This is a genomic window from Butyrivibrio sp. INlla18 (assembly GCF_900103635.1).
Lineage (GTDB): Bacteria > Bacillota > Clostridia > Lachnospirales > Lachnospiraceae > Butyrivibrio.
In genome coordinates this window covers 173,015-230,685 of the sequence record NZ_FMXK01000004.1, presented here as the reverse complement: position 1 = coordinate 230,685, position 57,671 = coordinate 173,015, and the positions used below count along the sequence as shown (strand labels likewise).

Sequence of the window (57,671 nt, the reverse complement as noted above, 5' to 3'; positions counted from 1 at the left end):
GCAATAGCGTTGGAGATATGTTTGTTCTTTTTGTCATATGCTGTAATATTCCAACCATATTATGAGCCAGAAATAGAAGGTGAAGTAGCGGTTGATGAAACAAACGCATATTTAATTAAGGAAGATGATGAATATAGAATCATTATCGATGATGAGGATTGGGGCATTGTTCCTAAAGACGATTTAAAAACTAGACCATATTGCAGATTGGAAATAAGAGAATGAAAAAAATATTTGTTAAAAGTTTATTACTAGTAGCTACAGTTTTGATCATGAAAAACAGTACAATTACTTGTTATGCATGCGCTACAAATGCTGGAATTAGTAGCGCACATGATGGTAAAGCTATTATTCTTAGCGAAGAAACTGTTTGGAAGTATAGATATCACAATGGTAAAAGACAAAAGAGATTGTGGTCATGTTCTAACAATTGTTGGATATCTGATCATTGGATCGATATGTGACTAAAGAAAAAACTAGGCAGAATGAAATTCTGCCTAGTGAAATGCCGCAGGTCTTGGCTTATTGACCTGAATGATCTTTGAAGCTTCTAAGTTTCTGAGGAGTAACAGCCTTACTTTTCCCTGATATTCTGGCTTTACCATGTAGTGGCAGTAGGTCTCGATAAGGGAGAAGAGGTTTGCTGTTCTTCCTTCAATCTTAAAGTTGTTGATTCCCATCGGTACATATTTTTCCCAGATAAGCTCTGGTGAAATATGAGTTGAATATTCCTGGATGGTGTAGATGCAGTTCTTGTCACCGTATTCACAAGTCCAAGGAATGATATGCTTTCTCTTTTCGGGAGGAAGCGTTCTGTTTTCCATTATTATCTTCTGATTAAGGGCGATGTTCTTGTAGTGATCGCCTCTGCGCTTGCAGTCTGGAACGCAAAGAGCGTTTACAAGGACTTCAAGCTTTTCTTTATGATTGATATTTTCGATGATATCCCATTTGTTGTTCATGTTGTAGTCAAGGACTACATACTTATAGTCTTTTTCAAGTTCCTCATTAAGAGCGTCCACGTCGCGGATCTCTTTGCAGGTTGTGGAATCAATCTTGTAGGAAGGGTAATTGGTTCTGATGAATTCTTCCAAAAGAGGTGAGAATACCAGAACTTCATTCTTGCCATTGTCACCGGCTTTCAAGCAGAAGTTGCAGAAAGGGTCACGGAGATCTTCCTCGGTAATGAGAGGATTTGTGAAAGTGAAACGAACAGGAATGCCCTGAGAGTTAATGCTCTTTATTACATTCTCCACAAATGCTCTGTCACACTGGTCATTATCTATAAGCCTTCCGCCGTTCCAAAGTGAAAAAGGAAAGCAACCAAAAAAAGATGCTATTTCAACACCTTCACGGAAGTAATGAGGATACTGTTTTAATAAGCTAAGCCAGTACATGTTAAGCGGATAATTGTAACGAAGTCCTGGCAGATGAAACTTTACTGAAGCCATTTGAAACCTCCCAAACACCAATAGTTCTTTGCTTTTTTACTATACTTTTTTTGCCAGAAATCTTCCAACCAAATCTTGCTAGAAGGTTTCGAACTATTGCTAAACTTTAGTACTGTGAACCATTGAAATAATGTGCTATACTGTTTGTCAAAGGTTTTTAATCAGGAGGTTGGGTATGATAAATCAGCAGTACAAAGATATGCTTGGAGCAAAGTCAGTGATCAGAGAGCTGTCAGAATATGCAACAGCCAGAGGAAAAGAAATAGGCTACGAGAATGTCTTTGATTTTAGCCTTGGTAATCCAAGTGTGGAGGTGCCAAAGGAATTCACAGAAGAAATGATAAGACTATTAGAAACAGAAGATACCATGACTCTTCATGGATATACTCCTAGTCTTGGTAATCAATTATATAAAGAAAAGATTGCAGAGTCTTTAAACAAGCGCTTTGGAATGAACTACGGTCCAGAGCATATTTTCCCTACTACAGGAGCTGCTGGTGCTATATCACACGCTGTGCGCGCGATTACAAAACCTGGTGATGAAATGATCGCTTTTGCACCATTTTTCCCTGAGTACAGACCATATATAAATGGTGCAGGAGTTGAACTTAAGATTGTTCCTGCTGATACAGAGACTTTCCAGATCAACTTTGATAAGTTTGAGGAAATGCTCACAGACAAGGTTATGGCAGTTCTTGTAAACACACCTAACAATCCTTCAGGTGTAGCTTACGGAAAGGCAACTTTAGAGAAGCTTTCTTCTATATTAAAAGAAAAGTCAAAGGAATATGGACATACTATCTTCCTTATTTCAGATGAACCTTATAGAGAGATCGTATTTGAGGGCGCAGATTCTCCATATGTTTCTAAGTTCTATGACAATACACTTAGCTGCTACTCATTCTCAAAATCTCTTTCTCTTCCTGGTGAGAGAATTGGATATGTGGCAGTTAACCCAGCATGCGAGGGAAGCGATGTCATCGTTCCTATGTGCGGACAGATTTCTAGAGGCACAGGACACAACTGTCCTCCATCCATCATACAGCAGGCCGTTGCCAAGGTTTGCCACATGACAGCAGATCTTTCTGTATATGAGACCAACATGAACATTATCTATAGCACTCTTAAGGAGCTTGGATTTACTGTGGTCAAGCCAGATGGAACCTTCTATATCATGCCAAAGGCTTTAGAAGAGGATTCTATAGCATTTTGCAAAAAGGCCAAGGATTACGATCTGATATTTGTGCCTGCTGACGGATTCGGTGCTCCGGGATACTTCAGAATGGCTTATTGCATTGACACTGATAAGGTGAAAAGAGCCATGGATAGGCTGCGTCAGTTTGCCTGTGAGGTGTACAAGGCTTAAATATTGATTTAACCGACATTTTTTGTTTCTAAATCCGTTGACAAGGGGCTTTATTGAGAGTAAACTCTATTTCGAAAAGACTTTATTGTTTTAACGAGCTATATTAATCAAGTGTGATTTTTTGAGGAGGAGACAAGAAATGGCCGAGATCAAGAAAACAGAGACATCTGTAAAGCCTGTTGCAACAATTAAGACTCCAGTAGCTGCAACAGCAACTAAAACACCAGAAGTAAAGGCAGCAGCTCCAGCAGCAAAGCCTGAAGTTAAGAAAGCAGAGGCTAAGAAGCCAGCTGCTAAGAAACCAGCAGCAAAGAAGCCTGCTGCTAAAAAGCCAGCAGCTAAGAAGGCTGAGCCAAAGAAGGCAGAGGCTAAAAAGCCAGCAGCAAAGAAAACTACTACAAAGACAGCTGCAAAGAAGCCTGCTACAAAGACAACTGCAAAGAAGACAACAGCTAAGAAGGCTCCAGCAAAGAAGCCAGCAGCTAAGAAAACAGAGGCAGTTCAGGTTTCAATCGAGCTTCAGTATTCTTACAAGCACATTCCTTATGAGAAGATCGTTGAAGATTCAAAGAACAACTTTGCATATGAGATGGGCGGAAATGTAAATGATATCAAGAAGCTTAGCATTTATGTTAAGCCATCAGAGGATGCAGCTTACTATGTAGTAAATGATAAGGTTCAGGGAAGAATTGGACTTGAATGATCTTATATAAAACAGGATTGCCCTCCACAAAATGTGGAGGGCTTTTTTGATGCTGTAGATTAATACATTTTTTATAAAAACCCATGTTGACATCGGTCTTAGAAAGTTGTATTTTAAGTTACAGAAGATGTTAGCACTCAAATCGAGTGAGTGCTAACACTTAAAAATAGATACCATTCCAATGAATTTAACCGGTGAATACAGAGGAAGGGCGATATGGAACTAGACGAGAGAAAAAGAATAATACTTCATGCAATCGTTAAGAACTACCTTGAAACAGGAGAACCTGTTGGTAGCCGTACAATTTCCAAGTACACAGACTTAAATCTTAGTTCTGCTACTATTCGAAATGAGATGGCTGACCTTGAGGAGATGGGACTTATTTTGCAGCCCCATACATCTGCAGGCCGTATTCCTTCAGATCAGGGATACAGAGTATATGTAGATGAGATGCTCAAGGACAAGGAAAAAGAAGTAGAGAACATGAAGGAAATGCTCCTTGATAAAGAGGAGAAGCTTGAGAATCTTCTTAAGCAGGTAGCTAAGACATTGGCAGTTGATACCAACTATGCCACAATGATCTCAGCTCCACAGATCAGGAAGAACAAGCTCAAATTCATGCAGATATCTAAGGTTGATGATGAGCATCTTTTGGCAACCATCGTACTTGAAGGTAATGTCATTAAGAACAAGATCATTCCTGTAGAGGAAGTGCTTGATGAAGCTACAATGCTCAAGCTCAATATCCTCATGAACACTAGACTTGATGGTCTTGCAGTTGAGGATATCAATCTGGGACTTATAGCTACTGTCAAACAGGAAGCTGGCATACACAGTGAGATTATAGGTAATGTCATCGATGCTGCAGCTGAATCGATTACAGCTGATGAGGACCTTCAGATATATACAAGTGGAACTATGAATATTTTCAAATATCCAGAACTTACAGATTCCACTAAGGCAAGCGAACTTATCAGTACATTCGAGGATACCAAGGATCTTTCCAGTATCGTTGAGGATACATTATCTTCCGATTCAGAAGAGACTGGCATTCAGGTTTATATAGGTAATGAAACTCCTGTTCAGGCCATGAAGGATTGTAGCGTAGTTACAGCTACTTACGAACTTGGTGATGGTATGAAGGGAACAGTCGGAATTATCGGACCTAAGAGAATGGACTATGACAAAGTTATTTCTACTTTGAAGAATATGAGACATGCGCTGGATGATCTTTACAAGAAAGAGTAGCGCATATTTATATAGATGATTTACATATTAGGAGGCGTTTACATTGGGTAACAAAGAAAATAAAGAAGTTCATGGCAAGGCCAAGAAGCCTGTAAGTGAAGCAGATAAAGAAGTTCTTGAGAACATCATGGAAGAACTTGAAAAAGAAGCAGAAGAAAAAGAAGAAAAGGCTGCAGAAGAAACTGCTTCTGAAGAAAATGCTACAGAGGCTGAGGCAGAAACTTCTGAGGAGACCAAAAAGGAAAAGAAAGATCCTTTAAAAGAGAAGATCGATGAACTCAACGACAAAGTCATGAGACAGATGGCAGAGTTTGAGAACTTCAGAAAGAGAACAGACAAAGAAAAGTCACAGATGTTTGAGCAGGGACAGGCTAATGTATTAGAGAAGCTTTTACCTGTTGTCGATAATTTCGAGCGAGGACTTGCGGCAGTTCCTGAAGAGGACAAGGACGGAGCCTTTGCAGACGGTATGAACAAGATCTACAAACAGCTTATCAAACAGCTTGAGGACCTTGGAGTAACCCCAATTGAAGCTGTGGGAAAAGAATTTGATCCAAATCTTCATAATGCAGTAATGCAGGTTGAAAGCGAAGAGTATGAATCAGGAATGGTTGCACAGGAACTTCAAAAGGGATATATGTTCCACGAAACAGTGCTTAGACATAGCATGGTTGGTGTTAGTCAATAAAGTTTAAAACTATCAGATAATTTAGGTATGGAGGAAAGAAAAATGAGTAAGATTATCGGTATCGATCTTGGTACAACAAATAGCTGCGTAGCAGTTATGGAAGGCGGAAAGCCTACAGTTATAGCAAACGCAGAAGGCGCTAGAACAACACCTTCTATCGTTGCTTTCACAAAGAATGGTGAGAGAATCGTTGGTGAGCCAGCTAAGCGTCAGGCAGTTACAAACGCTGACAACACAATCTCATCAATTAAGAGAGACATGGGTACAGACAACGGTCGTACAATCGACGGCAAGAAGTATTCACCACAGCAGATCTCAGCTATGATTCTTCAGAAGCTTAAGGCTGATGCAGAACAGTATCTCGGCGAAAAAGTTTCAGAGGCAGTTATCACAGTTCCTGCTTACTTCAACGATGCTCAGCGTCAGGCTACAAAGGATGCTGGTAAGATCGCTGGTCTCGAAGTAAAGAGAATCATCAACGAGCCTACAGCAGCAGCTCTTGCTTATGGTCTTGATAACGAAAAAGAGCAGAAGATCATGGTATATGACCTTGGTGGTGGTACATTCGATGTATCAATCATTGAGATTGGTGATGGCGTTATCGAAGTTCTTTCAACAAACGGTGATACACACCTTGGTGGTGATGACTTCGACCAGGCAATCATCAACTGGATGGTTCAGGACTTCAAGAACAAGGAAGGCGTTGACCTTTCAGGCGACAAGATGGCTATGCAGAGACTTAAGGAAGCTGCAGAGAAGGCCAAGAAGGAACTTTCATCTTCAACAACAACAAACATCAACCTTCCATTCATTTCAGCTGGAGCAGATGGCCCTAAGCACTTTGATGTAGATCTTACAAGAGCTAAGTTCGAAGAGCTTATCCATGATCTCGTAGAGAGAACAGCAATCCCAGTTCAGAACGCTATGAAGGATGCTGGTCTTACAAATGCAGATATCGGAAAGGTACTCCTTGTTGGTGGATCAACTCGTGTACCTTGCGTAGTAGAGAAGGTTAAGCAGCTCACAGGTCAGGAGCCTTCCAAGAACCTTAACCCTGATGAGTGCGTAGCTATCGGTGCTTCTATCCAGGGTGGTAAGCTTGCTGGTGATGCCGGTGCTGGTGACATCCTTCTTCTTGATGTAACACCTCTTTCACTTTCAATCGAGACAATGGGTGGTGTTGCTACAAGACTTATCGAGCGTAACACAACAATCCCTACCAAGAAGAGTCAGGTATTCTCAACTGCAGCTGATAACCAGACAGCCGTTGATATCAACGTTCTTCAGGGCGAGAGACAGTTCGCTAAGGACAACAAGTCACTTGGACAGTTCAGACTTGATGGAATCCCTCCAGCAATGAGAGGCGTACCTCAGATCGAAGTTACATTCGATATCGATGCAAACGGTATCGTTAACGTATCAGCTAAGGACCTCGGAACAGGTAAGGAGCAGCACATCACAATCACTGCTGGTTCTAACATGTCTGATGAGGATATCGATAAGGCTGTTAAAGAGGCTCAGGAGTATGAGGCTCAGGACAAGAAGCGTAAAGAGGGTATCGATGCTCGTAACGAGGCTGACTCATTCGTATTCCAGACAGAGAAAGCTCTTCAGGATGTTGGAGACAAGATCGATGCAGCTCAGAAGCAGACTGTTGAAGATGACATCAAGGCTCTCAAGGAAACTCTTGAGCAGACTAAGGATAAGGAACTTTCAGACAGCGAGATCGATTCACTTAAGAGCCAGAAAGAGAAGCTCATGAACGATGCTCAGGCACTCTTTGCTAAGATGTATGAGAACGCTCAGGGTGCAGCTGGCGCAGCAGGCCCAGATATGGGTGCAGGCGCTGGTCCTGATATGGGTTCAGCAAACACATCAAGCAATGATGACAATGTTGTTGATGGCGACTACAGAGAAGTTTGATCTAAATAAGTCAGATTTAATAAAAGTTTTATAATACAAATAGCCAGGCGAGCTTTTCTCGTCTGGCTATTCAGAGTATACTGATTCTAATTGACAGCGATATAAGGTTGAGGAGTAATATGGCAGAACAAAAGCGCGACTATTATGAGGTCCTGGGTGTTAGCAAAAGTGCATCTGAGGACGAGATAAAAAAAGCATATAGAGTACTTGCTAAGAAATATCATCCAGATATGAATCCTGGCGATGCTACAGCAGCTGAGAAATTCAAAGAGGCTTCTGAGGCATATGCCGTACTTAGTGATCCAGAAAAGAAGAGACAGTACGATCAGTTTGGTCATGCTGCATTCGAAGGAGGCGCTGGCGGATACGGTGGATTCGATTTCAATGGCGCTGATTTTGGTGATATCTTTGGTGATATCTTTGGAGATTTCTTTGGCGGTGGAAGAGCTCGTGGCGGTGCCAGAACAGGCCCATCTAAGGGAGCTAATATTAGAGCCAGTGTTAGAATTACTTTCCTTGAAGCTGTTTTTGGCTGTGAAAAAGAATTAGAGCTTACAATGAAAGATCCATGTCCTACATGTCACGGTACGGGTGCTAAGCCAGGAACGTCACCTGAGACTTGTCCAAGCTGTGGCGGTAAAGGACAGAAGATACATATGCAGCAGTCATTCTTTGGTACTATTCGTAACGTTCAGACATGTCCTGAATGTGGCGGAACTGGTAAGGTAATCAAGGATAAGTGCCCAGACTGCCGTGGAACAGGATACATTGCTAATAGAAAGAAAATCTCAGTTTCTATTCCAGCTGGTATAGATAATGGACAGAGTGTAAGACTTCGTGAAAAAGGTGAGCCAGGTATTAACGGCGGACCAAGAGGAGATCTTCTTGTAGAAGTTATTATTTCTGATCATCCAATCTTCCAGAGAGATGGCTACAATATCTATTCAATGGTACCAGTATCATTTGCAATTGCAGCTCTTGGTGGAACAGTTCTCATCGATACTGTTGATGGAAAGGTTGCATATGATGTTAAGCCTGGAACTCAGACTGACACTAAGGTAAGACTTCGTGGAAAGGGTGTTCCATCACTTAGAGATAAGGATACAAGAGGTGACCACTACATAACACTTGTAGTTCAGGTTCCTGAGAAGCTTTCTAAAGAAGCCAAAGAGCTCCTTAAGAAATTTGATGAAAAGACAGGAGATTCACTTACAGCAGCTGAGCGTATGATGGAAGCTGACGGTAAAGACCCGGGAAATGATGGCCCAGGAGGCAAAAAGAAAAAGGGTTTTTTTAAGTAATCTTAATATGATACAATACGCGTGAAGCAGAGACAAAATTCTGCTTCACGCTTTTGTGTGATTAAAAAGGAGCTAAAATTATGAAATGGATGCGCTTTAGAGTTCGTACAAACGAAGAATCAGAAGATATTATCGTAAGTTATTTAGAAGATATTGGATTAGAGGGTGCTCAGATTGAAGACAACGCACCACTTTCTGCTGCAGATAAGGAGCAGATGTTTATTGACGCACCTGAGCTTGAGCCAGATGAAAAGGATACAGGAATTGAGGCTGGCGCAGCATATCTTAATTTCTTCCTTGAAATAGATGATGAGAACATGCTCACTGTTGAGATGCCAAATGATGAAGGAGAGTATGTTAAGGTCAAGAAAACTCCAGAACAGATGCAGGCAGAGATCAAGGAAAAGCTTGATGAGCTTAAGTCTTTTTCTGATATAGGTGATGGCACTATTTCTGTAGATGTTACAGAGGATATTGATTGGATCAATAACTGGAAACAGTACTTCCATAAATTTTATATTGATGATATACTTGTAATTCCGTCATGGGAAAAAGAGAGTAATGAGGACTCTGAGAAGGCGAATATGGTTCTTCATATTGATCCTGGAACAGCTTTTGGTACAGGTATGCATGAGACAACTCAGCTTTGCATCAGAATGCTCAAAAAGTATGTAACTTCTGACACTGAGCTTTTGGATGTAGGAACAGGTAGCGGAGTTCTTTCAATCCTTTCACTTATGTTTGGAGCCAAGCATGCAGTAGGAACTGATCTTGATAAATGCGCAGTTCCAGCTGTAAAAGAAAACATGGAAAACAATGGAATCGCACCTGAGAAGTTTGACATGATGATCGGTAATATCATTGACGACAAGAATGTTCAGGATGCAGTTGGCTATGATAAATATGACATTGTTGTAGCAAATATTTTGGCTAATGTACTTGTTCCACTTACGCCTGTTATCACACATCAATTAAAAACAGGTGGTATTTATATAACCTCTGGTATCATCAATACCAAGGAAGAAGAGGTTAAGAAAGCACATCTTGATGCTGGTCTTGAGATTCTTGAGATCCATCATCAGGGAGATTGGGTTTCAATCACTTCGAGGAAAAACTGATGTATCATTTTTTTGTAGACAGTTCACAAATAACACCTGATTGCAAAAGGGTTGAAATTACTGATAGCGACTACAATCACATTGCTCATGTTCTCAGAATGAAAGTCGGAGAGCAGTTTTCAGTGAGCATACGTGAGGAAGAGGAAGGCAGAGAGCTCTTTTATGAGATAGAAGAAATAACTGACAGCGCTGTCATTGGTAAGCTTTGCTTTATAGAGGAAGTGGGAAATGAGCTTCCTTCCAAGATATATCTTTTTCAGGGACTTCCAAAGGTTGATAAGATGGAGCTCATTATTCAGAAGGCAGTTGAGCTGGGAGCTTTTGAGATCGTGCCTATGTCCACTAAGAGATGTATCGTCAAGCTTGATGAGAAAAAAGCTGAGAGCAAGGTGAAGCGTTGGCAGGCTATTGCAGAAGCAGCTGCCAAGCAGAGTAAACGTGCTATCATTCCTAATGTTCATATGCCTATGACCATGAAGGAAGCTGTTCAATATGCCAAGGATATGGATGTTAAGCTTATTCCTTATGAGATGGCTGAGCATATTGATGAGACCAAGAAGATAATTGAAGATATAGGGCCTGGACAGAGCATTGCTGTGTTTATTGGACCAGAGGGCGGCTTCTCTGAACAGGAGATCGACCTTTGCAACGAGAATGGAATTAAGCCTATTACTTTAGGCAAGAGAATATTAAGAACTGAAACTGCGGGATTTACCATAATCTCGTGGCTTATGTATCATCTTGAAGGATAAAGAAATGGAAGCGTATTTAGATAATTCGGCAACAACAAGAGCTTACAATGAAGTAGCTTCACTTGTTGCCAAGATAATGACAGAAGAATATGGAAATCCATCCAGTGTACATCACATGGGTATGGTATCTGGTGAGAGACTCTCACAGGCTAGAGAGGATATAGCCGCTACATTAAAGGTTGAACCACAGGAGATATTATTTACTTCTGGTGGAACAGAATCAGACAATCTTGCTTTGTTGGGTGTAGCCAAGGCAAATAAGTGGCGTGGTAAACATATAATAACAACTGCTATTGAACATCCTGCGATTCTAGAGACTACTACAGCTCTTGAAAAGGAAGGCTTTGATATCACATATCTTCCTGTTGATGAGACGGGTGTGGTTCAGCTCGAGGACCTCAAGTCAGCACTTCGAGAAGATACAATTCTTGTTTCGATGATGTTTGTAAATAATGAGATAGGTTCAGTTCAAAAGATCCAGGAAGCTGGTGAACTTATCAAGGCATATAATTCCGATATCTATTTCCATGTGGATGCGGTTCAGGGATATGGCAAATTTGTCATAAGGCCTAGGAGCATGAAGATAGATCTTTTGTCTGTCAGCGGCCACAAGATCCATGGACCAAAGGGAATAGGCTTTTTGTATATCAAAAAGGGAACCAAGATAAATCCTATCTGCTACGGTGGTGGACAGCAGAAGGGTATGAGATCAGGAACAGAGAATGTACCTGGAATTGCTGGTCTTGCTCTTGCAGCCAAGATGTGCTACGAGAACTTTGAGGACAAGCAAAATAAGCTCTATGAGCTTAAAGAGTATCTTATAAAATCTCTCAATGAGAGACTTTCAGATATCAAGATAAATGGGCCAGCCTGCAGGGAGGGAGCGCCACATATTGTCAGCGTTTCAATAAAAGGACTTGCAGCAGAGACAGTTCTTAACATGCTTAGCAGCAAGAACATATATGTATCTGCCGGTTCTGCCTGCACATCCAACAATCCACATATTTCAGACACGCTTCAGGCCATAGGTCTTGAAAAGGATTTGCTTGAATCCACAATTCGTATTAGTATGTCATTTATGACTACCAAGGAAGAGATTGATTACTTTTTAGACACGCTGTGCTCACAGGTTGAGAATATGCGTAAGTTCTACCGTCATTAAAGAAAGAGGTTTTTATGCAGTATCATGCTTTTGTAATTAAGTACGCCGAGATCGGAGTAAAAGGAAAGAACAGATATATCTTTGAAGATGCACTTGTTAAGCAGCTTAAGAGAGTGCTTGCAAAGTGCGATGGTAACTTTATTATTTCTAAGGTTGCAGGTCGTATCTATATTGAAGCTGAAGGCTTTGATTTTGATGAGACCGTATCACAGCTCCAGACTGTATTTGGTGTAACAGGAATCTGCCCAGCTGTATCTATCGCAAGAGATGGAGAGAACCATCTTCCAGACGTTGATGGAGTAGCCAAGGCTGTATTAGATTTTATTGATGGCGTATATCCTAACAAGAACAAGACCTTCAAGGTTAAGGTTAGAAGAGTAGATAAGAGCTATCCTGTGGACTCTATGGAGATGGCTGCTGAGCTTGGTGGCAGAATACTTGATGCATTCCCAGAGATGAAGGTAGATGTTCATGAGCCTGAGATCCTCATTAACGTTGAGCTTAGAGAAAAGCTCAATATCTTCTCTGAGATCATTCCTGGACCAGGCGGAATGCCAATTGGAACAGCTGGTAAGGCTATGCTTCTTCTTTCAGGCGGAATTGATTCTCCTGTTGCTGGATACATGGTTGCAAAAAGAGGTGTTGAGATCGAGGCTGTTTATTTCAATGCTCCACCTTATACAAGTGAGAAGGCCAAGCAGAAGGTAATCGACCTAGCCGGCGTTATTGCTAAGTACACAGGTAAGGTTAAGCTTCACGTTATCAACTTTACTGATATTCAGATGTACATTTATGAGAAATGCCCACATGATGAGCTTACTATCATCATGAGAAGATATATGATGAGAATTGCTGATATTCTTGCTCAGAAGTCAGGTTCAATGGGACTTATTACTGGAGAGAGTATCGGACAGGTTGCATCACAGACAATGCAGAGTCTTATGTGCACAGGAGAAGTTGTAACAGATATTCCTGTTTACAGACCACTCATTGCCTTTGACAAACAGGATATCGTAGATATTTCATACAAGATCGATGCTTACGAGACATCTATCCTTCCTTATGAGGATTGCTGTACTATTTTCGTAGCTAAGCATCCTGTTACTAAGCCAAGAGCTGATATCATCAGAAAGCATGAGGAGAATCTTGTAGAAAAGATTGAGGAGCTCATGCAGACTGCTCTTGATACAGACGAAGTTATTGAGATCACAAAGTAAAACCTCAGCAAGTGCTCTGCACTGGGATTCTCACTAAGCTCGGCTAAAGCCTCGCTAAGTGTTCACCCATGGCGCACACTAGCTTCGAGAAAACCTCAGCAAGTGTTTTGCTCAAAAAAAAGACCATCTTAAAATGAATTTTTAAGATGGTCTATAATAATCTTTTAGATGGATCTAATCCAAAGATTAGATCATGTAAGGCTTCAAAATCTCGAGAACCTCATCTGCGCCGTCTTCTGCATGGATGTTGAGATCAATAGGCTTAGAAAGATCTAATGAAAAAATACCCATAATAGACTTAGCGTCGATAACGTATCTTCCAGAAACGAGGTCGAAGTCATAATCAAACTTCGTAATATCGTTTACGAAAGACTTTACCTTATCGATAGAATTTAAAGAAATTTTTACGGTTTTCATTGCGCAAATACCTCCTTCTTTTCTTTATAGTAAACGGAGTAACTGCAAAAGTCAATGACTAACCCTCAACAAAATAAGAAAGAAATGCCAATATGCAAAATAACGTTAATGGATTAAAGGTTGCAATGCACAACCTTGGATGTAAAGTAAATAGCTATGAAATGGAAGTTATGAGCCAGAAGCTTCAGGAACAGGGCGCTATAATTGTGCCTTTTGAAGAGAAGGCTGATATCTATATCATCAATACCTGCACAGTTACTAATATTGCAGATAGAAAGTCAAGACAGATGCTCCATAGATCCAAGAAGGAGAATCCAGATTCTATAGTCGTTGCAGTTGGATGCTATGTTGAGACAGGTCTTGATGGCGTCAAGAAAGATGAATGCATCGACCTTGCTATTGGAAATAACAAGAAATCAGAGATAGTGGATATCTTAAATGAGTTCATCGAAGCCAAGAATGAAGTTATAGATAAGACTCTTTTTGGAAGTACTATCATCGACATCAACCATACCAATGAATACGAGAGCATGACATTAAAAGAGCTTCCTGAACACACAAGAGCTTATATCAAGATTCAGGATGGATGTAACCAGTTCTGCTCATATTGCGTCATACCGTATGCAAGGGGAAGAGTCAGAAGTAGAAACATGGATGAGATTCTAGCTGAGATCGAGGGACTTGCTCAGAAAGGCTGTAAGGAGGTTGTTCTTACAGGTATACACACAAGCTCTTATGGAATAGACTTTGGCAAAGCTCAGCTTATTGATCTTATTGAAAAGATAAATGAGATTCCGGGAATAGAGAGAATAAGACTTAGTTCATTGGAACCTAGGATTATCACAAAGGAGAATGCTAAGAGATTAGCTGCACTAGATAAGCTTTGTCCACATTTCCACTTATCACTTCAGAGTGGATGCGATTCAGTCCTTAAGAGAATGAACAGACATTATACAGCTGATGAATTCAGAGAAGGAGTAAGGCTTTTAAGAGAAGCTTTTGATAAGCCAGCTATTACTACTGATGTTATCGTGGGATTTCCTGGTGAAACAGAGGAAGAGTTTGAAGCTTGCCGCAAGTTCGTAGAAGAGATCCAGTTCTATGAGATGCATGTATTTAAGTATTCTCCAAGAAAAGGAACTGTTGCCGCAGGAATGCCTGATCAGCTCACAGACAGGGAAAAGTCCAAGAGAAGTGAAGTGCTTCTTAACATGACAAGGCAGCATTCCAAGGATTATAGAGGAAAGTTTATCGGAACAGAGCTCACAGTTTTGTGGGAAGATGAAGAAGAGATTGGTGGTGAGTCTTATATCATCGGACATACTGACAGATATGTCAGAGTGGCACTGCGTTCATGTGACAAAGAGAGCTACAAAGCAAGCACTGGAGCCATTTCTACAGTTGTTCCAACAGCCTTCCTGACTCCCGATACATTGCTTATTTGAATTAGTTAGTGTACAATTATTTTTGGAACATATTGAGCCTTTGGGCTTATTTGAATAAAAAAAATACGAATGGAGAGATGATATGGCAGAGCAGAATTTAGAGAACACCCAATTCTTCAAAGTTGAAGTCGAGCCTGAAACTGGCGTCAAGATGGTACTATCTGTAGTATATGATGCCTTGCTTGAAAAGGGATATAATCCTGTTAATCAGATTGTTGGATATATCATGTCTGGAGATCCTACATACATTACAAGTCACAAGGGTGCCAGAAGCCTTATTATGAAGGTTGAGCGTGATGAACTTGTTGAGGAGATGCTCACAGAGTACATCAAGAGCAACAACTGGGCTAGAAAGTAATATTATGCGAATCATGGGTTTGGACTACGGTTCCAGAACAGTTGGAGTTGCCATCAGTGATGAGCTTCTTTTAACTGCTCAGGGCAAAGAGATAATCCGTAGAAAAGAAGAAAATAAGTTAAGAAGAACAATGGCTCGAATTGAAGAGCTGATTCAGGAGTACAACGTTGAGAAGATGGTACTTGGCCTTCCTCTCAACATGGACCAGACTCCTTCGGAGCGTTCAGAGCTTTGCCTTGAGTTCAAGGACAAGCTTGAGCGCAGAACAGGAATCCCAGTTGTAATGTGGGATGAGAGACTTACGACTGTAGAAGCGGACGAGATCATGGATGAAGTCGGCATCAGAGGTCGTGAGCGCAAAGAGTACGTAGATATGATAGCAGCGCAGATAATTCTTCAGGATTATCTGGATAATAGCAAAGATAAAGCCTGATGATATTCAGGAAATGGTGAAAGATTTGGAAAAGATTTTATTTAGCCCAGATGGGGGCGAACCAGTAGAGTTCTACTGCCTTGAACAGACAAGCCTTGGTGGCAAGACCTACCTGCTTGTTACAGATGAAGAAGATGGTGACGGAGAGGCGCTTATTTTACGCGACGACTCCGATATTAAAGATGAAGAAGCGGTTTATGTGATTGTGGACGATGACCTGGAGCTGGAAGCTGTTGCAGGTGTATTTCGTAAGCTGCTTTCTGAGGATGGAATAGATCTTGATGCCTAACGGGGAGTGTGGTTGACAGCTTTTTCTATTCCTCCGCCAACGTATAAATGGAGGATTTAATTTGAGTAAAAAGAAAACTGAAAATAGCTCCAAGCTGCAGATCATCCCACTTGGTGGTCTTGAGCAGATTGGAATGAATATCACTGCCTTCAGGTATGAAGACAGTATTATTGTAGTGGATTGTGGTCTGTCATTCCCTGATGATGACATGCTTGGAATCGACCTTGTAATCCCAGATATCACATATTTACAGGAAAATATCGACAAAGTAAAAGGCTTTGTTATAACACATGGTCATGAAGATCATATAGGTGCACTTCCTTATATTCTTCATGAACTCAATGTCCCAGTGTATGCCACAAGACTTACTATGGGTATCATTGAGCACAAGCTTGAGGAACACAACCTTCTCAAGAAAACTCGCAGAAAAGTAGTCAAGTTTGGACAGTCCATTAACCTTGGACAGTTCAGAGTTGAGTTCATCAGAACTAATCACTCAATAGTCGACGCAGCAGCTCTGGCAATATATTCACCAGCCGGAACTGTAGTCCACACAGGAGACTTTAAGGTTGATTACACACCAGTATTCGGTGATCCTATAGATCTTCAGAGATTTGCTGAGATTGGTAAAAAAGGCGTTCTCGCCCTTATGTGCGACTCAACAAATGCTGAGAGACCAGGATTTACAGCTTCTGAGAGAACAGTAGGAAGGGCTTTGGATTCTCTTTTTGAAGAGCATGAGAACCAGAGGATCATTGTTGCTACATTCGCTTCCAATGTAGACAGAGTTCAGCAGATCATTAACACAGCTCATAAGTGCGGCAGAAAAGTAGTAGTAGAAGGCCGTAGTATGGTGAGCATCATTGATATTGCTCAGAAACTGGAATGTATCCAGATTCCTGAGAACACACTTATAGATATCGATCAGCTCAAAAACTACCCTGAGAACAAGACTGTTATCATTACAACAGGTAGCCAGGGTGAGAGTATGGCCGCTCTTAGCAGAATGGCCAGCAGTCAGCACAAGAAGATCACCATCGGTGCTGGAGACACTGTTATTTTCTCTTCTCATCCAATTCCAGGTAATGAGAAGGCTGTTACTAATATCATTAACGAACTTCAGATGAAGGGTGCAGATGTAATCTTCCAGGATGTTCATGTATCAGGACATGCCTGCCAGGAAGATATTAAGCTCATCTATACACTTGTTAAGCCAAAGTACTCAATTCCTGTTCACGGTGAGTACAGACACCTTATTGCTCAGAGCAACATTGCAAGAGATCTTGGAATTGCTAAGGAGAATGTATTTATTCTTCATTCTGGTGATATCCTTGAGCTCGATGAAGAGAGCGCTAAGGTTAAGGGTAAGGTTCCTGTAGGAGCTATCCTTGTTGATGGTCTTGGTGTAGGTGACGTAGGAAATGTCGTTCTACGAGACAGACAGCATCTTGCTGAGGACGGAATCGTTATAGTTGTATTTGGCCTTGATAAGGAAAGTGGACAGCTTATTTCAGGACCTAATATTGTTTCAAGAGGATTTGTATATGTCAGAGAGTCAGACAAGCTCATTGATGATGCTACAGATCTGGTTTACGACGAACTTATCGAAGCTACTGATAAGGGCATAACTGATTGGAATAAATTAAAAAATATTGTCAAAGATGTCTTAAGCGATTATATTTGGAAGAAGACAAAGAGAAGACCAATGATAATGCCAATAATAATGTCTACAAATATTTGAGGTCTTTAGGAGAAGTATTTTATGAATACAAAGAAACTCGGCTTGGGCATATTGGACACCGTAGTTAAGATAGTTTTCATCATCATTGTTGCTATGCTGATCATTAAGTATGCTAAGGTTGCTTACAACTATGGCTATCATATCTTTAATCAGACAGCAGTATCTTCCGGAACAGGAAGAGAAGTGACTGTAACTATCTCAGAGGGTGATTCAGTAGGTCAGATCGCAGATAAACTTGCAGAAGTTGGACTTATTACAGATAAGCTTTTGTTCAAGCTTCAGGAGAGATTCTCAGAGTACCATGGAATGGAACAGCCAGGAACATATACTCTTAGCACAGCTATGACACCAGAGGAGATGCTCTCTGTCATGTCTGGTGGTATCAAGAATGGCGAGGAAGCTTCAGGTGAAGAGGACGCTATAGGAGAAGGTGCTACTGAGGAAACAGAAGTAACAGAGGAAACACAAGAAACACAAGAGACAGAAGCAGTAGAAAATTCTGAGGAATCTAATGGTGATTGAACAAGATAGAATGACGGCATTCATCAATTCGCTTGATCAGGGCAATGCTCCTTATCTTGATGAACTTGAAAGGATAGCCAAAAAGGACGATGTCCCTATCGTGCGCAAGGATTCTCAGGCACTACTCAAATTTCTGATGGCACAGGCAAGCCCAGTAAACATATTGGAAGTTGGCTGTGCTACTGGTTTCTCAGCTCTTTTGATGGCTGAGTATAGCAGAGATGATGCCAAGATCACCACGATAGAAAAATATGAAAAGCGAATCCCTATAGCCAGGGACAACTTTATAAAGTACGACTCAAAACATAAAATCACACTTTTGGAAGGTGATGCGACAGACATTTTAAAGACGCTTACTCCAGGGTATGATTTTATTTTTATGGATGCAGCAAAAGGTCAGTATATCAACTTCCTGCCAGAGTGTTTAAGGATACTTAATAAGGGAGGCCTTTTGGTATCAGACAATGTCCTTCAGGATGGAGACGTCATAGAATCAAGGTTTGCTGTAACCAGAAGAGACAGAACAATACACGCTAGAATGCGTGAATATCTATATGAGCTAAAGCATAACGATATGCTTAACACGGTTATTTTGACAGTTGGAGATGGAATGACTCTTTCTGTAAAGGTGAAATGAGGTAATTTATGAAAAAACCAGAATTATTGATTCCGGCAAGTAGTTTGGAAGTATTAAAGACAGCGGTAATGTTTGGTGCTGATGCTGTATATATTGGTGGTGACGCCTTTGGACTTCGTGCAAAGGCCAAGAACTTCAGTCCAGAAGAGATGAAAGAGGGAATTGAGTTTGCTCATGCCCATGGGGTAAGGGTTCACGTAACAGTTAATATCCTTGCTCACAACTATGATCTTGATGGCGTTGAGAAGTATCTCCATGAGTTAAAAGAGTTAGGGCCAGACGCGCTCATCATTGCAGACCCTGGTATCTTCATGAAAGCCAGAAGGATCTGTCCTGAGATAGAGATCCACGTATCAACTCAGGCCAATAATACAAACTACGAGACTTATAATTTCTGGCATGATCTTGGAGCAAAGAGAGTAGTTGCTGCAAGGGAACTTTCTCTTAGAGAGATCAAAGAGATCAAGGAGAGGATCCCAGAAGATCTTGAAATGGAGTGCTTCATTCACGGTGCTATGTGCATTTCCTATTCAGGAAGATGCCTTTTGTCTAATTATTTCACAGGGAGAGATGCTAACAGAGGTGCCTGCACGCATCCATGCAGATGGAAGTATGCAGTTGTTGAGGAGCAGAGACCTGGCGAATATCTTCCAGTTTATGAGAATGAGAGAGGAACCTACATCTTCAATTCAAAGGATCTGTGCATGATCGAGCATATTCCTGAGCTTGTGGATGCCGGAGTAGACAGTTGCAAGATAGAGGGCAGAATGAAAACAGCTCTTTATGTAGCGACAGTTGCTAGAACCTACAGAAAAGCTATCGATGATTACTTTGAGTCTGAAGAAAAGTACAGAGAGAACATGTCATGGTACCTTGATCAGATCTCAAGATGCACATACAGACTCTTTACTACAGGTTTCTATTTTGGCAAACCTAGTGATGAAGCTCAGATCTATGATAACAATACTTATGTTAACGAATATATCTATCTTGGAATAGTTGGTGAGGTTGATGACAGAGGCTTTGCCAAGATCGAACAGAGAAACAAGTTCTCGGTTGGCGATGAGATAGAGATCATGAAGCCTGATGGAACAGATGTTAAGGCTAAGGTAAATGGAATGTACACTGAGGATGGCGAGAGTGTTGACTCTTGCCCACATCCAAAGCAGGTAATCTTCCTTGATCTGTCGGTTAAACCAGATAAATTCGATATTTTGAGAATCCCTTCTGAATAATTTTTGCAAAAGAAATCAAAAAATACTACAAGTTTTAATACAGTTGTTGTAAACTCAAGGGTAGCGTAAGCTAGTTAAACAAAGGAAGGGATGCATTGATGAACAATAAGGTGAATGTTGAAGAAATCTTCGGACAGAACGTCTTTACTCTTGCTAAGATGAGAGAACGTCTTCCAAAGAATGTCTACAAAGAAGTTGTTAGTGTTACAGAACATGGTGGTGAGCTTTCCAAGGAATCTGCTGACGTAGTTGCGAATGCAATGAAGGAATGGGCAGTAGAAAACGGAGCAACTCACTATACACACTGGTTCCAGCCACTTACTGGAATCACAGCTGAGAAGCATGACTCATTTGTTGGAAGTGCTGACAAAGATGGAAGAATGCTTACTTCTTTTTCTGGAAAAGAACTTATCAAGGGAGAACCAGATGCTTCATCATTCCCTTCAGGTGGTCTTAGAGCAACATTCGAGGCCAGAGGCTATACAACCTGGGATATTACATCACCAGCATTTTTGAAGGAATCAGGAGCTGGTGTTACATTATGCATTCCTACAGCTTTTTGTTCATATACAGGAGAAGCCTTAGACAAAAAGACTCCTCTCTTAAGATCCATGGAGGCTGTTAACAAGCAGGCTCTTAGGATCGTCAAAATGTTCGGCAATACAAATGCCACAAAGGTTAACGTTTCAGTAGGACCAGAGCAGGAATACTTCCTTGTAGACTGGGACAAGTCAATGAAGCGTGAGGACCTTATCTTTACAGGCAGAACTCTTTTCGGTGCGCCAGCTCCTAAGGGACAGGAGATGGAGGACCACTACTTTGGTGTAATCCGTGAGAGAGTCGGCGAATTCATGAAAGATCTCAACGTAGAATTATGGAAGCTTGGCGTTCCAGACAAGACTCAGCACAATGAGGTTGCTCCTGGACAGCACGAGCTTGCTCCAATATATGAGACAGCTAATATCGCAGTTGATCACAACCAGATCATCATGGAGACAATGAAGCGTGTGGCTGAGCACCATCACATGAGATGTCTTCTTCACGAGAAGCCATTTGCAGGTGTGAACGGTTCAGGTAAGCACGACAACTGGTCTCTTTGCACAGATGATGGTGTGAACCTTCTTGATCCAGGTGATACACCAAACAAGAACATCCAGTTCCTCTTTGTTCTCGCTTGTATTCTTAAGGCAGTTGACAAGCATGCAGATCTTTTAAGACAGAGCGCTTCAGACGTAGGAAACGACCACAGACTTGGAGCTAATGAGGCTCCTCCAGCTATTATGTCAGTGTTCCTTGGCGAGCAGCTTGAGGACGTAGTTAGACAGCTCATCGAGACTGGTGAAGCTAAGTCCAGCAAAAAGGGTGGCAAGCTCAAGACTGGTGTATCAACACTTCCTCAGTTTGAGAAGGATGCTACTGATAGAAACCGTACATCACCATTTGCATTTACTGGTAATAAGTTTGAGTTCAGAATGGTTGGATCATCAGATTCAATGGCAAGCTCAAATACTACTCTTAATACGATCGTTGCTGAAGCTTTCTGTGAGGCAGCAGACAGACTTGAGAAGGCCAAGAATTTCGATGTGGAAGTTCATGACATCATCAAGGAGTACATGACTGAGCATCAGCGCATCATCTTCAATGGCGATGGATACTCAGAGGATTGGGTAAAAGAGGCCAAGAAGAGAGGACTTCCAAACATCAAGTCCACTATTGAGGCAGCAGATACCCTTACAACCAAGAAGGCAATCGAACTCTTCGAGAAGTTTGGCGTATACACAAAGGTTGAGCTTGAATCAAGAAAAGACATCATCTTTGAGACATATGCTAAGACTATCAATATCGAAGCACTTACAATGATAGATATGGCTTCCAAGCAGATCATTCCAGCAGTTATGAAGTACGCTGGAAGACTTGCGACAGATGTTAATGCCATCAAGGCAGCAGGCGTAGACGCTACTGTACAGCAGGATGAACTGAAGGAGATCCAGACTCAGCTCGGTAACATGAAGAAGGCTTTAGATCAGCTCAAGACATGTGAAGAGAAAGCTGGCAAGATTACAGACCACAGAGAGCTTGCTTTCTTCTACAAGGATAAGGTAAGACCTGTTATGGATGCTCTCAGAACACCTGCAGACAAGCTTGAGATGCTGGTTGACAAAAAGGATTGGCCATTCCCAACATACGCAGATCTTCTTTTTGAAGGCTGATAATATCTCGTGAAATGTAGATAAAATAAGTGATTGTGAGGTTTTTAGAAAAATTTGAAAAAAGTACTTGCATTTTTCTAAAACCTCACGTATAATCATTTCTTGTCGGTGGGCTATCGCCAAGCGGTAAGGCAACGGACTCTGACTCCGTCATTACGTAGGTTCGAATCCTACTAGCCCAGCTAGAAACGAGATTGGAAACAATCTCGTTTTTTTTATATCATTAGGAAATTCGATTGGAGACTATAGGCATGTATTCATTTAATTCCAGAATTAGATACAGTGAAGTAGATAGTAACGCAGAGCTTACCCTTGAATCTCTGATCGATTACTTTCAGGATTGCTCAACCTTTCAGACTCAGGATGGTCCAGCTACTATGGAGTATCTTAGAGAGCAGAATATGGCTTGGGTATTAAACTCCTGGCAGATCACCATCAATAGATATCCTAAGCTGTGCGAGCATGTCACCATAGGAACAGTTCCTTATATGCTCAAAGGCCCTTTGGGACTTAGAAATTTCTTTATGGATACTGAAGATGGCGAGAGACTTGCCATAGCCAATTCTGTATGGACATTATTTGATTTCGAAAAAAATGTCCCTGTGAGAGTAACTCCAGTCATCATAGATGCCTATCCTCTAGAAGATAAGCTTGAGATGGAATATGGAGACAGGAAGATCAAGATCCCTGAGACCGGTGAGAAGATAGCCTGCGAAGAAATAGTAGTAAGAAGGCATAATCTTGACACCAATAACCATGTAAATAACGGCCAGTACATCAGAATGGCAATAGACTGTCTCGAAGACAAGAGCAGAAAAGTAACTTCAATGCGCGCCGAGTACAAAAAACAGGCAAGACTTGGGGACATTCTTTTACCGGTTGTTATAAAAAACAAAGAAGTGGATAATAGTATATATACTGTGAGCTTAAATAACACAGAAGGCTCACCAGTATGCATTGTAGAACTAGTAGTTAGTGATAATTGACATCGCTATATTTTTTGAACGGAGGACTTATGATCAAATTAGGTGAAAAACAGACGCTAGTAGTAATCAAAGAGGTGGATTTCGGCGTATATCTTGCTGAGAGCATGGACAGTGAGGAGAAGGTACTCCTTCCTGGCAAGCAGGTTCCAGCAGATGCTAGGCTCGGCTCTGAGATAGAGGTCTTTATATATAAAGATTCAGACGACAGACTTATTGCAACAACTACAACTCCCAAGATCATGTTAGGAGACGTCAGAAGACTTAGGGTAAAAGAACTCAGTAAGATCGGTGCATTTATGGATTGGGGTCTTGAAAAAGACGTACTGATGCCATTTAGAGAGCAAAGGGGCAAGATAAAGGTTGGTGACGAGGTGCTATGTGCCCTTTACATCGATAAGAGTAGCAGACTTGCTGTAACAATGAACGTTTACAAATATCTTTTGGACAAGAGCCCTTATTCAAAAGATGATAAGGTTATCGGAACTGTCTACGAGATGAGCGACAACTTTGGTGCTTTCGTTGCGGTAGATGACATCTATTCAGGACTTATTCCAAAGAAAGAGCTCTATGGCAATATTCAGATCGGTGACGAAGTTAACGCCAGAGTAACATCTGTCAAAGAGGATGGAAGACTTAACTTAAGCATTAGGGAAAAGGCTTATCTTCAGATGGATGATGACGCCAAGAAGGTTCTTGAGATGCTTGATGATAATGGAGGGAAGCTTCCTTTCACAGATAAGGCATCACCTGAGCTTATCAGGGAAAAGACGCATATGAGTAAAAATGAGTTTAAGAGAGCTATTGGAAGACTTTTAAAAGAAGGCAAGGTTGAGATAGGCAAAGATTCCATTATCAGGAAGTAAGGAGAAAATATGGATTATAAGCGTGCCAACAGAACTTATCTTTACATGATAATAGCGACTTTGGCTTTAGTTCTTTTGATCAGCTATTATTATGCAGTTACTGGAAGATCACTTTCAATTTTTATGGATAACCTTCTATGTGAGCTTGTTATATTATTGCCAACATTGGCGGTAGTTTTATTTAGCGGAGAAAAGATATCGAATGTTATTCCAATGAGAGGCATAAAACCAGCTTCTATGGCACTTACTGTGGCTTACCTTTTAGCTCTTTTTCCATTGGTTACATGTGTGAATTACATCTCAATGTTTTTTGTTGAGAACATGGTAAGCTCTATAAGTGACGAAGTTCTTGCTATGCCTATGTGGATGATGATCCTTTCAATGGGACTTATTGGACCATTTATCGAAGAGATAGTATTTAGAGGGGTGATATTCCATAGTTACAAAAAGACAGGAAGAATAGTCGGCTCCATTATTCTTTCTTCAGTATTGTTTGGAATGATGCACCTTAACTTCAATCAGTTTGCATATGGTGCGGTAATGGGCGTAATGTTTTGCCTTTTGGTTGAGGCAACTGGAAGTGTCCTCACATCATTTATTGCCCATGCGCTTTTCAATACCATTGAAGTTATAGTGATGTACACTGCATCAGGAACTGTTGGTGAAGCAGATGTGGTCGTAGAGAATGTGGTCGGAGATCACAGCATCTGGGTGCTCCTCACATTCTATTTTGTCTTGGCTGTTGTGTTTACTACTGCAGCGCTTTATATAGTCCGTAAGATTGCCGACATTCAGGGTAGAACGGATTATTTTAACTACATTCGTAAGAGCGAAAAGCAAGGCTATAAACTGATCACGGTGCCTCTTGTGATAGCAGTAATGATCTCGGTGGCATACATGTGCTTTGTGGCATATATATCGAATTACACTTACTAAAAAACAAATGCTCCAGGAAGACCTGGAGCATTTTTGTGATGGCTCGATTAGATACGAATGTCAATGTTTGAACCGATATTAGGATTTACAGAAAGTTCTGAGACAGCATCAATGCTCTCTACCAATCCACTTCCTACATCTTCCATGAAATCAAGGTTCTTGGATAGCATAGCAATCCCAACATCATTTAAGATTCGATTTTGGGAAAGAGCCATCGATAAAGCTGGAATATCCATATTCACCTCCTGTGCCAAAGGGCACACTTAACTTTATCCTATCTATTATATCGGATTCTTTAGAGGGTAAGTTGATACCAAAAAGAGTGAACTGTTTTTGGTACTTTTGACTAGGAAAATTGAAAAGTGTACAAAAAACACCCTTTAAATAGTGGATTTTTTTGTACATTTATATTAAAATGCTATGTATACCATTCGCAGATAGAAGACTGCAGAAAGAGTGAAAAATGATTTCGAATCAAATTCTTCAGAACACCATTGATGGGTTAAAAAACATAGCGCATGTTGATCTCTATGTGCTTGATACTGATGGTAAGGAGGTTGCAGCTACAGCCAGCGATATTGGCAATGTAACAGCTGTAGCCAGAGATTTCGTTGACTCACCCGCTGATTCACAGGAGATCCAGGGCTTTCAGTATTTCAAGATATATGATGAACAGCAGCTTGAATACATTCTGATCTGCACAGGTTCAGGTGAGCATGTTTATATGCTCGGCAAGATGATCGCATATCAGATCCAGAGTCTTCTTGTGGCTTACAAGGAGAGATTTGACAAGGATAACTTTATCAAGAACCTTCTTCTTGATAATCTTCTTTTGGTTGATATCTATAGCAGAGCCAAGAAGCTTCATATCCAGACTGACGCTAAGAGAGTTGCTATGATCGTTGAGTCTATGAACGGAAGGGACAACAATGCCCTTGAAGTTGCAAGAACTCATTTTGGCAACGGAACAGACTTCGTTACAGAAGTTGATGAAGATAATATTATCGTAGTCAAGGATGTTACTGATCTTGGCAAGCCTGGCGAGATCGCTAAGGTTGCAGAAGAGATGCTTGCAACTCTTGAAAAAGAGGGACTTTCAGGAGTAAGAATTGCATATGGAACAGTTGTCGGGGAGATCAAAGAGGTCAGCCGTTCCTACAAAGAAGCAAAGATGGCTCTTGATGTTGGAAAGATATTCTTTGACGAGCGCAAAGTTATCTGCTACAGCGAGCTTGGTATCGGAAGACTTATTTATCAGCTTCCTATTCCTCTTTGCAAGATGTTTATCAAAGAGATATTCGGCGGCAGAAATCCTGATGATTTCGATCAGGAGACACTTACAACTATCGATAAATTCTTTGAGAACAGCTTGAACGTGTCAGAGACATCAAGACAGCTCTTTATCCACAGAAATACACTCGTGTATAGACTGGATAAGCTTCAGAAGAGCACAGGACTTGACCTTAGAGTATTTGATGATGCCATCACTTTCAAAATTGCTCTTATGGTTGTAAGATACATGAAGTACATGGAAAAGTTTACTTGATCAGGAGATAGGTATGGAAAAAGGATACAGAAAAAGAAGGACTTCTAGACAGATTCCTGATGATGAAGTCATCACCCTGGAGAATGTCACTAAGTCATATTCTACAGGTGCACCTGCATTAAACGGGGTCACTCTTCACATAAAAAGAGGTGAGTTCGTATTTATCGTAGGTGATAGTGGATCTGGTAAGTCTACACTTATAAAGCTTTTACTTAGAGAACTTGTACCAACAGACGGTGAGATCACTGTTCTTGGTTACAACTTAAAGAAGATCAAACACAGAAAGATTCCTAAGTTCAGACGTAACCTTGGAATCGTGTTCCAGGATTTCCGTCTTCTTAAGGACAGAAATGTTTATGAGAACGTTGCCTTTGCACAGAGGATCGTTCAGACTCCAACAAGGGAGATCAAGAGAAATGTTCCATCAATTCTTGCGACAGTTAACCTTGCTGGTAAGTACAAAAATAAGATAAATCAGCTTTCGGGTGGTGAGCAGCAAAGAGTTGCTCTTGCCAGAGCTTTGGTAAATAAGCCAACAATTCTTTTGGCCGATGAGCCTACAGGAAATCTCGATCCAAACAATTCATGGGAGATCATGAAACTCATGGAGCAGATCAATGAGAATGGCACAACAGTTATCGTTGTAACTCACAACAGAGAGATCGTTAATGCCATGAAGAAGAGAGTTATCACCATGAAAAAAGGCGTCATCATAGAGGACGAGGAAGAAGGTATGTACATCGATGAGGATTAGTAGTTTCTTTTACACCATCGGACAGGGCTTCAAGAATTTAGGCAGAAATAAGTGGTATACGCTTGCTTCTATTGCAACAATAAGTGCTTGTTTGTTTTTGTTCGGACTTTTTTATTCAATAATCACGAACTTCCAGAATGTAGTCAAGACTGCTGAGGAAGGCGTTTCTGTAACAGTTTTCTTTAACGAGGGAATTGGCGAAGAGCAGATCCTTGTTGTTAAGAGCGACCTTGAGAAGCGCCCAGAAGTTAGAGAGATCGTATATGTATCAGCAGATGAGGCTTGGGAAGGTTTCAAAGAGGAGTACCTCGGCGAATATGCTGATGGCTTTACTGAGAACCCTTTAGCAGATTCAGCAAACCTGCAGATATACTTAAATGACGTATCAATGCAGGGAGCATTAGTAACATATATCGAGTCTATTGACGTTGTAAGAGAAGTTAACCGTTCAGAAGTAACGGCTACAACTCTTAGCGGTCTTAATATGCTCATTGCATATATTTCTGCAGGTATCATCATTATTCTTTTGCTGGTATCAATATTCCTTATCAGCAATACAGTTACAATGGGTATAGCTGTCAGAAAAGACGAGATCAATATTATGAAATATATTGGAGCAACGGACTTCTTCGTAAGAGCACCTTTTGTAGTTGAGGGTATTATTATCGGAATCATTGGTTCACTTATTCCGCTGGTTATCATTTATTTCGTATATACCAATGCAATCTCATATATAGTATCAAAATTTACAATGTTGTCATCTATCTTGAATTTCCTGCCTGTTGAGATCATATTCAACAAGCTTTTCCCAATATCACTTGCAATTGGTATTGGTATCGGATTTTTCGGAAGTTTTACAACAGTAAGAAAGCATTTGCATGTATAAGTTTTTTACCAAGAAACAAGGCTTGAACAAAAGAATAATTACGCTTTTACTATGTGCAGCTATTGCAATCTGTACTTTTGCCAATAGCTGCATTACTGCTACTGCGGAAGTAACAGAAGAAAGTATCAAGGCCAAAGAGGAACAGATATCACAGGCCAAGAAGGAACGTGATAACTTAAGCAGTGCCAAGACTAATCTTGAGAAGGTCAAAAAAGATCTTGAAAAGAGTAAGTCTGACTTAAACACTTACATTACTCAGCTTGATGCTTCTCTTACAGATATTCAGGGCAAGATCGACTCTTTGAATGACCAGATCACTGCCAAAGAGCAGGAGATCGAGACAACAGAAAAAGAGCTTGAAGAAGCTGAGCGTATTCAGCAGGAACAGTATGAAGCCATGAAAAAGAGAATCAAGTTCCTGTACGAGCGCGGTGATACTATCTATGTGGAACTGCTCATTGAGTCTGGAAGCTTTTCGGATATGCTCAATAAGGCTGAATATATTGAGATGTTATCTTCCTATGACAGAAAGAAGCTTAATGAGTATATAGCAACAACAGAGCTCATTCAGATGACCAAAGAGGCATTAGAAGAGGAAAAAGCTACTCTTGATGCTGCTAAGGCAGAAAAAGAGCAGGAGGAAAAGAACCTTCAGTCTCTTCTTGATACTAAGGAACAGGAGCTTTCAAACGTTAAGAGTGATATCTCCAGTAAAGAAGCGGCTATTGCTGAATATGAGGCTGAGATCAAAGCTGAGAACGCAGCTATTGCAGCTCTTGAAAAAGAGGTTGCAGCTGATAAAGCAGCTCTTTATAGCAAGTATATGTATGATGGCGGTATGTTCACATGGCCATGTCCATCATATACCCGTATTTCAGACAACTATGGAATGCGTGTGCATCCTACTCTTGGAATTGAGAAGATGCACAATGGTATTGACCTTGCTGCTCCAGCAGGCTCTTCAATATTGGCAGCTTATAACGGCACAGTAGTTGCGGCAGATTACAATTCATCAATGGGTAACTATATCATGATCAACCATGGTGGCGGATTGTACACGATCTACATGCACTGCTCTGCATTGTATGTTTCAAAAGGACAAGATGTAACATCAGGAACCAAGATAGCTGCAGTAGGTTCTACCGGAAGATCAACTGGTAACCACCTGCACTTTGGCGTTAGATTAAATGGAGCTTATGTAAGTCCATGGAATTACCTGAAATAAATACAACCTTGTAGAGGTGTTAAAAGTGGATAATAACGAGATTATTGAACAGGATAATGTTCAAGAAAATGAACAGGGCGTAGATCTTAAGAGCTTACTTACCAGACGCCTTGTGGCAGGAATCCTTATCGGATTTTTGTGCTCAATGTTTGTATGCTCAGCTGCAATTCTTTTCCTGACATCTAATGTGTTTGGATTTGGCAATGATAACAGCGAGCTCCTGACAAAAGAGACAGTAAACAAGATCAAGAAGCTTGAAGCTGTAATAGATTCGAACTATTACAAGACTGAAATAGACAAGGAAAAAGAGACAGACGGTCTTTATAAAGGCCTTTTGGATTCCCTTGGAGATCCTTACTCAGTTTATTACACTGAGGAAGAGCTTAATGATCTTATGACTGATACAGCTGGTGTTTACTACGGAATCGGTGCATATGTGGGCGTTGATCAGACGCTGAATTATCCTAGAATTTCTGGTATCATTCCTGGAAGTCCAGCAGAGGCAGCAGGTATTTTACCAGAGGATATCATATATGAAGTTGATAAAGAGAGCACTCAGGGCCTTGAACTTGAAGATGTAGTATCAATGATCAAGGGTGAAAAGGGCACTTCAGTACATCTAACGCTCTTAAGAGGCTCAGATGCTGAAGAGGTAGAGGTTGATGTAATAAGGGATGCCGTAGAGGTTCCAACTGTTACTACAAAGGTGATGGATGATGGAATTGGATATCTCCAGATCACTGAGTTTGATGATGTCACACCTGACCAGTTCATTGAGGGAATGGCAGAGCTTAGAGAGTCTAATATCAAGGGACTTATTATCGACCTTAGAAGTAATCCTGGCGGAAGTCTTCAGGCAGTATGCGAGATTGCAAGACAGCTTCTTCCACAGGGTACGATAGTTTATACAGTTGATAGAGACTGTAACAGAGAAGATTATACTTGCGATGGTGAGCATGAGATCGATATACCTGTTGTTGTTCTGGTCAATAAGTACTCTGCTAGTGCTTCTGAGATATTATCTGGTGCCCTTAAGGACTACAATAAAGCCAAGCTTGTTGGAACAACTACCTACGGAAAGGGAATTGTTCAGAGAATCTTTGATCTGAAGGATGGAACAGCTATTAAGCTTACAGTTAGCAGCTATTTTACTCCTAATGGTGTTAATATCCACGGAGTTGGTATCGAACCTGATGTAGAGGTTGAGTTTGATGCTGATGCCTATTCTGAGGACAAGACTGATAATCAGCTGAATAAGGCTGTGGAAGTGATCAAACAGGAAATGGATTGACAAGATAAATAAAAAAATGTATTATTCAAAACTGTGCTAATTCTTAGCACAGTTTTTTCTTGCTCATTTCGAGCGAATTTTCCACTTTTGGAATTGTGTTAGTACGAAAGGATTTTATTGTTATGAAAGTAAAAGCGTGCATTAATACCGATGTAGGTAAAAAGCGAAAGGAGAACCAGGATTCGTCACTTATTAAGGTTGCCAATTCTGGAAAGCTTGGAAGGATCTCTTTTGTTGTAGTATGTGACGGAATGGGCGGACTCTCCAAAGGCGAAGTGGCAAGCTGCAAGGCGGTAAGGGCAATGGAGAGCTGGTTTCATGAAGAACTGGCGCTGATGCAAGATCTGTCTGATGACAAACTGCTGGATACTGTAGAAAGGTCATGGAGAAGGCTTGTTAGCAAGATAAATGGAGATATAAAAAGATATGGAAAGCACAGGGGGATTTCTCTTGGGACTACAATGGCAGCTTTATTGCAGGTTGGAAGAAAGTACATTTTGCTAAATGTTGGCGACTCAAGGATTTACCTGCTGTCACGAAGGGGGATAAAGCAGCTCACGCAGGATCAGAGCGTTGGAAATGTGCTCATCCAGTGTGTTGGCTCTTCTAAGGCTCCAGACCCAGAGATAATAAGGGGCGAATTTAGATCGGATTCTACTATTGTTGCCTGTTCCGATGGCTTTTGGAGAAAATTGGAAGATGAGGAGATATTTAGAGCCCTGTGCCCACAGATGTGTGTGACATCAGAGGATATGCTAGATCAGTGCAGATCTCTGTTTGATGTGGCGTGGGAAAGGGAAGAGAAAGATAATATTACTGCAGCCGCCCTTTGCATGGAGTTCTGACCATGAAGATAATAAAAGAACTAGGTAGAGGCGGAACCAGTAAGGTCTATCTTGCTTATGATCAGAAGCTGCAAAAGCATGTTACTCTTAAATTTGTAAAGGATGGCGTCCATGAAAGCGCTAGTGAGGTCTTTGCTTCAGAGATAGAGATACTTAAAAGGCTTGGTGGCAATGGAGGCCCAGAACTTTTAGGAGTTGAAAAAGAATACATCAAAATTTCTTATGTTTCAGGAGAAAATCTTCTCAGTATTCTCAAGAAAAAGGGTAAGTTAAAAGAAAAAGAGGCACTTAAATATACGGCGGATATAGCACAGATGCTAAGAATCCTCCATGAGCGAAAAGAACCTATAATCTACAGAGATCTAAAGCCTGCCAATATCATAATTGGAGATGATAGTAGGGCGAGGCTCATCGATTATGGGGCAGCCAGGATCTATAGAGAAGATGTTGAAGCTGACACTGTGAATCTAGGAACTGTGGGATATGCAGCACCAGAACAGTTTGGAAGTCTTGGGCAGAGTAGTCCGCAAACAGATATTTACTGCCTTGGAATGACTCTTTTGCAGATGGTATCTGGAACAAATCTAAAGAATAGTAGCAGATTAAATGAGATAAAGAAAAAAGGCATAAGAGGAGTAAGTCCTGAAACCCTTGATGTGGTCTACAGATGCATAAAGCCAAGCCGCATGGAACGTTACAAAAGCTGCAGGGAGATTGAAAAGGTAATAAAGAAAGTTCCGGGAAGAATTAGGCGAAGAAAACTCCTCAGATATATGAAGATAAGCGCTGTATCTGCGGTGGCCGCATTGGTGATCTCTTTTTCTGCATCTCATTACCATCAGGTAAAAGAATACGTTACTTGCGATGTGCAGCAAAGGATGCCCGCAGTAAAGATGAGACTTTTTTATGCGAAACAGAAAATTAACGAAGTCCTAGAGACAATGGAGGAGGAAAGATGATCATATTTGCATATACATTTGCTATCGTGTTTTTGGCAATAGTACTGATACTGGGAGTTGGGGGTCTTTTGGCTGATATTCCTATTGAAGATAACGAGGAGCTAGAGGGGGTGGCTACAGCCTCCATGTGCACAACGCAGCTTCTTGAAAAGAATGAATGCGTGGATGAGGATATGTTGGAGGACTTTGTGATAGAGCAAGACATGGTCTACACGTACGATTCAATAAACATCTAAATCAGAACAAGTGTTTGCGAAAGATATATTATTGTGTTATACTTCCACTAACATGTCGTAAAGATTTTTACGTGGAGATTGATATGGGAGATTTTAAGTTAGTTGCACCATACAAGCCTACTGGCGATCAGCCTCAGGCAATCAAAGCTTTGGTAGATGGGTTTAAGGCGGGTAATCAGTTTGAGACGCTCCTTGGAGTAACTGGTTCAGGCAAGACTTTTGCCATGGCCAATATTATTGCGGCCTTGAACAAGCCAACCCTTATCATTTCCCACAACAAGACTTTGGCAGGCCAGTTATACGGCGAGATGAAGGAGTTCTTTCCAGAAAACGCCGTTGAGTATTTTGTATCTTACTACGATTACTATCAGCCTGAAGCTTACGTCCCTCAGACTGATACATATATATCCAAGGACTCTTCAATAAATGATGAGATAGATAAACTAAGGCTCTCAGCCACTGCTTCTCTTGCAGAGAGGAATGATGTAATAGTAGTGGCCAGCGTCTCATGCATATATGGACTTGGTAGCCCTGATGAATTCAAGGGGATGTCAATTTCATTAAGACCTGGCATGAGCAAGGACCGAGATGAGACCATCAAGGAACTGGTAGCTATTCAGTACACCAGAAATGATCTTGATCTTGGCAGATGTAACTTTAGAGTAAGGGGAGATACGTTGGAGATTTTCCCTGCCAACGCGGATGATTATCTTATCCGAGTTGAGTTTTTTGGCGACGAGATAGACAGGATCACTGAGATAGAGCCAGTTACAGCCAAGGTCAGACATGAACTTTCTCACGTTATGATCTATCCTGCTTCTCACTACGTTGTTCCTCAGGAAAAGATAAATAAAGCCTGTGACAATATAGAAAAAGAGCTTGAAGAGCAGGTTAAGTTCTTTAAGGGAGAAGACAGACTGATAGAAGCTCAGAGAATCGCAGAGAGAACGAACTTTGATCTGGAGATGATGAGAGAAACGGGCTTTTGCTCAGGAATTGAGAACTATTCAAGGCACCTTAATTTCATGGCACCTGGTGAACCACCGCTTACACTATTAGACTTCTTTGACAGAGACTTTTTGATAATAGTGGATGAGTCACATATGACTATTCCTCAGATTGGTGCTATGTACCATGGTGACAGGAGTAGAAAGCTTACCCTTGTGGATTATGGATTTAGACTTCCGTCAGCTCTTGATAACAGACCGCTTAACTTTGAAGAATTTGAATCTCATATTGATCAGATGCTCTTTTGCTCAGCTACTCCAGGCAAGTATGAAGAGGAGCATGAGCTCTTAAGAGCTGAGCAGGTCATCAGACCAACAGGTCTTTTGGATCCTGAGATATCAGTAAGACCTGTAGAGGGGCAGATAGACGATCTTATCAGCGAGATCAGGACAGAGATCGACAAGAAAAACAAAGTGCTCGTCACTACTCTTACTAAGCGAATGGCTGAGGATTTGACGGAATATCTTGCTGAGTCAGGAATCAGAGTCAAGTACCTTCATTCTGATATAGATACCCTTGAGAGATCAGAGATCATCAGGGATATGAGACTTGATGTGTTTGATGTTCTGGTTGGTATCAACCTTTTGAGAGAAGGTCTTGATATTCCGGAGATATCACTTGTAGCTATTATCGATGCTGATAAGGAAGGCTTCCTTAGATCAGAGACTTCACTTATTCAGACTATAGGTCGTGCAGCTCGTAATGCAGAAGGTAGAGTTATCATGTATGCAGATAACATGACTGAGTCCATGCAGAAGGCTATTGATGAAACAGCCAGAAGACGAGCTATTCAGCAAAAGTACAATGAAGAGCATGGTATAACACCACAGACCATCAAGAAGGCAGTCAGAGATCTGATCGCTGTGACCAAGTCTGTAGCCAAGGAAGAGGCCAGATTTGAAAAGGATCCTGAGTCTATGGATAAGGATGAGCTTGAGAAACTTATTGCTCAGGTTCAGAAGAAGATGAAGAGAGCTGCAACTGATCTTGATTTCGAAACTGCAGCTATGCTCCGCGATGAACTTATCTCATTAAAAGAGGTTTTACTGAAACTGGAATAAAGCAGTTTCAGGTTTTTGGAGAATGATATGTCAGAAAATAATAGAATGACCAAAAAGAATACTACAACTAAGAGGATACTTTCTTCTGATATCCATGATTACATCAGAGTAAGGGGTGCCAGCGAGCACAACTTGAAGCATGTAAATGTGAAGATACCTAGAGAAACACTTACTGTGTTTACAGGTCTTTCAGGATCAGGAAAGTCATCACTTGCCTTTGATACCATCTTTGCTGAAGGACAGAGGAGATATATGGAGTCCCTTTCTTCATACGCCAGAATGTTCCTTGGCCAGATGGATAAGCCAAATGTTGAGAGGATAGAGGGACTTTCTCCTACTATCTCCATTGACCAGAAGTCTACCAACAAGAATCCTAGATCAACTGTTGGAACTGTGACAGAGATATATGATCATTTCAGACTTTTGTATGCAAGGATAGGTATTCCTCATTGTCCTAACTGCGGAAGAGAGATCAGACGCCAGACAGTAGATGAGATGTGTGATCAGATCATGGCGCTTGGAGATGGAACCAAGATTCAGATCCTTGCTCCTGTTGTAAGAGGCAAGAAGGGCGAACATGCCAAGACTCTTGATAGAGCCAAAAGAGCTGGTTATGTCCGCGCAAGGATTGACGGGAGCCAGTACGAGATCACAGAAGAAGAGATCAAGCTTGATAAGAATATCAAGCATAGCATTGAGATCATTGTAGATAGAATCGTAGTCAGAGATGACAACGAGAATCTTAGAAGCAGACTTACAGATTCAGTCGAGAGTGCTCTTCAGCTTGCTGATGGACTTTTGATCGTAGATGTAATTGATGGTAAGGAGCTTAGTTTTAGCCAGAACTTTGCATGTCCGGACTGCGGTATCAGTATTTCAGAGATCGAGCCTAGAAGCTTTTCTTTCAACAATCCATTTGGCGCCTGCCCTGATTGTGCTGGACTTGGTTATAAGATGGAATTTGATGCAGACCTTATGATCCCGGACAGGTCACTTTCACTTAACGAGGGTTGTATTCAGGTTATGGGATGGCAGTCATCAAGCAAAGAAGGAAGCTTTTCTAATGCGACCCTGAAGGCACTTGCCAAGGCATACAAATTTAGCATGGATACACCTTTCCAGGATCTTCCTGAGAAGGTTCAGAATATGCTCATTTATGGAGCAGATAAGACTGTTAATGTTCATTACAAGGGTAGCCGCGGAGAAGGTGATTATCCAGTTTTGTTTGATGGACTTATCAAAAATGTTGAGCAGCGTTACCGCGAAACCTTTTCAGAGACAGCCAAGGCTGAATACGAAGAGTACATGAGGATTACTCCTTGTCAGCTTTGTGGTGGTCAGAGACTTAAAAAAGAATCTCTTGCTGTTACTATCGATGACAAGAATATTTATGAGATCACATCTATGTCCATAGATGAACTTCAGAATTATCTTGACAACATGAAGCTTACAGAGCATCAGGAGATAGTTGGAGCGCAGGTTCTCAAAGAGATAAAGGCAAGGGTTGGTTTCCTTGTGGATGTTGGTCTTGACTACCTTTCTCTTTCAAGGGCAACAGGTACCTTGTCAGGCGGCGAGGCTCAGAGAATCCGTCTTGCTACTCAGATTGGTTCAGGACTATGCGGCGTTTGCTATATTCTGGATGAGCCAAGTATTGGACTTCATCAGAGGGACAATGACAAGCTTCTTAATACTCTCAAGAATCTAAGAGACCTTGGTAATACTCTTATTGTTGTTGAGCATGATGAAGATACAATGAGAGCTGCTGATTATATTGTGGATGTTGGACCGGGAGCTGGATCCAAGGGCGGCAAGATCGTAGCCTGCGGAACAGCAGAAGAACTCATGCAGGTCAAGGAGTCCATCACAGGCCAGTACCTTGCTGGTAAGCTCAAGATTGAAGTTCCAAAGGTTCGCAGAAAGCCTACAGGATGGCTCAAGGTAATTGGAGCAGCTGAAAATAACTTAAAGAATATTGATATAGATGTGCCTGTTGGTGTTCTTACCATAGTTACAGGTGTGTCAGGTTCAGGAAAGAGCTCTTTTGTCAATGAGATACTCTACAAGCATCTTGCAAGAGACCTCAACAGAGCTAGATGTATCCCTGGCAAGCACAAGGGAATAGAAGGCCTTGAACAGGTTGATAAAGTAATTGCCATTGATCAGTCACCTATAGGCAGAACACCTAGATCTAATCCAGCAACATACACTGGAGTATTTGATCTTATCAGAGATCTTTTTGCTGGAACACAAGATGCCAAGGCAAGAGGCTATGCTAAGGGCAGATTCTCATTCAATGTTAAAGGCGGACGATGCGAAGCCTGCGGAGGAGATGGAATCATCAAGATCGAGATGCACTTCCTTCCAGATGTATATGTTCCTTGTGAAGTCTGCGGAGGTAAGAGATACAATCACGAGACACTTGAAGTTAAGTACAAAGGAAAGAGCATTTATGATGTGCTTGATATGACTGTAGAAGAAGCACTTCCTTTCTTTGAGAATGTTAAGACTATCAAGAGAAAGATTCAGACTCTTTATGACGTTGGACTTGGATATGTTAAGCTTGGCCAACCAAGTACTGAACTTTCAGGTGGTGAAGCTCAGAGAATCAAGCTTGCAACAGAGCTTAGTAAGGTTGGAACAGGCAAGACCGTTTATATCCTTGATGAGCCTACAACGGGACTTCATTTTGCAGATGTTCAAAAGCTTGTTAAGATCATGCATGAGCTTGTTGAACAGGGCAACACTGTTGTAGTCATTGAACACAATCTTGACGTCATCAAAACTGGAGACTATATCATTGATATGGGACCTGAAGGAGGATCCAAAGGTGGAACGGTTGTAGTAGCCGGAACACCTGAGGAGGTTGCTAAGTGCAAGAAGTCCTATACAGGAGCTTATATCAAAAAGATGCTTAAATAATATAAAGAGGACTTGGGGGATATCCGATATATATAAAAGATGGATATCCCCTTTTCATTATTTTTGATTTGGTTTATAATGCTAGTGATATTATAAACAGTATTATCCGCATTTATGCGCTGAAATATTTGCTATTTTGTTGATTGAAAGGGGTTTTATACGTTATGCAGTACGCAGATATAGGAATTGATTTAGGTACAGCATCTGTACTTGTTTACATCAGAGGTAAGGGTGTTGTTTTAAAAGAGCCATCAGTAGTAGCTTATGATAGAGACACAGAAGAGATCAAGGCAATCGGTGAGGACGCACGTCTTATGCTTGGTCGTACACCAGGTAACATCGTTGCAGTCAGACCTCTTAGACAGGGTGTTATTTCAAACTACAAGATTACTGAGCAGATGATGAGATACTTCATCAAGAAGGCGATTGGTCGTAGAATTCACAGAAAGCCATTCATTGCAGTATGTGTTCCTAGTGGAGCAACAGAAGTTGAGAAGAAGGCTGTAGAAGATGCTACAAGACTTTGTGGCGCAAGAGATGTTAAGACTATCGAAGAGCCTATTGCTGCAGCTATCGGTGCTGGTATTGATATCACTAAGCCATGCGGCAATATGATCGTTGATATAGGTGGTGGTACATCAGATATCGCTGTTATTTCACTTGGTGGAACTGTTGTTAGTACATCAGTTAAAGTTGCCGGTGATGACTTTGACGAGGCAATTGTTCGTTACATGAGAAAGAAACACAATCTTCTCATCGGTGACAGAACAGCCGAGGATATCAAGATCAAGATTGGTTCAGCTTATCCAAGAACTGAGAATGATTATCTTGATGTACGTGGTAGAAACCTTGTAACAGGTCTTCCTAAGACAGTAAGAGTTTCTTCAGAAGAGACTGAGGAAGCTTTAAGAGAGCCAACATCTCAGATCATTGAAGCTATTCATAGCGTACTTGAGAATACTCCTCCAGAACTTGCAGCAGATATCGCTGACAGAGGAATTGTCCTTACAGGTGGTGGAGCACTTCTTCGTGGTTTAGAGGATCTTATCTATTCTAAGACTGGCATTAACACAATGACAGCTGAGGATCCTATGACAGCAGTTGCTATCGGAACTGGTCGCTATGTTGAGTTTATTGTAGGTTATCGTCAGGACTAATAATTTGTTGTGCGGTTCATGGACTGAACTGCAAATAAACCAGGATGGTATGAGGGATTTTGTATGGTAAAGGGTCTTTATACTGCTTACACAGGTATGATCAACGAGCAGCACAGAATGGATGTGCTCACCAACAATCTTGCCAATGCCAACACTAATGGATACAAAAAGGAAGGCGCAACATCACAGTCTTTCAGTGATCAGCTTGCGCTGAAAATAAAAGATTATACTGATGCCCCGTTCACTGCGCGTGGACTGGGCATTATTAATCCGGGTGTGAAGATTGGCGAAGGTTATGTAGATTGGTCTGAGGGACCAATGAAGGAAACTAATAATACTTTCGATATGGCTATTGGTGGCTATGGATTCTTTGGAATCGAGTACACTAACAAGGCTGTTAATATCGAGAGAGATGTAGCTAATCAGACAAATATCATGTATACCCGTGATGGTAATTTCACTTTGAATGCTGATGGAGTTTTGGTCACTCAGGATGGTGACTACGTTCTTTCTCAGGATGGTGGTCATATCGAGCTCGATCCACAGCTTTCAGTAGAGATCAACACACTTGGAGAAATCATCCAGGATGGTGAAGTGGTTGCCACAGTTGGTCGTTTTGATTTTGAAAAGACAACATATCCTGATGGCAGGATCACATATGATAATCTTGAGCATTATGGCGAGAATATGTATATTCCTATCGACGGAACCAATGCAGTAGAATCAACATCACCTCTTTATGCTGGATTCCTTGAGCAGTCCAACGTTTCCGTTGTCGATGAGATGGTCAATATGATCGCGGTTCAGAGAAATTACGATACCAACCAGCGAATGATCACAACAGTAGATTCATCTTTGGATATTGCAGTTAATCAGCTTGGTAGACTTTCATAATACTTTTTGCAAATAATATTAAGTAATGACGGAAATTTGCCGATAAATGGTAAGAGAGATACATTAGGTCACGGAGGACGGATGTATTCAAAGGTTATTTGATATTGAAATCGGAGGTGACTTATGGTAAGAAGTCTTTGGTCAGCAGCGACTGGTATGAATGCCCAGCAGACTAATGTAGATACTATTTCAAACAATCTTGCCAATGTTAACACTGTAGGATATAAGGCACAGGGCGCTCAGTTTAAATCTCTTCTTTATCAGGAGCTTCAGACTGTAACAACAACTGCTAATGGTACACCAAAACCAACCAATTCACAGGTGGGACTTGGTGTTAGAACTTCAACCATTAATCAGTTCTTTTCCCAGGGATCATTTCAGAATAGTGATAACCCAGCAGCACTTGCTATAAGTGGTGATGGTTTCTTTAGTTATATGGATGCTGATGGTGAGACACAGCTGTATACCAGAAATGGTAACTTTACATGGGCTCTTACAGAGACAGGTGGTACAACAGTTGAGCTTACAACAGCTGAAGGTAACCCGGTTCTTGATATCAATGGTAATGCTATCACTATTGATAACGCTATTGCCAGCAGAATCACAATTGGCGGTGATGGCAAGATCTATTATCCAAACGAAGAGGGTGTACCTGAACCAGTTAATGATCTCCAGATTGGTATCTGGCAGTTCAGAAATAGAGAAGGTCTTGAGAGAGTAGGTAGTGCTGCTTGGAAAGAGACAGCAGCAAGTGGTGAGCCTGTTCTTGAGGCAGAGGCAGACGATATCAAGGTGAGTGAGATCGTTCAGGGTTATCTCGAAGGCTCAAACGTAAACGTAGCAACAGAGATGGTTAATCTTATCGTTGCACAGCGTGCTTACGAAATGAATTCAACAGCAATTCAGACAACCGATGAGATGATGCAGACTGCTAATGGCCTTAAGAGATAAGTAAGGAGCTAATATGGCTGGATTAGATATTAAGGGGCTTAATGCTACCGCGGTAACTGAATATGCCATGCAGGAGAGCAAGAATGCAAGTACAGTTGCTCTTCAAAAGAAGCTTGAGAACACTTCTAAGACATCTACTGATGATGAACTTATGGAGGCTTGCAAAAGCTTTGAGGCTTATTTCTTGGAGCAGATGTTCAAAGAGATGCAGAAATCTGTAGATGCTCTTAAACCTGAAAAGGGTGATAATTCAACAAGCACTTTGGTTGATTTCTTCAAAGATCAGACACTTCAGGAAGTTTGTTCAACATCTGTTGATACTCAGAGTAATGGATTTGCGCAGATGCTCTATGAGAACTTGAAGCGCAACTACGACATTCCAGAAGGAAAGTTGGAAAATAAATAATTGATGAATAATATAGCGCGTAATTCTTAAGAAAACTTAAGGATTGCGCGCTTTTTGTTGTGGTATACTATTTGCTATGGAAAAAGAAGTTATTAAAGGATACATTGATCATTTTATATATAAAAATGCCGAGAATGGTTACGGAGTAGTGAGCCTCGTTGTGGACGGGGAGGAACTGGTCTGCACTGGTATATTTAAAGATGCAGATGTAGGAGATACTCTGGAGATCGAGGGCGATATTGTAAATCATCCAGTTTACGGCGAACAGCTCAAGGTGGCTAATTTCAAGATCATTATGCCAGATGATGCTGTATCTATGCAGAGATATCTTGGCTCAGGAGCTATCAAGGGTATCGGCGAGGCCCTGGCAGCAAGAATTGTCAAGAAGTTTGGCGCTGAAACCTTTAGAATCATAGAGGATGAACCAGAAAGACTTGCTGAGATCAAAGGAATCAGCGAGAAAAAGGCTATTGATATTGCTATGCAGATGGCTGAAAAGAGAGAAATGCGTGACGCTATGATGTTTCTCTCTCAGTATGGCATCAGCAATACTATGGCTGTTAAGATTTTTAATGCATATGGATCAAGGCTTTATGCCATCATTCAGGAGAATCCATACCAGCTTGCTGATGATATTTCTGGAATTGGATTTAGAACTGCAGACGAGATAGCTGGCAAGATAGGCATAAGAGTAGACTCGGAATACAGGATCAGAAGCGGGATATTGTTCACTCTTTTACAGGCTTCGCTTGATGGAAATACATATCTTCCTATTGATGAGCTTGTATCCAAGACAGTAGCTCTTTTGGAAACAGGACCGGAAGCAGTTATTGATTCGGAAAGCGTACGCACTCAGATAGCAAACCTTACAATGGACAAGAAATTAGTGGTCAAGAATGACACTAATATTTTTGCTGCCAGCTTTTACTATGAGGAGCAGGGCTGCGCAGTCATGCTCTCTGATCTGAACCTTGCCGAGAAGACAAGTCCTGCTGAGGAAAAGATGTATCTGGACAGGATACTTGAGATTGAAAATAAAAAAGGCATTGAGCTAGATGACCTTCAGAGGGATGCAGTTTTAAAGAGTATCTCTAATGGAGTTGTGATCATAACTGGTGGACCTGGTACAGGTAAGACTACCACCATCAATACTATTATTGAATATTATGCAAGTCAGGGCATGGATATCATGCTGGCGGCACCTACCGGACGAGCTGCTAAGCGTATGACTGAAGCAACTGGCTATGAGGCTAGGACTATACATAGACTTCTTGAAGTTTCGGGTCAGATGGATGATGAAAAAGGCTCTGGTGTTCATTTTGAGAGAAATAGAGATAATCCATTAGAGGCTGATGCAATCATTATTGATGAAATGTCTATGGTTGATACACACCTCTTTTATGCGCTGTTAAAAGCTCTGGTGCCTGGAGTGCACCTGATATTGGTTGGTGATAGCTCTCAGCTTCCAAGCGTTGGTGCGGGACAGGTCTTAAGTGACCTCATTTCTAGCCAGAAATTCCCCACTATATATCTGAAAAAGATATTTAGACAGGCAGAAGAGAGCGATATAGTCATGAATGCTCATAGGATTCACAATGGTGAGAAGCCAGTTCTTGACAATAAGAGTAAGGATTTCTTTTTTCTTGAAAGAAGTGACAGCAACGTAATATACAAGCATATGGTACAGCTCATAAGGGATAAGCTTCCTGGGTATGTCGATGCTGGGCCTTATGATATTCAGGTGCTGACACCCATGAAAAAAGGACCACTTGGAGCGCAGCAATTAAATCTCGTCCTTCAGGAGTACCTGAATCCACCAGATCCTTCCAAAAAAGAGCACGCCTATGGCGATATGACACTTCGTGAAGGCGATAAGGTCATGCAGATCAGGAATAATTATCAGGCTGAATGGGAAGTTGTAGGCAAATACAATGTTCCTATAGATTCAGGCATGGGAATCTTTAACGGAGATATGGGAATAGTAAAAGAGATCAATGAATATTCCCAGGATCTTGTGGTGGAATTTGATGAACATAGGAGAGTCAGATATCCGTTTTCTGAGCTTGACGAGCTTGAACTGTCATATGCTATTACTATCCATAAGTCACAGGGAAGTGAGTATCCAGCAGTTATATTGCCGATCCTTGGAGGCCCAAGGATGCTTCTTAACAGGAACCTTCTCTATACGGCTGTTACAAGGGCTAAGAGTACGGTCTGTATCCTTGGTAGCAGTCAGACTTTGATGACGATGGTTGACAATGAGGAGCAGCTCAAGAGATATACTGGCCTTTCAGATAGGATAAAAGAAGTTTTTGATGCAATTTGAATTTATTGATAAAGCTCTGAGTTTTTTGTATCCAAGACATTGTCCTATATGTGATGAACTGGTGAAAAGTGGTGAACTCATACATTCAGAATGCCAGAAAAAGATAAGGCTTATATCTGGTTCAAAATGTATGAAATGCGGCAAGCAGCTTGGAACACAAGATGACAGTGAGTACTGTGGTGATTGCGTACGTGTGAAGCATAGATTTGAAAGAAACTTTGGCGTGTTTCAGTATAGGAGCATATCCGGATCCATATATAAGTTTAAATATATGGGTAGACAGGAATATGCAGATTACTATGCTCATGTGACAGCTCAAAGACTGTCAAAACAGATCAAAAAGCTTGGCATTGAAGCAATAATCCCTGTTCCGATGTATGACAAGAAGAAAAAGCAGAGAGGTTATAATCAGGCAGAAGTATACGCCAAAAAGCTCGCAAGGGAACTAAGAATTGAATATAGGGATGACATCATAGTCAGGGCCAGACCGACGTTGCCCATGAAGAAACTGGACGCCAGAGGCAGGCGCAATAATTTGAAAAAGGCTTTTAATATAGTGCGAAATGATGTAAAATTTAACTGTATACTTATTATTGATGACATCTATACAACAGGAAGTACCATTGATGAGATCGCCCATGAGTTTCAGATGGCGGGAGTTGAGAATGTGTATTCTCTGACACTTGCTATCGGGCAAACTACTTAACATAAATGGAGGTCAGAATTATGAACATTCGTAATTGTGCTAGGTGCGGAAAGATGTTTAATTACATTGGTGGCCAGATGATCTGTGAACCATGTAAAAAGGCTCTGGAAGAAGATTTCCAAAATGTAAAGAAGTACATTGAGGAAAATCCACGTGCTGATATTAAGCAGATTGCCGAAGATAATGGGGTTACAACAAAGCAGATCCAGCAGTGGATCCGTGAAGAGAGACTTATGTTCTCAGAGGGATCTCCAATCGCACTGCAGTGTGAGAAGTGTGGAGAGCCAATTTTGACAGGAAGATTTTGTGCTAAATGTAAAGGTAATATGGCAAATAATTTAACTAACACATTTGCTAAGCCTCAGCCTGCTGTACAGCAGCCTGTAAAGAAAGAGACTAAGGCAGGTATGCGCTTCCTGGATACTTAAGGAGCAAAAATGTTAAATGAAGAAAAAGTCATTTTGATGACCAAAATGACTGCGTTTATGGATCGTGAAGGCAAAAAGAACGGAACTATCAATTCCTACTTTAGAAGTGATTATATTGGCTTTAATATTATTAAGTCAGTGATCAGTGCCACAATAGTTTTTGCAATTATTGTTGGAACATATGTACTTTATGATTTTGAAAATGTAATATCCACTCTTTATAATACTGATAATTTACTGACAATTGGCAGGAGGTATCTTATTTATTACCTCCTGCTTGTTGGCGTGTATTCTCTTGCATCATATATCATCTATTCCTATCGTTATTCCAAGATGCGCAAGAATATGAAAGAGTATTATGGAAATCTGAAAAAACTAGCAAGAATGTACGAAAAGGAACAATGATATCATGACGTCACTTTTAGAATTAAAGCAATACATCAAAAAATTTTATATCAAAAACGAAACTTATATTACTTATATCTGGAAGTTCTTACTTGCACTTGTATCTATCTTAATGATCAATGGTAAGCTTGGTTATATGAATTCTCTCAATAACTTTGCTATTGTTATGATGGCTGCGCTTCTTTGTGCTATCCTTCCAGCAAACTTTATCGTGTTTATTGCAGCTGTGTTTATTCTTGGACATTTGTATGCGTTGGCACCAGAATGTGCAATGATCGCAGCGATCATCTTTGTGCTGATGTTTTTACTATACTTTAGGTTCTCACCTAAGGATACACTTGCTGTTCTACTTACTCCAATCTTTTATTTCCTTCATATCCCATTTGTTATGCCACTTGCTATGGGACTTCTTGGAACACCAGCATCTGCAGTATCAGTTGCATTTGGAGTAGTTATTTCATTTGTGATCTCATACTTTTCATCTAATGCAGCAACCTTTGGTAGCGATGGGGTAGTAGAGGCTGCTAATGAATTCCATTCTATCCTATCAGGACTTATTGGTAATAAGACTATGATCGTAATGATCGTAGCTTTTGCAATAACAGTAGTTATTGTATATATGATCCGCAGATCTTCAGCAGATAATTCATGGAAGATTGCAATTGCATGTGGAGCAATCTCTCTTATCATTTGTATTCTCATTGGAAGTCTTGTATGCGATGCAGATATTTCAATTATTGGAGTGATATTTGGAACTATCTTCTCAGCTCTTTTGATGCTGGTTGTAGAGTTCTTCTCCTTCAGCCTTGATTACAGCAGAACAGAGAAAGTACAGTTTGAGGATGACGAGTACTACTATTATGTTAAGGCTGTACCTAAGGTTACAGTTTCAACTCCAGAGAGAAAAGTAAAAAAGATAAATCGTGCTAGAGAACAGCACAGATAAGATATAAAGGGACACTATGAAGCAGATAGATTTTCTTTTTGATTTTAATAGAACTAGTCTGCACATGCCGACTATAAGATTTTCAGATATACTAGAAGTCTTTATTATCGCATTTCTGGTATATCATATTTTAGTGTGGGCAAAAAATACAAGATTATGGTCTTTGTTAAAGGGCGTAATCGTCATAGTTGTCTTTATCCTGATAGCTGCCCTCTTTAATATGTCTACTATCCTATGGATTGTCGAGAGAGTATTTAGTATAGCTATCATAGCCATGGTTGTAATCCTGCAGCCAGAACTTAGAAAAGCGCTTGAAGAGCTTGGCCGAAAGAATTTCTTTTCCAATGTGCTATCTTTGGGAGACCCCAAGACAGAAGGCCGCTTTTCAGACAGAACTTTAAATGAGATAGTAAGAGCATGCGTTGAAATGGGTAAGGTTAGAACTGGTGCCCTTATTGTTATTGAGCAAAATCACCCTCTTGCTGAGTACGAGAGAACAGGAATTGATGTAGATGGTATTGTTACAAGCCAGCTACTTATCAATATTTTTGAACACAATACACCACTTCATGATGGTGCGGTCATCATCAGAGGCGATAGAGTGACAGCAGCAACATGTTATCTTCCTTTATCAGATAATATGGGAATTGGTAAGGAACTTGGAACCAGACATAGAGCGGGTATCGGTGTTTCAGAGGCTACTGATTCACTTACTATCATTGTTTCAGAAGAGACAGGAAAGATAAGTATTGCCTACGAAGGCGAACTTGAAAGAGCAGTAGATAGCGACAGGCTGAGAGAACGTTTGAGAATCTTCCAGGACAAGCATACAGAAGAGACTCCGATTAAACATCTTGCCAGAAAGGCTAAGGTGAGAAAATGAAGAAGATTACAGCCAATTGGGGACTCAAACTTGCTTCTCTTATTTTTGCAATCATAATATGGTTTCTTGTTACTAATATCAATGATCCGGTTATTTCAGTAAGATATACGAACGTTCCTGTAACACTCAAGAATACAAATCTGATCACTGATCAGGGTCAGGTGTACACAATACTTGATGGTAGCGATACTATCAGTTCGGTTACAATTTACGCGCCTAGATCTATAATTGATTCACTTAGCCAGAACAATGTGGTTGCTACAGCGGATGTTCAGGATTTATCTAGTCTTAATACTGTAACTATCAACGTTACGACCAATAAATACAGCGACAAGATCCAAAAGATCGTCACTAGTACGGATGTTGTTAAGCTCAGTGTGGAACGCAAGGCCTCCAAGACGTTGGCTCTTACAGCGACTACTTCCGGAACATTGTCTGATGGTTATATCATCGGAGATGTTACAACAGAGCAGAATATGATCAGGATAAACGGACCTGAGTCAGTTATCCAGAATATTCAGTCTGCAGAAGTTGATGTGGATGTAACAGGCTTTACTTCAAATATTGGAACTGATGCAGATATCATTTTGTATGATGCAGATGGTGATCCTGTGGACAGTTCTCAGGTATCAATGAATATCAAGTCAGTTCGCGTGAATGTTACTATCTATGGAACCAAGTATGTTCCTCTCAATTATGTAGTAACTGGCGAACCTGCAAATGGTTATATACTTACAGGTAAGATAGATAGCAATCCTTCTGAGATTCTGATTGCAGGAAGGAGCAGCGTTATCTCTTCTGTAAATGAGATCACTATCAAGGATGATGGACTTAATGTCACAGGTCTTTCTAAGAACCTCAACTATACTGTTGATGTTAGCAAGTACCTGCCATCTGGCGTTACATTTGGTGATCCGGACTATCATGGAACAGCAGCTGTTGTTGTTCATATTGGCAGTGTATCTGAAGAAACTTATGATGTAAGCACCAAGAATGTGACTATTTCAGGCACTGTTGATGGATTTGATATAAATATTGACGATAGCGAATATGATACTGTATCCTTAACTCTTCAGGGACTAAAAACAGAACTTGATGTAATTTCTGCTGGCAGTCTTGAAGGTACAGTAGATATTGATGAAATACTAGAAAGTAATGGCTTAACAGAATTGACTGAAGGTACATATACAGCACAGGTAGAATGGAATCTGCCTGAGGGAGTCAAGGAGAAAGCTCCTGTAAGTGTATATGTCAAAGTTGAAAAGAATAATTAAGATTAAGAGGTTATTGTAATGGGAAGATTATTTGGTACTGACGGCGTTAGAGGTGTAGCTAATGATGAGCTTACACCATTACTTGCAATGCAGCTTGGACAGGCTGGAGCTTATGTTTTATCAAAAGAGGTAAACCACAAGCCAACTATCATGGTTGGATGCGATACAAGACTTTCAGGCGACATGCTGGCAAGTGCACTTATGGCTGGTGCATGTTCTGTAGGAGCAGACGTAGTTAATGTTGGAGTTATCCCAACTCCTGGTGTAGCATATCTTACTCAGAAGTACAGAGTAGATGCTGGTGTAGTTATTTCTGCTTCACACAATCCAATGGAATTTAATGGTATCAAGTTCTTTGATGGAAATGGATACAAGCTTCCAGATGCTCTTGAAGATGAGATCGAAGCTCTTATCAAGAACAACATGGATGGAGTTAAGATGCCAACAGGAGCAGGTGTTGGTAAGATCAAAAACAGAACAGATGCTAGAGAAGAGTACATTAACCACAATCTTAATGCAGTAGATATAAACCTTAAAGGTATGAAAGTTGTTATGGACTGTGCAGAGGGTGCTTCATATTATACTTCTGTAGAGGCTATCAGACAGCTTGGTGCTGAGGTTATAGTAATACACAATAATCCGGATGGAACTAACATCAACGCTGGTTGCGGTTCAACTCATATGGAAGAGCTTATGGGAAGAGTTGTAACAGAGAAGGCAAATGTTGGACTTGCCTTTGACGGTGATGCAGATAGATTCCTTGCTGTAGATGAAAATGGTAAGATGGTCGATGGTGACGAGATCATGGCTATTATTGGTAAGTATATGAAGGACAATGGAAAGCTTGCCAAGAATACAATCGTTGCTACAGTTATGAGTAATCTTGGATTCTTCAAGATGGCTGAAAGAGAAGGAATTCAGGTAGACAAGACTAAGGTTGGTGACAGATATGTTCTTGAACATATGAAGGAGATTGGAGCTAATCTTGGCGGTGAGCAGTCTGGACACATCATTTTCCTTGATGACAATACAACAGGAGATGGATTGTTATCAGCTCTTCACCTGCTTGAAGTAATGGTCAAGACTGGTAAGCCATTATCAGAACTTGCAAAGGTTATGGAGGTTATGCCTCAGGCTCTTGTAAATGCTCATGTACCAACTCACAAGAAGGATGCTTATATGGACTATCCTGAAATCGCAGGAGCAATTGCAGATCTTGAGAAGCAGTTCGCTGGTGATGGAAGAGTCCTTATCAGACCTTCAGGAACAGAGCCATTAGTAAGAGTTATGATCGAGGGGAAGGATCAGAGCAAGATTGAAGAAGAAGCCAAGAAGCTTGCTAAGCTGATCGAGGAGGTTATGCTTTAATATGATAAGTCAGAAGGTGGTTATCAGTAATCCCACTGGACTTCATCTTCGTCCGGCGGGTAACTTGTGTAAAGTTGCAATGAATTATAAATCCCACATAACATTTAGTTATGGTGATAATACAGCCAATGCCAAAAGTGTACTCAGCGTTCTGGGGGCATGTATCAAATGTGGCGATGAGCTTACACTAAAGTGCGATGGACCTGATGAAGAAGAGGCTATGGATGCTCTTGTACAGGCTATTGAAACGGGGCTTGGCGAATAAAAGCAGATTGTGATAAACTATCACTTGCGTAAAAAATTAGAGAGGAACTTTCGGTAATGAAAAAGGTTAAAGCAATTTTAGCTGTAGGCTTAGCTGCAGCTATGATATTTGGTTGCGGTTCTTCAAACGATGAATCTGTAACAGGACTTAGTGTTGAGAAACTTGAAAACGTAGAACAGACTCCAGTAGTTGCTGCTTCAGAAGAATCTTCAGAGGTAGTTGATGAAGATACACCTCCTGCAGAAGGAATGGTTAGAAGCTACTTCACTAATGAGTGGGTTGATGAAGAGGTAAACAAGAACAGACCTTTAGCTGTTATGTATCCTATAAATAAAGAGGCTCAGCCACAGTACGGACTTAGTAACGTTGCTGTATTTTATGAGATCATGGAAGAAGGAAGCATGAGCCGCCAGATGGGTATTCTTGAGGATTGGCAGAATCTTAGCCAGATCGGAAATATCCGTAGTATCAGAGATTACTTCGTATACGCGGCACTTGAGTATGATCCAGTTATCGTACACTACGGCGGACCAGAACTCTATGTTAAGACAATACTTACACGTAAGGATGTTGATAACTTAAATGGTGTTGGCGGTGTAATGGGTTCAGATTATGGCGCATTCTTCAGAATTCCTGAGGGAAGTACTTCTGAGCACACAGCCTTCACAGATGGCGCACATGTTTCTTCTGCTATCGACAAGGCTGGTTTTTCACTTGAACACAGAGATGAGTTTGAAGGCGAGTCACACTTCACATTTACAGGCTATTCAAACCCTAACACATTATCAGATTATTCAGATGCTGTAGATGCTACAGAAATCAACATGGCAGGATGCTTCCCTGTAACAAAGTCAGCACTTAAATACGATCCAGAAAAAGAAGTATATCTTAAAACCCTTTATGGTGCAGAGCAGAAAGATGCACTTACTGGAGAACAGCTTGCATTCTCAAATGTGATCATCCAGAGGACTTATCATGAGGTTCGTGATGATAACGGCTATCTTGCTTATCAGATGCATGATACAACACGTGATGGATATTACATTACTAAGGGCAAGATGATCCACATCAAATGGGAAAAGACAGATGACTACGGTCCTACTACTTACTACGATGACAACGGCAATGAGATCGTGCTCAATACTGGTAAGACAATGATCTTTGTAATTCAGGAAAAGGGCGGTTCATTCTCAAAGTTTGAAGTAAATGGTGTCACCTACGCAGATTGATATTTCTAATTGGACGGCAGTGATGCCGTCCGATTTTGTGATTAATAGGAGAACAGTATGGAAACAATAATTGTAACAGGTTGCAATGGACAGCTTGGTAGAGCAATCAATAAGGAACTTAACGGCAAATATGAACTTGTTAATACAGACGTATTTCAGGGAGATGGAATCACTCCTCTTGATATTACAAATGTAGATGCTGTTGTTGAGCTTGCAAGAAAAGTTAAACCTGCAGCCATTGTTAACTGCGCAGCATACACAGCAGTTGATAAGCAGGAAAGTGATGTTGATCTTTCGTACAAGATCAATGCAATTGGACCAAGAAACCTTGCTATAGCATCTACGGAAGTAGGAGCTAAGCTTGTTCATGTTTCTACTGATTATGTTTTTGAAGGAAATGGAACAAGACCATATGTTGAGTTTGATAAGACAAACCCTGTAAGCGTTTATGGAAAAACAAAGCTTGCTGGTGAAGAGTTTGTAAAGCAGTTTGCAAAAGAGTCTTTTATCATCAGAACAGCATGGCTTTATGGAGATGGTAAGAACTTTGTTAAGACAATGCTCTCACTTTCTGAGAAGTATGATGAAGTTAGCGTGGTAAAGGATCAGCTTGGAACACCAACAAGTACAACTGAGCTTGCTAAGGCTATTCATTATCTTCTTCCAACACAGAATTATGGAACTTTCCATGGTACATGTGAAGGAGATACTAACTGGGCAGATTTCACAGAAGAGATCTTTAGGATTGCCGGCAAGAAGACAAAGGTTAATCATGTTACAACTGAGGAATACGTTGCCAAGAATCCTCAGTCTGCACCTAGACCAGCCTATAGTATCCTCGAGAACTATATGTTCAAGCTCACATCTGACTTTATGTTTGCAGACTGGCACGATGCTATTGAGCAGTATTTAAAAGAACTACTTTAAAAGGATTGTTTTATGGATTTTATTTCAGATATTTTTAGCAACAGAATATTGATGTCAGCATTTTGGGGCTGGCTTGTGGCTCAGTTTTTAAAAACTATCATTTATGTGATAGTTAATAAAAACTTCAACCCTGAGAGACTTATGGGTGATGGAGGGATGCCAAGTTCACACTCAGCCACAGTTATGGCTCTTGTAACATCAACATTTTTAACTTATGGAGCAGGTTCTTTTGAATTTGCTATCTCTGGCGTACTTGCTCTTATAGTAATGCATGATGCAATGGGAGTTAGAAGACAGGCTGGTAAGCAGGCTGTCGTGATCAACAATATGATGGACTGGTTCAAAGAGCTTGATCAGGACATCCCAGTTGAGCAAAAGCTCAAGGAGTTTGTAGGTCATACTCCATTACAGGTGCTCTTTGGAGCAATCTTAGGAATTATAGTAGGTGCAGTAGTTATTGGCCTATGATCAATACAAATGACATTTTGGGGGCTAGCATTTTATGATAACAGTCATGTTGATATGGCTATATGTAATTATCACGACATACCTGGTTGGCTATTCTTTTCTTAAGATGATGTCATCATGGCCGGGTATGGCTACCCTTAAAAATGGAATTATCAAAAGATATAAGACACATTTCAGGGAATCTTATATTGTCACGGGAATTGTCGTTGTAACAGTCTTTTCCGAAATCTTTAGTATTTTCCAAGGCGTTGGCTTAAAGGCCAATATTTTACTAATTTTATATTGTGTAGTGGCTGCTGTATATTACAGACAAGAGCTTCTAGAAGACCTTAAGGATATGCATCATGTACTGGCTTCTAACTGCGATGGGGTCTTTTATATTCTCATCTTTTTGCTTATGGCCTATGGCACATCACACGGTATAATGCACTATGATTCAGATCTTTATCATGCGCAGGCTATTCACTGGATAGAGGACTATGGTATTGTCAAAGGATTGGGCAATCTACATGTGAGATTAGCTTACAATAGTGCATCGTTTGCACTGTCTGCTCTATATAGCATGGCCTTTTTAGGCGGACAGTCATATCATGTTATGGCTGGCTTTTTTGCGCTACTTCTTGCTTGGCAGTGCCTTGATATCAAGAATGTAGTAAGACGTGGACATATCGTTCTTTCTGATTTTGCAAGAGTGGCAGCTATCTATTATCTTTTCACTATCTATGATGAGATGGTGGCGCCTGCGTCGGACTATTTTCTTCAGACTATGGTGTTTTATACCATAATTCACTGGCTTGATATGTATGTGAGACATGAAAAGTCTTATGTGCCATATATTCAGCTGACTATGCTGAGTGTGTACGCGGTTACGATCAAGCTTTCAGCGGCACCAATGGTTCTTTTAGCCATAATTCCTATCTATATGCTGTTCCATGATAGGACAAAAGAGAAAATGAAGGCCTTTGGTGTATCTATACTCTTAGTGCTTGTTATAGTATTGCCATTCCTTACAAGAAATGTGATCATATCTGGCTGGGTGCTCTATCCTGTCACGATCCTCGATTTCTTTGGTTTTGATTGGGAAATACCTAAGGGAGTTGCAGAGTTTGACGCACTAGAGATAAAGACCTTTGGCCGAGGCTATAATGATGTCACAAATTATGGACATGTGGCCATGAAGGAGTGGGTTCCACACTGGTTTAGCGAGCTTTCAATGATGAACAAGGCTATGGTCATGCTGGCTCTAGCGGCAATAGTGATCTATATTGTTTGCTTCTTGTATTTCCTTTTGGCAGCATCTGAGAGAAAAACACATAAATTAAATAATAAAGTTTTTGAGATAAGCCATAGAAGTATGCTAAATTTGGCGGACTTTTTGACGATCGGTGCTACTTTAATTGGATGCATGATCTTCTGGTTTATGAGTGCTCCTCTTATCAGATATGGAATAGTGTACGTTTGGCTTGTTGTAGCTGTAATTTTTGGCAGAATGTTCATACTTATCAGTAACAGAGTAGATAAAAGAGCTAAAGACTATATGCTCAAAGCTTTTGTAGCTCTTTTGGCGTTATGGATAGCCTTTAAGGGTGTGAATCTTATAAGAGATGAATATCCAAGATTTAATGCTAAGTATTTCCTTGTTCAGCAGGATTATGGCACATATGAGACAAAGACCTTTGAAATATCTGGTGTAACCTTCTATTATCCGGCTGAAGGAGATCAGATAGGTTATGGACCATTTCCTGCAGCAACTCATGATCTTTCAGAGGAAATGGAATTTATTGGCAAGAAGATAGGTGATGGCTTTAAACCAAAAGATTGATAAAATGGGCTTTTGACGAATATTTAATAAAAATACAATTTTAACTATAAAAAATAAATTAACAATTGATTCTGTTCTAAACAATGTATTAAGAATAGCCTAAATAACGTTAATAAAGAGCTTCTGGGCTCCGAAATAAAGTATCATAAATATACAGAAATGATGAAACAGTAGATCACCATTTTGAAAAGAGGTACTTTATGAGGGGAAAGAATATAAAGACCTTAATAATGTTAACGGCTATAGTGTATATGCTTTTTGAAGCATATTCCTTTGAATGTAAGGCTGCGGGGGCAGATGATGTTTTGGCATATATGAATGCAGCAAGAGCAGAGGCTGGACTTCCAGCTTATACAGTTGATGAAACGCTTCAGGAAGCGGCTACAACTAGGGCGGCAGAGTGCGCTTCAAGGTTTTCTCATACAAGACCAAATGGAAAAGCTTGGTATACAGTTTCAAGTTCATCAAAGGGCGAAAATCTAGCCCATGCCAGAAATGTAGAGCAGTCCAATCCTGAAAATGTGGTACTTGCTTGGATGCTTAGCCCAAAGCATAAGGCAAATGTCATGAGGCAAAACTTCTCCTACGTTGGAATAGCCTACTATGACAATGGATGCGGAGATATCTATATAGCTTGTGAGTTTAAATGATCAAAATAAATAAGGCGATGCAGATCATAAGTCTGCATCGCCTATTATAATGTCTAAATTTATCTTTCAGCACGCATTGGGTTATGAAGGAAATCTTCATAAGCAAGCTTGATACCGTCATCAAGTTCAGTCTTATATGTCCAACCAAGGTCCTTTGCCTTTGATACATCAAGAAGCTTTCTTGGTGTTCCGTTTGGCTTGGAAGGATCCCATCTGATCTCGCCTGTGTAACCAATGATAGCTGCAACCTTTTCTGTGAGTTCTTTGATAGTAAGCTCTTTTCCTGTACCAGCGTTAACAGTTTCGTTGCCACTGTAGTTATTCATAAGGAATACGCAGAGGTTTGCAAGGTCATCAACATAGAGGAATTCTCTAAGTGGGCTTCCATCTCCCCAACATGTTACATAAGGAAGGTTCTGCTCCTTGGCCTCGTGGAAACGTCTGATAAGTGCTGGAAGTACGTGTGAATGAGTTGGATGATAGTTATCATTTGGCCCATAAAGGTTAGTAGGCATAACTGAAATGTAGTCAGTTCCATACTGTTTGTTGAGGTATTCACAGTACTTAAGACCTGAGATCTTAGCAAGTGCATAAGCTTCGTTGGTCTTTTCAAGTTCTGAAGTAAGAAGACAATCTTCCTTCATTGGCTGTGGAGCCATTCTTGGGTAGATACAAGATGAACCCAAGAACTCAACCTTTTTACAATCATTCTTCCAAGCTGAGTGAATAACGTTCATCTCGAGGATCATGTTGTCATACATGAAATCTGCAAGAGCTTCTGAGTTTCCCATGATTCCGCCAACCTTAGCAGCTGCAAGGAAAACATATTCAGGCTTTTCCTCAGCGAAGAACTTCTCGACCTGATCCTGTCTTGTAAGATCAAGCTCTGCGTGTGTTCTGGTTACGATATTGAAGTAGCCCTGTTTCTTTAATTCACGAACGATTGCTGAACCAACCATTCCTCTGTGGCCAGCAACATATATTTTTGCACCGTAATCCATCATATCTGTCACCTTCTTCTTTATTTATCGATACCCTTTTCAAGGAATTCTGCAAGATTGAATTCTACGTGTTCGTTAGCTCTTTCAACTGCAACCTTAGCCATATCATGCTCAACCATGATTCTTACGAGATCTTCGAAAGATGTTGACTGTGGATTCCAGTGAAGCTTCTCTTTGGCCTTAGTAGGATCGCCCCAAAGGTTAACAACGTCTGTAGGTCTGTAGAAGTCAGGAGATACCTCAACAAGTACCTTACCTGTAGCCTTGTCATAACCCTTCTCATCAGCGCCTTCGCCCTTAAACTCAAGCTCAATACCAGCATAGTGGAATGCAAGCTGTGCGAACTCTCTAACTGAGTGCTGCACACCAGTAGCAATTACGAAATCTTCTGGCTTGTCATTCTGAAGAATGAGCCACATACACTCAACATAATCCTTAGCATAACCCCAGTCACGAAGACTTGAAAGATTTCCAAGGTATAACTTGTCCTGTTTGCCCTGGGCAATTCTAGAAGCAGCAAGAGTGATCTTACGTGTAACAAATGTCTCGCCTCTTCTCTCTGATTCATGGTTGAAAAGAATACCTGAGCAGCAGAACATGTTGTAAGCTTCTCTATACTCTTTTACGATCCAGAAACCATAGAGCTTAGCAACTGCATATGGGCTGTATGGATGGAAAGGAGTCTTCTCGTTCTGAGGAACTTCCTCAACCTTACCATAGAGCTCAGATGTTGAAGCCTGGTAGATACGGCATGTCTCAGTAAGACCGCACTGACGAACAGCTTCGAGGATTCTTGTAACACCTACAGCGTCTACGTCTGCTGTGAACTCAGGTGAATCGAAAGAAACCTGAACGTGAGACTGAGCTGCAAGGTTGTAGATCTCGTCTGGGCGAACCTTAGATACGATTCCAATGATGCTCATAGAGTCACCAAGGTCACCATAATGTAAATGGAAGTTAGGCTTTCCTTCAAGATGAGCGATTCTCTCTCTGTAATCTACAGAAGATCTTCTGATTATTCCGTGAACGTCATAACCCTTTTCAAGAAGGAACTCAGCAAGGTATGAACCATCCTGGCCTGTGATTCCTGTAATAAGAGCTTTTTTAGCCATTTTTTTACCTCTCAAAAAAATCAAATGTTTAATGTTCATAATGATTATATTTAGAGAACAAAATAAAAACAATTCATTTTCTTGATTTTGATTTGCATTATCTTGACGTGAAAACTATACTATATAAAACAGAAGTATGAATATGAAAGGAAGCGGTAAAATGGGCGAAAAACTATTTCAAGGCGAGTATGTATCCTCAAATAGATTGCTGTATACTGCCTCGGAATTTGCAAAAAATAATCTTATATATTTACAAGAAATTGGTAGTTTAAAAGCTCAAAAAACGCACATTAGTAAGAGACAGAATCTCTCTTCATTTCTCTTTTTCTATGTAAAAGAGGGAAGCGGATACCTGGACTATGAAGGTAAGCTCTATGAGATTGAGGCTGGAGACTGTGTTTTTATCAATTGCCAAAAACCATATTCGCACAGAACGTCCAATAATCTCTGGAGACTTGAGTGGATACATTTTAATGGAGATAATGTTCTTCCTATATATATGAAGTATGTGGATAGAGGTGGGCAACCGGTATTTAGACCAGAAGATCTGGGGGTTCCAGAAGGAATATGGAAAGAGATAAATGATGTTTCTCATTCATCAGACTACATCAGGGATATCAGGATCAATGAATACTTGTCTTCTCTTATGACTTTTTTGATGTCATTTAGCTGGAATCCGGAAGCTAAAAAGTTTGATCCAAATACAAAATCCTTGTATG

Annotated in this window: 58 protein-coding genes and 1 tRNA gene (2 of these 59 running past the window's edge); 54 read left to right on the top strand and 5 right to left on the bottom strand. The window is 40.7% G+C overall.

The window, feature by feature from the left end:
• Positions 1-225: the final stretch of a M56 family metallopeptidase gene (locus BLS24_RS02435; protein WP_176764309.1), read on the top strand. The gene continues 696 nt to the left of window position 1, outside the view; the window shows 225 of its 921 coding nt (coding positions 697-921); its start codon lies off the left edge, out of view; the stop codon is at positions 223-225.
• A 47-nt stretch (positions 226-272) separates the two neighbouring features.
• A complete protein-coding gene (locus BLS24_RS02430; protein WP_143015137.1) occupies positions 273-464 on the top strand; it encodes a hypothetical protein in 192 nt (63 codons plus the stop codon).
• Positions 465-497: 33 nt separating this feature from the next.
• On the opposite strand, the gene BLS24_RS02425 is transcribed toward BLS24_RS02430, so the two are convergent.
• Complete coding sequence (locus tag BLS24_RS02425; protein WP_071177118.1) at positions 498-1,451, bottom strand: hypothetical protein; 954 nt, start codon at positions 1,449-1,451, stop codon at positions 498-500.
• A 175-nt stretch (positions 1,452-1,626) separates the two neighbouring features.
• Here BLS24_RS02425 and BLS24_RS02420 point away from each other — a divergent pair, with 175 nt between their 5' ends.
• The 10 genes from BLS24_RS02420 (at position 1,627) to thiI (ending at position 12,929) form a co-directional block, all read left to right on the top strand.
• On the top strand, positions 1,627-2,817 hold the full coding sequence (locus tag BLS24_RS02420) for a pyridoxal phosphate-dependent aminotransferase (RefSeq protein WP_091755832.1): 1,191 nt from the start codon (positions 1,627-1,629) through the stop codon (positions 2,815-2,817).
• A gap of 139 nt (positions 2,818-2,956) precedes the next feature.
• Positions 2,957-3,520 carry a DUF6465 family protein gene (locus BLS24_RS15185; RefSeq protein ID WP_176764308.1) on the top strand — a complete coding sequence of 188 codons (564 nt, stop codon included), beginning with the start codon at positions 2,957-2,959 and terminating at the stop codon, positions 3,518-3,520.
• Positions 3,521-3,736: 216 nt separating this feature from the next.
• Positions 3,737-4,768, top strand: a complete 1,032-nt coding sequence (gene hrcA / locus BLS24_RS02410; RefSeq protein WP_091755830.1) for a heat-inducible transcriptional repressor HrcA — start codon at positions 3,737-3,739, stop codon at positions 4,766-4,768.
• Between the two features lie 127 nt (positions 4,769-4,895).
• Positions 4,896-5,456, top strand: coding sequence for a nucleotide exchange factor GrpE (gene grpE, locus BLS24_RS02405; protein ID WP_091755958.1), 561 nt, complete (start codon positions 4,896-4,898; stop codon positions 5,454-5,456).
• Between the two features lie 42 nt (positions 5,457-5,498).
• Positions 5,499-7,379, top strand: coding sequence for a molecular chaperone DnaK (dnaK, locus tag BLS24_RS02400; RefSeq protein ID WP_091755828.1), 1,881 nt, complete (start codon positions 5,499-5,501; stop codon positions 7,377-7,379).
• A 119-nt stretch (positions 7,380-7,498) separates the two neighbouring features.
• On the top strand, positions 7,499-8,680 hold the full coding sequence (gene dnaJ, locus BLS24_RS02395) for a molecular chaperone DnaJ (RefSeq protein WP_091755826.1): 1,182 nt from the start codon (positions 7,499-7,501) through the stop codon (positions 8,678-8,680).
• An 80-nt stretch (positions 8,681-8,760) separates the two neighbouring features.
• Positions 8,761-9,798, top strand: a complete 1,038-nt coding sequence (gene prmA / locus BLS24_RS02390; RefSeq protein ID WP_091755823.1) for a 50S ribosomal protein L11 methyltransferase — start codon at positions 8,761-8,763, stop codon at positions 9,796-9,798.
• Positions 9,798-10,550, top strand: coding sequence for an RsmE family RNA methyltransferase (locus tag BLS24_RS02385; RefSeq protein WP_091755821.1), 753 nt, complete (start codon positions 9,798-9,800; stop codon positions 10,548-10,550). The genes prmA and BLS24_RS02385 overlap by 1 nt, the downstream gene beginning before the upstream one ends.
• A 4-nt stretch (positions 10,551-10,554) precedes the next feature.
• Complete coding sequence (locus BLS24_RS02380) at positions 10,555-11,712, top strand: cysteine desulfurase family protein (protein ID WP_091755813.1); 1,158 nt, start codon at positions 10,555-10,557, stop codon at positions 11,710-11,712.
• Positions 11,713-11,726: 14 nt separating this feature from the next.
• Complete coding sequence (gene thiI / locus BLS24_RS02375; RefSeq protein WP_091755810.1) at positions 11,727-12,929, top strand: tRNA uracil 4-sulfurtransferase ThiI; 1,203 nt, start codon at positions 11,727-11,729, stop codon at positions 12,927-12,929.
• Between the two features lie 186 nt (positions 12,930-13,115).
• On the opposite strand, the gene BLS24_RS02370 is transcribed toward thiI, so the two are convergent.
• Entirely contained in the window at positions 13,116-13,346 is a 231-nt protein-coding gene (locus BLS24_RS02370; protein WP_013282005.1) for an HPr family phosphocarrier protein, read from the bottom strand.
• Between the two features lie 92 nt (positions 13,347-13,438).
• Between BLS24_RS02370 and mtaB the strand changes: the two genes are divergently transcribed.
• From mtaB to BLS24_RS02305, 13 genes are all read left to right on the top strand, one after another.
• A complete protein-coding gene (gene mtaB / locus BLS24_RS02365) occupies positions 13,439-14,791 on the top strand; it encodes a tRNA (N(6)-L-threonylcarbamoyladenosine(37)-C(2))-methylthiotransferase MtaB (RefSeq protein ID WP_091755801.1) in 1,353 nt (450 codons plus the stop codon).
• 82 nt (positions 14,792-14,873) lie between these two features.
• Positions 14,874-15,149, top strand: coding sequence for an IreB family regulatory phosphoprotein (locus BLS24_RS02360; RefSeq protein WP_071177107.1), 276 nt, complete (start codon positions 14,874-14,876; stop codon positions 15,147-15,149).
• 4 nt (positions 15,150-15,153) lie between these two features.
• On the top strand, positions 15,154-15,582 hold the full coding sequence (ruvX, locus tag BLS24_RS02355) for a Holliday junction resolvase RuvX (RefSeq protein WP_091755800.1): 429 nt from the start codon (positions 15,154-15,156) through the stop codon (positions 15,580-15,582).
• Positions 15,583-15,607: 25 nt separating this feature from the next.
• Positions 15,608-15,871 (top strand): DUF1292 domain-containing protein, encoded by a 264-nt coding sequence (locus tag BLS24_RS02350; RefSeq protein WP_091755799.1) that lies wholly within the window; start codon positions 15,608-15,610, stop codon positions 15,869-15,871.
• 61 nt (positions 15,872-15,932) lie between these two features.
• The gene (locus BLS24_RS02345) at positions 15,933-17,612 is read left to right on the top strand and encodes a ribonuclease J (RefSeq protein WP_091755798.1); all 1,680 of its coding nucleotides are present in this window, start codon (positions 15,933-15,935) and stop codon (positions 17,610-17,612) included.
• Positions 17,613-17,633: 21 nt separating this feature from the next.
• Positions 17,634-18,134, top strand: coding sequence for an endolytic transglycosylase MltG (locus BLS24_RS02340; protein WP_091755797.1), 501 nt, complete (start codon positions 17,634-17,636; stop codon positions 18,132-18,134).
• Positions 18,127-18,771, top strand: a complete 645-nt coding sequence (locus BLS24_RS02335; protein WP_091755956.1) for an O-methyltransferase — start codon at positions 18,127-18,129, stop codon at positions 18,769-18,771. The genes BLS24_RS02340 and BLS24_RS02335 overlap by 8 nt, the downstream gene beginning before the upstream one ends.
• Positions 18,772-18,779: 8 nt before the next feature.
• Positions 18,780-20,006 carry a peptidase U32 family protein gene (locus BLS24_RS02330; protein ID WP_091755796.1) on the top strand — a complete coding sequence of 409 codons (1,227 nt, stop codon included), beginning with the start codon at positions 18,780-18,782 and terminating at the stop codon, positions 20,004-20,006.
• A gap of 98 nt (positions 20,007-20,104) precedes the next feature.
• A complete protein-coding gene (locus tag BLS24_RS02325; RefSeq protein ID WP_091755794.1) occupies positions 20,105-22,216 on the top strand; it encodes a glutamine synthetase III family protein in 2,112 nt (703 codons plus the stop codon).
• A gap of 109 nt (positions 22,217-22,325) precedes the next feature.
• A tRNA-Gln gene (locus BLS24_RS02320) sits at positions 22,326-22,398 on the top strand.
• A gap of 69 nt (positions 22,399-22,467) precedes the next feature.
• Complete coding sequence (locus BLS24_RS02315) at positions 22,468-23,202, top strand: acyl-[acyl-carrier-protein] thioesterase (protein ID WP_091755792.1); 735 nt, start codon at positions 22,468-22,470, stop codon at positions 23,200-23,202.
• A gap of 29 nt (positions 23,203-23,231) precedes the next feature.
• A complete protein-coding gene (locus BLS24_RS02310) occupies positions 23,232-24,065 on the top strand; it encodes a CvfB family protein (RefSeq protein WP_091755790.1) in 834 nt (277 codons plus the stop codon).
• A gap of 9 nt (positions 24,066-24,074) precedes the next feature.
• A complete protein-coding gene (locus BLS24_RS02305; RefSeq protein WP_091755788.1) occupies positions 24,075-25,001 on the top strand; it encodes a CPBP family intramembrane glutamic endopeptidase in 927 nt (308 codons plus the stop codon).
• 47 nt (positions 25,002-25,048) lie between these two features.
• On the opposite strand, the gene BLS24_RS02300 is transcribed toward BLS24_RS02305, so the two are convergent.
• Complete coding sequence (locus BLS24_RS02300; RefSeq protein ID WP_071177097.1) at positions 25,049-25,237, bottom strand: YjfB family protein; 189 nt, start codon at positions 25,235-25,237, stop codon at positions 25,049-25,051.
• A gap of 227 nt (positions 25,238-25,464) precedes the next feature.
• Between BLS24_RS02300 and BLS24_RS02295 the strand changes: the two genes are divergently transcribed.
• The 28 genes from BLS24_RS02295 to BLS24_RS02160 all read left to right on the top strand — a co-directional run bounded on the left by BLS24_RS02295 (position 25,465) and on the right by BLS24_RS02160 (position 54,839).
• Complete coding sequence (locus tag BLS24_RS02295; RefSeq protein WP_091755786.1) at positions 25,465-26,547, top strand: PucR family transcriptional regulator; 1,083 nt, start codon at positions 25,465-25,467, stop codon at positions 26,545-26,547.
• 13 nt (positions 26,548-26,560) lie between these two features.
• Positions 26,561-27,301, top strand: coding sequence for a cell division ATP-binding protein FtsE (ftsE, locus tag BLS24_RS02290; protein ID WP_071177095.1), 741 nt, complete (start codon positions 26,561-26,563; stop codon positions 27,299-27,301).
• A complete protein-coding gene (gene ftsX / locus BLS24_RS02285) occupies positions 27,291-28,187 on the top strand; it encodes a permease-like cell division protein FtsX (protein ID WP_091755783.1) in 897 nt (298 codons plus the stop codon). The genes ftsE and ftsX overlap by 11 nt, the downstream gene beginning before the upstream one ends.
• A 22-nt stretch (positions 28,188-28,209) precedes the next feature.
• A complete protein-coding gene (locus BLS24_RS02280; protein WP_242872212.1) occupies positions 28,210-29,412 on the top strand; it encodes a murein hydrolase activator EnvC family protein in 1,203 nt (400 codons plus the stop codon).
• A gap of 25 nt (positions 29,413-29,437) precedes the next feature.
• Positions 29,438-30,703: a S41 family peptidase gene (locus BLS24_RS02275; RefSeq protein WP_242872211.1), complete on the top strand. Its 1,266-nt coding sequence runs from the start codon at positions 29,438-29,440 to the stop codon at positions 30,701-30,703.
• Positions 30,704-30,825: 122 nt separating this feature from the next.
• Positions 30,826-31,548 (top strand): PP2C family protein-serine/threonine phosphatase, encoded by a 723-nt coding sequence (locus BLS24_RS02270; protein ID WP_091755771.1) that lies wholly within the window; start codon positions 30,826-30,828, stop codon positions 31,546-31,548.
• 2 nt (positions 31,549-31,550) lie between these two features.
• Complete coding sequence (locus tag BLS24_RS02265; RefSeq protein ID WP_091755768.1) at positions 31,551-32,507, top strand: serine/threonine protein kinase; 957 nt, start codon at positions 31,551-31,553, stop codon at positions 32,505-32,507.
• Positions 32,504-32,743, top strand: coding sequence for a hypothetical protein (locus tag BLS24_RS02260; protein ID WP_091755766.1), 240 nt, complete (start codon positions 32,504-32,506; stop codon positions 32,741-32,743). Before BLS24_RS02265 ends, BLS24_RS02260 begins: the two co-directional genes overlap by 4 nt.
• 83 nt (positions 32,744-32,826) lie before the next feature.
• Positions 32,827-34,812: an excinuclease ABC subunit UvrB gene (gene uvrB / locus BLS24_RS02255; RefSeq protein WP_091755764.1), complete on the top strand. Its 1,986-nt coding sequence runs from the start codon at positions 32,827-32,829 to the stop codon at positions 34,810-34,812.
• Between the two features lie 45 nt (positions 34,813-34,857).
• Positions 34,858-37,734: an excinuclease ABC subunit UvrA gene (gene uvrA / locus BLS24_RS02250; RefSeq protein ID WP_091755951.1), complete on the top strand. Its 2,877-nt coding sequence runs from the start codon at positions 34,858-34,860 to the stop codon at positions 37,732-37,734.
• 164 nt (positions 37,735-37,898) lie between these two features.
• Positions 37,899-38,891, top strand: coding sequence for a rod shape-determining protein (locus tag BLS24_RS02245; RefSeq protein ID WP_091755762.1), 993 nt, complete (start codon positions 37,899-37,901; stop codon positions 38,889-38,891).
• Positions 38,892-38,954: 63 nt separating this feature from the next.
• Positions 38,955-39,785, top strand: coding sequence for a flagellar hook-basal body protein (locus BLS24_RS02240; protein ID WP_091755759.1), 831 nt, complete (start codon positions 38,955-38,957; stop codon positions 39,783-39,785).
• A gap of 123 nt (positions 39,786-39,908) precedes the next feature.
• Positions 39,909-40,736, top strand: a complete 828-nt coding sequence (locus BLS24_RS02235) for a flagellar hook-basal body protein (RefSeq protein ID WP_091755757.1) — start codon at positions 39,909-39,911, stop codon at positions 40,734-40,736.
• 13 nt (positions 40,737-40,749) lie between these two features.
• Positions 40,750-41,142, top strand: a complete 393-nt coding sequence (locus BLS24_RS02230; RefSeq protein ID WP_091755753.1) for a hypothetical protein — start codon at positions 40,750-40,752, stop codon at positions 41,140-41,142.
• A 76-nt stretch (positions 41,143-41,218) separates the two neighbouring features.
• Positions 41,219-43,468 carry an SF1B family DNA helicase RecD2 gene (gene recD2 / locus BLS24_RS02225; protein WP_091755751.1) on the top strand — a complete coding sequence of 750 codons (2,250 nt, stop codon included), beginning with the start codon at positions 41,219-41,221 and terminating at the stop codon, positions 43,466-43,468.
• On the top strand, positions 43,458-44,174 hold the full coding sequence (locus BLS24_RS02220) for a ComF family protein (RefSeq protein WP_091755750.1): 717 nt from the start codon (positions 43,458-43,460) through the stop codon (positions 44,172-44,174). The genes recD2 and BLS24_RS02220 overlap by 11 nt, the downstream gene beginning before the upstream one ends.
• Positions 44,175-44,194: 20 nt before the next feature.
• Positions 44,195-44,602: a flagellar protein gene (locus BLS24_RS02215; protein ID WP_091755749.1), complete on the top strand. Its 408-nt coding sequence runs from the start codon at positions 44,195-44,197 to the stop codon at positions 44,600-44,602.
• A gap of 9 nt (positions 44,603-44,611) precedes the next feature.
• Positions 44,612-45,007: a hypothetical protein gene (locus BLS24_RS02210; protein WP_091755748.1), complete on the top strand. Its 396-nt coding sequence runs from the start codon at positions 44,612-44,614 to the stop codon at positions 45,005-45,007.
• 4 nt (positions 45,008-45,011) lie between these two features.
• Positions 45,012-45,953 (top strand): hypothetical protein, encoded by a 942-nt coding sequence (locus BLS24_RS02205; protein ID WP_091755747.1) that lies wholly within the window; start codon positions 45,012-45,014, stop codon positions 45,951-45,953.
• A 16-nt stretch (positions 45,954-45,969) separates the two neighbouring features.
• Entirely contained in the window at positions 45,970-46,836 is an 867-nt protein-coding gene (gene cdaA, locus BLS24_RS02200) for a diadenylate cyclase CdaA (RefSeq protein ID WP_091755746.1), read from the top strand.
• Entirely contained in the window at positions 46,833-48,110 is a 1,278-nt protein-coding gene (locus tag BLS24_RS02195; RefSeq protein WP_091755745.1) for a CdaR family protein, read from the top strand. Before cdaA ends, BLS24_RS02195 begins: the two co-directional genes overlap by 4 nt.
• A gap of 18 nt (positions 48,111-48,128) precedes the next feature.
• Positions 48,129-49,478, top strand: a complete 1,350-nt coding sequence (glmM, locus tag BLS24_RS02190) for a phosphoglucosamine mutase (RefSeq protein ID WP_091755744.1) — start codon at positions 48,129-48,131, stop codon at positions 49,476-49,478.
• A 1-nt stretch (position 49,479) separates the two neighbouring features.
• On the top strand, positions 49,480-49,743 hold the full coding sequence (locus BLS24_RS02185) for an HPr family phosphocarrier protein (protein WP_071177076.1): 264 nt from the start codon (positions 49,480-49,482) through the stop codon (positions 49,741-49,743).
• Positions 49,744-49,799: 56 nt separating this feature from the next.
• Positions 49,800-50,972, top strand: a complete 1,173-nt coding sequence (locus BLS24_RS02180; RefSeq protein ID WP_091755743.1) for a DUF3048 domain-containing protein — start codon at positions 49,800-49,802, stop codon at positions 50,970-50,972.
• A gap of 57 nt (positions 50,973-51,029) precedes the next feature.
• Positions 51,030-51,899: a dTDP-4-dehydrorhamnose reductase gene (gene rfbD, locus BLS24_RS02175; RefSeq protein ID WP_091755742.1), complete on the top strand. Its 870-nt coding sequence runs from the start codon at positions 51,030-51,032 to the stop codon at positions 51,897-51,899.
• A gap of 12 nt (positions 51,900-51,911) precedes the next feature.
• Positions 51,912-52,367 (top strand): divergent PAP2 family protein, encoded by a 456-nt coding sequence (locus BLS24_RS02170; RefSeq protein WP_091755741.1) that lies wholly within the window; start codon positions 51,912-51,914, stop codon positions 52,365-52,367.
• Positions 52,368-52,401: 34 nt separating this feature from the next.
• Complete coding sequence (locus tag BLS24_RS02165; RefSeq protein ID WP_091755740.1) at positions 52,402-54,189, top strand: LIC_10190 family membrane protein; 1,788 nt, start codon at positions 52,402-52,404, stop codon at positions 54,187-54,189.
• A gap of 200 nt (positions 54,190-54,389) precedes the next feature.
• Entirely contained in the window at positions 54,390-54,839 is a 450-nt protein-coding gene (locus tag BLS24_RS02160) for a CAP domain-containing protein (RefSeq protein WP_091755739.1), read from the top strand.
• Between the two features lie 59 nt (positions 54,840-54,898).
• Here the strand turns inward: BLS24_RS02160 and BLS24_RS02155 are convergent, their stop codons facing one another.
• Together BLS24_RS02155 and gmd are read right to left on the bottom strand one after the other, a co-directional pair.
• Positions 54,899-55,840, bottom strand: a complete 942-nt coding sequence (locus BLS24_RS02155) for a GDP-L-fucose synthase family protein (RefSeq protein ID WP_334292947.1) — start codon at positions 55,838-55,840, stop codon at positions 54,899-54,901.
• A 20-nt stretch (positions 55,841-55,860) separates the two neighbouring features.
• A complete protein-coding gene (gmd, locus tag BLS24_RS02150; RefSeq protein WP_071177069.1) occupies positions 55,861-56,952 on the bottom strand; it encodes a GDP-mannose 4,6-dehydratase in 1,092 nt (363 codons plus the stop codon).
• A gap of 160 nt (positions 56,953-57,112) precedes the next feature.
• Here gmd and BLS24_RS02145 point away from each other — a divergent pair, with 160 nt between their 5' ends.
• Positions 57,113-57,671: the 5' portion of an AraC family transcriptional regulator gene (locus tag BLS24_RS02145; protein ID WP_091755735.1), read on the top strand. It continues 302 nt past the right edge of the window; 559 of the gene's 861 nt are visible here — the first part of the coding sequence; it begins with the start codon at positions 57,113-57,115; its stop codon lies beyond the right edge, outside the window.

What these genes read in the sequence shown, in the direction of transcription:
- BLS24_RS02210 (WP_091755748.1), top strand. Translation starts at nt 44,612, where the DNA reads ATGTTAAATGAAGAAAAAGTCATTTTGATGACCAAAATGACTGCGTTT.
- mtaB (WP_091755801.1), top strand. Translation starts at nt 13,439, where the DNA reads ATGCAAAATAACGTTAATGGATTAAAGGTTGCAATGCACAACCTTGGA.
- BLS24_RS02360 (WP_071177107.1), top strand. Translation starts at nt 14,874, where the DNA reads ATGGCAGAGCAGAATTTAGAGAACACCCAATTCTTCAAAGTTGAAGTC.
- recD2 (WP_091755751.1), top strand. Translation starts at nt 41,219, where the DNA reads ATGGAAAAAGAAGTTATTAAAGGATACATTGATCATTTTATATATAAA.
- BLS24_RS02305 (WP_091755788.1), top strand. Translation starts at nt 24,075, where the DNA reads ATGGATTATAAGCGTGCCAACAGAACTTATCTTTACATGATAATAGCG.
- BLS24_RS02245 (WP_091755762.1), top strand. Translation starts at nt 37,899, where the DNA reads ATGCAGTACGCAGATATAGGAATTGATTTAGGTACAGCATCTGTACTT.
- rfbD (WP_091755742.1), top strand. Translation starts at nt 51,030, where the DNA reads ATGGAAACAATAATTGTAACAGGTTGCAATGGACAGCTTGGTAGAGCA.
- ftsE (WP_071177095.1), top strand. Translation starts at nt 26,561, where the DNA reads ATGGAAAAAGGATACAGAAAAAGAAGGACTTCTAGACAGATTCCTGAT.
- BLS24_RS15185 (WP_176764308.1), top strand. Translation starts at nt 2,957, where the DNA reads ATGGCCGAGATCAAGAAAACAGAGACATCTGTAAAGCCTGTTGCAACA.
- BLS24_RS02380 (WP_091755813.1), top strand. Translation starts at nt 10,555, where the DNA reads ATGGAAGCGTATTTAGATAATTCGGCAACAACAAGAGCTTACAATGAA.
- BLS24_RS02310 (WP_091755790.1), top strand. Translation starts at nt 23,232, where the DNA reads ATGATCAAATTAGGTGAAAAACAGACGCTAGTAGTAATCAAAGAGGTG.
- cdaA (WP_091755746.1), top strand. Translation starts at nt 45,970, where the DNA reads ATGAAGCAGATAGATTTTCTTTTTGATTTTAATAGAACTAGTCTGCAC.
- uvrB (WP_091755764.1), top strand. Translation starts at nt 32,827, where the DNA reads ATGGGAGATTTTAAGTTAGTTGCACCATACAAGCCTACTGGCGATCAG.
- glmM (WP_091755744.1), top strand. Translation starts at nt 48,129, where the DNA reads ATGGGAAGATTATTTGGTACTGACGGCGTTAGAGGTGTAGCTAATGAT.
- ftsX (WP_091755783.1), top strand. Translation starts at nt 27,291, where the DNA reads ATGAGGATTAGTAGTTTCTTTTACACCATCGGACAGGGCTTCAAGAAT.
- prmA (WP_091755823.1), top strand. Translation starts at nt 8,761, where the DNA reads ATGAAATGGATGCGCTTTAGAGTTCGTACAAACGAAGAATCAGAAGAT.
- BLS24_RS02165 (WP_091755740.1), top strand. Translation starts at nt 52,402, where the DNA reads ATGATAACAGTCATGTTGATATGGCTATATGTAATTATCACGACATAC.
- BLS24_RS02430 (WP_143015137.1), top strand. Translation starts at nt 273, where the DNA reads ATGAAAAACAGTACAATTACTTGTTATGCATGCGCTACAAATGCTGGA.
- BLS24_RS02265 (WP_091755768.1), top strand. Translation starts at nt 31,551, where the DNA reads ATGAAGATAATAAAAGAACTAGGTAGAGGCGGAACCAGTAAGGTCTAT.
- dnaK (WP_091755828.1), top strand. Translation starts at nt 5,499, where the DNA reads ATGAGTAAGATTATCGGTATCGATCTTGGTACAACAAATAGCTGCGTA.
- BLS24_RS02230 (WP_091755753.1), top strand. Translation starts at nt 40,750, where the DNA reads ATGGCTGGATTAGATATTAAGGGGCTTAATGCTACCGCGGTAACTGAA.
- BLS24_RS02215 (WP_091755749.1), top strand. Translation starts at nt 44,195, where the DNA reads ATGAACATTCGTAATTGTGCTAGGTGCGGAAAGATGTTTAATTACATT.
- BLS24_RS02235 (WP_091755757.1), top strand. Translation starts at nt 39,909, where the DNA reads ATGGTAAGAAGTCTTTGGTCAGCAGCGACTGGTATGAATGCCCAGCAG.
- grpE (WP_091755958.1), top strand. Translation starts at nt 4,896, where the DNA reads ATGGAAGAACTTGAAAAAGAAGCAGAAGAAAAAGAAGAAAAGGCTGCA.
- ruvX (WP_091755800.1), top strand. Translation starts at nt 15,154, where the DNA reads ATGCGAATCATGGGTTTGGACTACGGTTCCAGAACAGTTGGAGTTGCC.
- BLS24_RS02385 (WP_091755821.1), top strand. Translation starts at nt 9,798, where the DNA reads ATGTATCATTTTTTTGTAGACAGTTCACAAATAACACCTGATTGCAAA.
- gmd (WP_071177069.1), bottom strand. Translation starts at nt 56,952, where the DNA reads ATGGCTAAAAAAGCTCTTATTACAGGAATCACAGGCCAGGATGGTTCA.
- BLS24_RS02325 (WP_091755794.1), top strand. Translation starts at nt 20,105, where the DNA reads ATGAACAATAAGGTGAATGTTGAAGAAATCTTCGGACAGAACGTCTTT.
- BLS24_RS02295 (WP_091755786.1), top strand. Translation starts at nt 25,465, where the DNA reads ATGATTTCGAATCAAATTCTTCAGAACACCATTGATGGGTTAAAAAAC.
- BLS24_RS02315 (WP_091755792.1), top strand. Translation starts at nt 22,468, where the DNA reads ATGTATTCATTTAATTCCAGAATTAGATACAGTGAAGTAGATAGTAAC.
- uvrA (WP_091755951.1), top strand. Translation starts at nt 34,858, where the DNA reads ATGACCAAAAAGAATACTACAACTAAGAGGATACTTTCTTCTGATATC.
- BLS24_RS02340 (WP_091755797.1), top strand. Translation starts at nt 17,634, where the DNA reads ATGAATACAAAGAAACTCGGCTTGGGCATATTGGACACCGTAGTTAAG.
- BLS24_RS02195 (WP_091755745.1), top strand. Translation starts at nt 46,833, where the DNA reads ATGAAGAAGATTACAGCCAATTGGGGACTCAAACTTGCTTCTCTTATT.
- BLS24_RS02170 (WP_091755741.1), top strand. Translation starts at nt 51,912, where the DNA reads ATGGATTTTATTTCAGATATTTTTAGCAACAGAATATTGATGTCAGCA.
- BLS24_RS02185 (WP_071177076.1), top strand. Translation starts at nt 49,480, where the DNA reads ATGATAAGTCAGAAGGTGGTTATCAGTAATCCCACTGGACTTCATCTT.
- BLS24_RS02155 (WP_334292947.1), bottom strand. Translation starts at nt 55,840, where the DNA reads ATGGATTACGGTGCAAAAATATATGTTGCTGGCCACAGAGGAATGGTT.
- BLS24_RS02220 (WP_091755750.1), top strand. Translation starts at nt 43,458, where the DNA reads ATGCAATTTGAATTTATTGATAAAGCTCTGAGTTTTTTGTATCCAAGA.
- BLS24_RS02420 (WP_091755832.1), top strand. Translation starts at nt 1,627, where the DNA reads ATGATAAATCAGCAGTACAAAGATATGCTTGGAGCAAAGTCAGTGATC.
- BLS24_RS02370 (WP_013282005.1), bottom strand. Translation starts at nt 13,346, where the DNA reads ATGAAAACCGTAAAAATTTCTTTAAATTCTATCGATAAGGTAAAGTCT.
- BLS24_RS02240 (WP_091755759.1), top strand. Translation starts at nt 38,955, where the DNA reads ATGGTAAAGGGTCTTTATACTGCTTACACAGGTATGATCAACGAGCAG.
- BLS24_RS02330 (WP_091755796.1), top strand. Translation starts at nt 18,780, where the DNA reads ATGAAAAAACCAGAATTATTGATTCCGGCAAGTAGTTTGGAAGTATTA.
- dnaJ (WP_091755826.1), top strand. Translation starts at nt 7,499, where the DNA reads ATGGCAGAACAAAAGCGCGACTATTATGAGGTCCTGGGTGTTAGCAAA.
- BLS24_RS02300 (WP_071177097.1), bottom strand. Translation starts at nt 25,237, where the DNA reads ATGGATATTCCAGCTTTATCGATGGCTCTTTCCCAAAATCGAATCTTA.
- BLS24_RS02425 (WP_071177118.1), bottom strand. Translation starts at nt 1,451, where the DNA reads ATGGCTTCAGTAAAGTTTCATCTGCCAGGACTTCGTTACAATTATCCG.
- BLS24_RS02260 (WP_091755766.1), top strand. Translation starts at nt 32,504, where the DNA reads ATGATCATATTTGCATATACATTTGCTATCGTGTTTTTGGCAATAGTA.
- BLS24_RS02160 (WP_091755739.1), top strand. Translation starts at nt 54,390, where the DNA reads ATGAGGGGAAAGAATATAAAGACCTTAATAATGTTAACGGCTATAGTG.
- thiI (WP_091755810.1), top strand. Translation starts at nt 11,727, where the DNA reads ATGCAGTATCATGCTTTTGTAATTAAGTACGCCGAGATCGGAGTAAAA.
- BLS24_RS02270 (WP_091755771.1), top strand. Translation starts at nt 30,826, where the DNA reads ATGAAAGTAAAAGCGTGCATTAATACCGATGTAGGTAAAAAGCGAAAG.
- hrcA (WP_091755830.1), top strand. Translation starts at nt 3,737, where the DNA reads ATGGAACTAGACGAGAGAAAAAGAATAATACTTCATGCAATCGTTAAG.
- BLS24_RS02180 (WP_091755743.1), top strand. Translation starts at nt 49,800, where the DNA reads ATGAAAAAGGTTAAAGCAATTTTAGCTGTAGGCTTAGCTGCAGCTATG.
- BLS24_RS02205 (WP_091755747.1), top strand. Translation starts at nt 45,012, where the DNA reads ATGACGTCACTTTTAGAATTAAAGCAATACATCAAAAAATTTTATATC.